This window comes from Limnohabitans sp. 2KL-17, from assembly GCF_003063415.1.
In the GTDB taxonomy this organism is placed as follows: Bacteria; Pseudomonadota; Gammaproteobacteria; order Burkholderiales; family Burkholderiaceae_C; genus Limnohabitans_A.
Genome location: NZ_NESK01000003.1, coordinates 1 through 55,272, shown reverse-complemented (window position 1 = coordinate 55,272; position 55,272 = coordinate 1). Strand labels below are relative to the sequence as shown.

Here is a 55,272-nt window from a genome sequence, read left to right as displayed (position 1 = left end):
CACGCCGCGTCATCGAGCACCTCTTTGCGCACCACGCCCGACAAGAGGTCAAACTGCCCGCGTCCGATCCAGAGTTCACCATCCAGCGCCACCTGTGGCAAAGCCGCGATAAACCAGGGCGGGGCCGACAAGACGCGCCCGCTGCGAAAACGCAATACCTGACCATCCCAGACGGCGCGCACACCATCGAATTTTTCGCTGACTAAAAAACCTTGGGGTGATCGGGTGGGCAGCCAGGGTGTGGCCAATTGAACAGGCGACTGGGACGGGGTCAGTTTGTCTGCCTCTTTGGCCAAGGCCAAGCTCGGCAGCCAGGGACCGATGAGCAAGGCGCCCAAAGCTCGGCGCCGGCTGAGCCCCTGGTCTGCATCGCTTGAATCTACATGTTGGGGGCTTTGCGCATTGTCAAACTCACGGGTCGGCATGATGGGTCTCCCTGAAAGCGCCAGGCGACTTAAGCTTGGCCTTTTGTTTTCAAAAAATCCATGATGCGGCTGTTTGTACGCCAGCGCAAGCGAAAATGCAAAACCCTTGGGATCAACCCATCAAGCGGGAATTTTTAGGCACATGGGCCATCAAAAAAGCCATCTGATCAGACAGGATGCGGCGGTTGCGAAGGATGAAGTCTTCCCACAGGCTGGGAACGTAAGGTGCGTACAGCAATGGCATACGGGCCTGCTCGGGGGTTCGACTGCTTTTGCGGTGGTTGCAGGAGCGGCAGGCCGTGACCACGTTCATCCAGTGATCAGGACCGTTCTGGCACAAAGGAACAATGTGTTCACGGGTGAGCACCGCCTCGTCAAAATGCCCGCCGCAATAAGCGCAAAGGTTGCGGTCGCGCACAAAAAGTTTGGTATTGGTCAGGCCTGGGCGCATGCCAAAAGGGTTGATGCGGGGCACTCCCTGGGTCCCGATGATGCTGTTGACCGTGATGATGGACTGGTGGCCAGTGAGCGCGTTGTGCCCACCATGAAAAACGGCCACTTGCTGCCCCGCTTCCCAACGCACTTCGTCAGCTGCGTAATGGGTGACTGCCTGCTCCAGTGAGATCCACGATTGCGGCAGCCCTTGGGCCGAGAGTTTCAAAACCTTCACAAAAGCCTCCATCCAACAGTACAAGGACCACTGACACGAAAAGTTCTGTCTCGATCCTGTCTCAAGCATGGCCTGAAAATGCTCGCCATAGCAAGCCGCAAAAGGCCCCGGCCTGGAGGATCGGGCTCAGTCACAATATACCCTCTTACTTTGACAAAACCGTTGCAGTTGGCGCCGTGCCAGCAAGACGGGCCAATACCCAAACGACATGAAGGTCTTCCGCGGATTCCATCACCCTGATCTGGCTGCTGCCTGCGCACTGACCATCGGCAACTTTGACGGCGTGCACCGGGGCCATCAGGCCATGCTGGCCCTGCTGCGCAGCGAAGCCGCGCACCGGGGCGTGCCCAGTTGCGTGATGACTTTTGAGCCCCACCCCCGCGACTACTTTGCCAAGCTGCTCAAAAAACCTGAGCTGGCCCCCGCCCGCATCGCCACCTTGCGCGACAAACTCCGCGAGCTCGAACGCTGCTGCGTTGACCAAGTGGTCGTTTTGCCATTTGACGCCCGACTGGCCAACCAGTCGCCCGAAGACTTCATCCAGCAAGTTCTGATTCAGGGCCTGGGCGTGCGCTACGTGCAGGTGGGGGATGATTTTAGATTTGGCGCCCGGCGCTTGGGCGACTACGCCATGCTGGATGCCGCTGGGCAGCGGCTGGGTTTCGATGTGGCACGCATGAACAGCTATGAAGTCCATGGGCTGCGCGTGTCCAGCTCTGCCGTGCGCAAAGCCTTGGCCGAGGGGCAGCTGCAAACCGTTCAAGCCCTGCTGGGGCGGCCCTACAGCATCAGCGGCCATGTGGTGCACGGGCGCAAGCTTGGACGCGAACTGGCCGCCACCGCGCAGGGCGCGGGCGATGGCTTTCGCACCCTGAACCTGCGGTTTTCACACTGGAAACCCGCCGCCAGCGGCATCTTCGTGGTTGAAGTTCACGGTCTGTCGGACCGCCCGCTAAAAGGTGTGGCCAACCTCGGCATTCGACCCTCTCTGGACCCGAACGACATCAATGGTGGCCGGGTGCTGCTGGAGACCCACGCCTTTGACTGGCCTGCAGAACTGGGGGCCGAAGGGGGCTACGGTAAAATCGTTCGCGTGGATCTGCTGCACAAACTACACGATGAACTCAAATACGACGGTATGGACGCTCTGACAAAGGGCATTGCCAAAGACTGCGAAGAAGCACAGGCATGGTTTGCTTCGCGCCAAGGCCACAATGCCCAGTCTTTGAGCCGCCAGACCACCCGCGACCGAATTTGACGCTCCGGCCCTCGTTTGCTGCCTTTCGACAGGCTCAGAGCGAACGACCCCAACGGCCCCTCCTTTTTTGATCTCTCCGAACACCCCAGCGTTCGGGCTGAGCTTGTCGAAGCACTTCAGGCCCCAAGTACCTTATGACCGAACAAAGCACTGACTACCGCGCCACCTTGAACCTGCCGGACACGCCGTTCCCTATGCGCGGCGACCTGCCCAAGCGCGAACCCAACTGGGTCAAGGACTGGAACGAAGGCGGCCTGTACAAAAAACTGCGCACTGCGCGCCAAGGTGCCCCCCTGTTTGTGCTGCACGATGGCCCACCCTATGCCAACGGCAAGCTGCACATCGGTCACGCCCTGAACAAAGTCCTCAAAGACATGATCGTCAAAAGCCGCCTGTTGTCGGGCTTTGACGCGCAATACATCCCTGGCTGGGACTGCCACGGCCTGCCGATCGAAAACGCGATTGAAAAACTGCATGGCCGCAACCTGAGCCGCGACGACATGCAGGCGAAAAGCCGCGCCTTTGCCACCGAGCAAATCGGCCAGCAACGCGAAGACTTCAAGCGCCTGGGCGTGCTGGGCGACTGGGAGCGCCCTTACCGCACCATGGACCCGGCCAACGAAGCCGGTGAAATCCGCGCCTTCAAACGCGTGGTCGAGCGCGGCTTTGTGTACCGGGGCCTCAAGCCTGTTTACTGGTGCTTTGACTGCGGTTCATCCTTGGCCGAATTCGAGATCGAATACCAAGACAAAAAGAGCGAAACCCTGGACGTGGCCTTTGAGACCGATGATTCGGCGCAACTGGCAGCCGCCTTTGGCCTCGGCACTTTGCCCGCTGGCCAAAGCGCGTTTGCGGTCATCTGGACCACCACTGCCTGGACCATCCCCGCCAACCAAGCCCTGAACGCTCACCCCGAGCTGAGCTATGCCCTGGTGCAAACCGAGAAAGGGTGCTTGGTGCTGGCCGAGTCGCTGGTGGAAAAATGCCTGGAACGCTTTGGCTTGCAGGGCGGGCAGGTGCTGGCCACCGCCAAGGGCAGCCAACTCGGCGGCCTGAACTTCCGACACCCTTTGCACGATGTGGACGCAGGCTACAAGCGCCTGTCGCCGGTGTATCTGGCCGAGTACGTCAGCGACAGCGATGGCACCGGACTCGTCCACTCTTCGCCCGCTTACGGCGTGGATGACTTCAACTCATGCATCGCCAATGGCATGAAGTACGACGACATTTTGAACCCGGTGCAAGGCAACGGCACCTACGCAGCCGACTTTCCGTTGTTTGGCGGGCTGCATATCTGGAAAGCCATTCCAGTGGTGCTGGATGCGCTGCGCAACGCCGGCCGCCTGCTGTCCACCGTGACCATCACCCACAGCTACCCGCACTGCTGGCGCCACAAAACCCCCGTCATCTACCGCGCCGCAGCCCAGTGGTTTGTGCGCATGGACGAAGGCATTGGCGTGTTCACAAAGGACAAAGCCCCCAAGACCCTGCGCCAACTGGCGCTGGACGCCATCGAGCAAACCCGGTTCTACCCAGAAAACGGCAAATCACGCCTGCGCGACATGATCGCCAACCGCCCGGACTGGTGCATCTCGCGCCAACGCTCTTGGGGCGTGCCCGTGCCGTTTTTTCTGCACAAGGACAGCGGCGAGTTGCACCCGCGCACCATGGCCATCCTGGACCAGGCCGCTGACATTGTGGAAAAAGGCGGCATTGAAGCCTGGAGCCGCGTGACGGTGGAAGAGATTCTGGGCGCAGCCGATGCCCCTCAGTACACCAAGAGCACCGACATCCTTGAAGTGTGGTTCGACTCAGGGTCGACCTTCCAGCATGTGCTGCGCGGCAGCCACAAGGATGCTTATGGTGTGCCACCTTTCCACACCGACGGCCCCGAGGCAGACCTGTACCTGGAAGGGCACGACCAGCACCGAGGTTGGTTCCACAGCTCGCTCTTGCTGGGCTGCGCCCTGTATGACCGCGCCCCTTACCGTGGCTTGCTGACCCATGGCTTTGCCACCGACGGCCAGGGCCGCAAGATGAGCAAGTCGCTGGGCAACACGGTCGACCCGCAAACCGTGACCAGCAAGCTGGGCGCTGAAATCGTGCGCCTTTGGGTGGCCAGCACCGATTATTCGGGTGACCTCAACATCGACGACAAGATCCTGGCGCGCGTGGTGGACGCCTATCGCCGCATCCGTAACACCCTGCGCTTTTTGATGGCCAACGTGAGCGACTTTGATCCGGCCACCGACACGGTGCCCGACGACCAATTGCTCGAGATCGACCGCTTTGCCCTCAACCGCGCGGCCGAGTTACAAGCCGACATCCTGGCCCACTTTCAAGTCTATGAATTTCACCCGGTGGTCTCCAAGTTGCAAATCTACTGCTCGGAAGACCTGGGGGCGTTTTACCTGGACGTGCTGAAAGACCGTCTGTACACCACTGCGCCCAAAAGCCTCGCCCGGCGCAGCGCGGAAACCGCGCTCTACCGCATCACCCACGGGATGCTGCGCTGGATGGCACCTTTCCTGTCCTTCACAGCCGAAGAAGCCTGGAGCACATTCGGCACATCCGAATCCATCTTCATGGAAACCTTCAGTGACCTCGGCACAGCCGATGCCGCGCTGTTGGCCAAATGGGCGCGCATTCGGGAAATCCGCGATCTGGTCAACAAGGACATCGAGAACCTGCGTGCAGCAGGCCAAGTGGGTGCGTCACTGCAGGCCGACATCACGCTGCATGCGCCTGCCGCCGACCATGCCTTGCTGGCCAGCCTGGGCTCTGACATCAAGTTCGTGTTCATCACCTCCAAAGTGACTTTGCACGCGGGTGAACAACTGGCGGTCCAAGTCAGCGCCAGCCAGTCCGTCAAATGCGAACGCTGCTGGCACTACACCGACGACGTGGGCCAGGACTCCGCTCATCCCACGGTCTGCGGCCGATGCGTGAGCAACTTGCATGGCTCTGGCGAAACCCGCCAGATCGCCTGACCCGAAAACCCCTCAAAACATATGGCCAGCTCCAAAAAATTCGGTAAAAACGGCAGCAGCAAAAGCCAAGGCTTGATGCTCTGGCTCGGTATTGCCCTCTTGATACTGGTGCTCGACCAGTTCACCAAAGTGTTGGTCCTGGGCGCGTTCCAATTGGGCGACAGCACCCCGATCACCTCGTTTTTCAATTTGGTTCGGGTGCACAACCACGGTGCGGCTTTCTCGTTTTTAGCCGGGGCAGGCGGATGGCAACGTTGGTTCTTCACCGGGATTGGCATATTCGCGGCCGTTTTCATGGTCTGGATGCTGCACTCGCACCCAGGTCAAACGCTGTTCGGTCTGGCCATCTCGCTCATCCTGGGTGGCGCGATTGGCAACGTGGTCGACCGTCTGTTGCGTGGCTACGTGGTCGACTTTCTCGACTTTTACTGGGGCGCCTGGCACTTCCCGGCCTTCAACGTGGCCGACAGCGCCATCAGCGTGGGCGCTGCGCTGCTGATCCTCGACGAAATCCTGCGGGTGCGGCGCGGACGTTGACCCGCCCCCCCCAAAGAAAAAGCCCGCCAAAGCGGGCTTTTTCAATTCAAGCTGGCTGTCACAGCGTGATGATCGTGCAGCCCGTTGTCTTGCGGGCTTCCAGCGCCTTGTGCGCTTCCTGAATCTGCGCCAGTGGGAATGTCTGATCGATGTGAATTTTCACCTTGCCACTGACCACCGCATCAAACAGCTCATCGGCCATCTCCTGGGTGTTTTCGCGTGTGGTGATGTGGTTGAACAGGGTCTGGCGCGTCACATAAATTGATCCTTTGGCGCCCAGAATGCCCGGTGCAAATGGGGGCACTGGGCCCGATGCGTTGCCAAAACTGGCCAGCAGACCGAACGGGGCCAGGCAATCCATGGACTTGTCCCAGGTGTCCTTGCCCACCGAGTCGTACACCACCTTGACCCCCTTGCCGCCGGTGATCTCTTTCACTTTGGCCAAGAAGTCTTCGGTCGAATAATTGATGCAAAACTCCGCACCATTGGCCTTGGCCAGTGCGCACTTGGCATCGCTGCCTGCGGTGCCGATCAGGCGCAAGCCCAAAGCCTTGGCCCACTGGCAGGCGATCAAGCCCACGCCCCCTGCAGCGGCATGGAACAACACAAAGTCACCGGCTTTCAAGCCACCTTGTGGCCAAGTGCGCCTGAGCAGGTATTGCGCCGTCAGACCCTTGAGCATCATGGCCGCGCCGGTCTCGAAAGAAATCGCATCGGGCAGCTTGCACACGCACTTGGCGGGCATCACACGCACTTCGCAATAACTGCCCGGTGGCTGGCTGGCGTAGGCAGCGCGATCGCCCATTTTCAGGTGCGTCACGCCCTCGCCCACGGCTTCGACCACGCCCGAGGCTTCCATGCCGAGCTTGAGTGGCATGGGCAAGGTGTACAGGCCACTGCGCTGGTAGACGTCGATGAAATTCAGGCCAATGGCTTTGTGGCGAATGCGAATCTCGCCGGGGCCGGGTTCGCCCACGTTCACGTCAACGAATTTCATGACTTCAGGGCCACCGTTTTGGTCAATCTGGACTGCAAGGCTCATCGAGTTCTCCTGTAGGGTAAATGCAAGCAAGGCCTGACTTTGCCATGAAACGCATCCTCCCGTGCAAAGGACAAGCCTTTGGACGGACAGGTCGGCGACAGCGGGAAAACCCGGATGCCGATACAGTGCCCCATGTCTCAAAAACTATCGCCCATGACGGCCTTGTTGCTGACGGTGCCCCCCGTGCTGTGGGCAGGCAATGCCGTGGTGGGTCGCCTGGTCAGCGACCTGGTGCCTCCCATCACACTCAACTTGCTGCGTTGGGCTGTGGCCTTGGTCATCTTGCTGCCACTGGCCTCCTGGGTCCTTCGCCCCGGCAGCGGCCTGTGGCAACACTGGAAGCGCTTTGCCCTGCTCAGTCTGCTGGGTGTGGGCTGTTACAACGCCCTGCAATACCTGGCCTTGCAAACCTCGACCCCGCTCAACGTGACTCTGGTGGCGGCCAGCGGCCCGGTGTGGATGCTGGCCATCGGGGCGCTGTTTTTTCAGGCGCCTGTGCGGCGCGCACAAATCCATGGCGCCGTGTTGTCCATCCTGGGCGTGCTGGTGGTGCTGTCACGGGGCGATTGGGTGCAGCTCATGGCGGTGCGCTTGGTGGCCGGTGATCTGTTCATCTTGCTGGCCACCGCCTGCTGGTCTTGGTACAGCTGGCTGCTCAGCCGCAAGGACGAGCCGGAGGCCATCCGGCAAGACTGGGCAGCGTTCTTGCTCGGCCAAGTGGTTTTTGGCTTGGCCTGGTCGGGCCTGTTTGCCGGCATGGAATGGGGCCTGACCGATGCCCGCATCACCTGGGGCTGGCCACTGATCAGCGCGCTGGCCTTTGTGGCTATAGGTCCTGCCGTGCTGGCCTACCGCTGCTGGGGCTTGGGCATTCAGCAGGCAGGCCCTGCGGTGGCTGGCTTCTTTGCCAACCTCACGCCGCTGTTTGCCGCCATCTTTTCAGCCGCATTTTTAGGCGAGTTGCCACACCTGTATCACGGGCTGGCGTTTGCGCTCATCGTCGGCGGGATCTGGGTGTCATCTCGGCGATAAAAAGGTGATGGGTCACCGTTGAATCGGCGTGAAGGTCATCAATAAGTCCCCGCGTAAGCCCCACCATCGGCCAGCACGTTTTGCCCCGTCATGTACGCGGCCTGCTGGCTGCATAAAAAAGCACAGATGGCGCCGAACTCTTGAGGGTTGCCGTAGCGGCCTGCCGGGATTTGGGCTTGCTGAATCATGCGCAACTCTTCCACAGTCTTGCCTGCTTTTTCAGCCATGGCGGGCAGTGTGGCGCGTATGCGGTCGGTGTCAAACTTGCCAGGCAACAGATTGTTGATGGTCACGCCTTGCGCAGCAATTTTGCTGCGCGAGGCACCGGCCACAAAACCCGTCAGACCACTGCGTGCACCATTGGACAAGCCGAGCACATCAATGGGGGCCTTGACGGCGCTGGAGGTGATGTTGACGATGCGGCCAAAACCGCGTGCAGCCATGCGGTCAACCGTGGCCTTGATGAACTCAATGGGCGTGAGCATGTTGCCGTCGATGGCCTTGAGCCAGGCATCACGGTCCCAGTCGCGAAAGTCACCGGGTGGCGGGCCACCCGCATTGGTCACCACGATGTCGTAGTCTTTGCCGGGGCCACCGGGCACGTTCCAGATGGCTTCGCGTCCAGCTTCGGTGGTGATATCCACCGCCACGCCAATCAGCTGCACTTTGCCGCCTGTTTCCACGCGCAAATCGGCCACGGACTGGTTCAGCAGCTCAGCGCCTCGCGCCACCATGACCACGTTCACGCCTTCCAGCGCCAGCGCGCGGGCGCAACCCCAGCCCAGGCCTTTGCTTGCGCCACCCACCAAAGCCCACTTGCCTGCAATGCCTAAATCCATGTTGATCTCCTGAAGTTCATGTTGTGCGACACAAGGCCGCGTTAACCGATGCGGCCCTGAGGCCGCGTTACCCAAAATACGCCACTCAGAACCAATGCGGTGCCGGCAATGATCCATATGTTGAAAGGCTCGTCCAGCAACCACACCCCCATCAGCAATGTAGCCATGGGACCGATCATGCCGGTTTGTGCGGTCAGCCCTGGCCCGATGCGTTCAATCGCCATCATGACCAGCAGCACAGGCAGCACAGTACACGCGGTGGCATTGAGCAAGGACAGCCACAGCACCGGCTCGGGCACCTGCGCGCTGGCCATGGGCCTGAGCAGCACAAACTGCAAGATGCAGAAAAAACACGCCACAGTGGTTGCCAGACCCGCCAGGCGCAATGCGCCCAGTCGCTGAACCAATTGGCCGCTGTAAGTCAGGTAAGCGGCATAAGTGACGGCGCTGAGCAAAACCAGCAAAGCCCCCAGCGCCGCATGCGTTCCGGCCAAGCTGACCTCATGGCCAAACACCAGCAGGACGCCGGAATAACTGATGGCCATGGCCACACCCTGACGGTGACTGATGCGCTTTTTAAACAGGAACCAGCCCAGCACCAGGACCAGCGTGGGGTTGAGGTAAAGGATCAGCCGCTCCAATGAGGCGCTGATGTATTCCAGCCCCCAAAAATCCAGGAAACTCGACAGGTAATAACCACAAAAGCCCAGCCCCACCACACCCAGCCAGTCACGCTGCGTCAAAGGCGCTTTGCCGCGCCCGGCCCACCAGGCCATGAGCACGAACAAGGGCAGGGCAAACAACATGCGGTACATGATCAGGGTGACCGCATCCACACCATGGCGGTAAGCCAGCTTGACGATGATGGCTTTGCCACTGAAAGCGATGGAACCCGCAACGGCCAAAAGCAAACCGGTGGTGACATGGGAAGATTTTTGAGAAGTCATGGTTCAACGCCCGGTTCGGGCCAACACCCAAACGAGCAAGTCTTCGGCTGCCAACTCCGGTGTGTTCGCGTGGTTGGCACGCACCACCAGATAACGGCTGTCAGGATGAGCGGGCAATTTTTGATAGATGTCGGTCGATGCAGCCCCGTGCAGAGAATCCAACGTGCCAATGGCCCAAAACACGGGCACGGGCTTTTTGGCGTTCTGTGCGCTCAGCGCCATATTGCCCCAACCCCGGGGGTTGAAATAACTCCACAAAGCCGCCGCCGATGTCTTGACAGGGCGGCGCTGCCCCTGGTTGATGTCGGTCATCTCAACCACAGTGTCACCCTGCCCCGCATCGACCAACTGGCGTGCGGCATCGACACTGCGTTGCACATCTGAAACCTGGTAAAAAATCTCGGGGACATGGCCGGGCGCCATGGGCAGCAAGGCATCCGCATCACCCACCTGGGCCATGTAGGCCAAGGTCGCGTTGGCGCCAAAGCTTTGCCCGCCCACCGCCACCCATTGCACACCCGACTGCCTTAACTCAGCCACCGCCTGGCGAATTTGTGCCAGCGCATCGGCATAGGGCCGGTCGTACAAGCGGTTGCGCGACCACGGCATTTCCAGCAACTTGACTTGGCAGTGGGGTGTCAGTTTTTGCACCACCGGCTTGAGGTAAGGCGATTGCGGCATGCCCCACTTGCCATGCATCATCACCACACCGCATGACAAGGGCTGCGCCGTTGCGGCTGCACTGGCCAAGGCCCCCACACACGCGAGAAAAAGACCGCGCCACCCGCAATGCATCAAAAACCCACAGCCTGGCCATCACGGCGCGGATCGCTGGCGGCCATGTAGCCTTCCACGCCAGGATCACCCATGCGCCAGATGAACTGGCCGGCACCAAAATCTTGGTAAGAGTCGTTGATGATGTCCAGTTGGTGACCGCGTGCGATCAGGTCCTGCACGGTTTGGCCGTTCATGGCAGCTTCCACGTTGATGTTCAACCCCGTGTTGTAGCGCCAGCGCGGCGCATCACAGGCCGCTTGCGGGTTTTGCTGGTAGTCGAGCATGCGCACCAAGGTTTGCATATGCCCCTGGGGCTGCATGTTGCCGCCCATCACGCCGTAGCTCATGACCGGCTGGCCGTCTTTGGTGAGGAAAGCCGGGATGATGGTCTGGAATGGCCGCTTGCCCGGCGCGACCAGATTGGCCGTGTTTGGGCCCTTGGGGTTGGTACTGAAACCATGGCCCCGGTTTTGCAGGCTGATGCCGTAAGTCGGCTCCACAACGCCCGAGCCGAAGCCCATGAAATTGCTTTGGATGAAACTGACCATCATGCCGTTTTCATCAGCCGCCGTGAGGTAAATGGTGCCACCTTTGACCGGGTTGCCCGCCTGAAAGTTTTGCGCCTTGCGCATGTCGATCAGCTTGGCCCGGCTGGCCAGATAGGCCGGGTCGAGCATCTGTTCTGGCGTGACCTCCATGTAGCGCTGATCGGCCACGTAGCGGTACACGTCGGCAAAAGCAAGCTTCATGGCTTCGATTTGCAGGTGCTGTGAATCCACCCCGTCCACCGGGTGGCTGGCCAAGTCAAAGTGGGAGAGGATACCCAAGGCGATCAAGGCAGCGATGCCTTGCCCGTTGGGCGGAATTTCGTGCAGGGTGTAGCCCCGGTAGTTTTGCGCCACCGGCTTAACCCACTCCGGCTTGAAATCGGCCAGGTCTTTGGCGGTGATGCTGCCGCCGTGCTCTTTCGCAAAGCGTTCAATGGCCTCTGCGATTTCGCCGCCATAAAGGGCCTGGCCCTTGGTCGCCGCGATGGCCTTGAGGCCCTTGGCCGCATTTTTGAACTGGAACAACTCACCCACCTCGGGTGCACGGCCCCAGGGCAAAAAACTTTGCGCAAAACCGGGCTGCGACTGCAACTCGGGGGTGGCTGCTGCCCACTTTTGCTGCACCACCACAGGGATCAGATAGCCGCGCTCGGCCACCTCAATCGCTGGCTCCAACAAGTCGGCAAAAGGCAACTTGCAAAAGCGCTCGCTCATGCTGACCCAACCGGCGACGGCGCCGGGCACCGTCACAGAATCAAAACCACGCTTGGGTGGGGTTTGCACGTCAGCGCCGTATTTGCGGTGAAAGTAATCGGGTGTCCAGGTGGCGGGTGCCGGGCCTGAGGCATTGAGCCCGTGCAGCGCCTTGCCGTCCCACAAAATGGCAAATGCATCCGAACCCAGGCCGCAGCTCACCGGCTCGGTGAGGGTGATGACCGCAGCGGCAGCGATGGCGGCATCCACAGCGTTGCCACCCTTGAGCATCATGCGCAAGCCCGCTTGAGCGGCCAGGGGGTGCGATGTGGACACCACATTGCGTGCAAAAAGCGGCAAGCGGGTGCTGGTGTAAGGGTATTGGTTTTGAAAATGCATGTCAGTCCAGCGTGATCTTGCGCTCGGTGATGGTCTTTTTCCATTTGGCCGATTCTTTGGCCAGCATGGCGGTGAATTGGGCGGGTGTGCCGCCCACGGGCTCAATGCCAAAGCGTTGCAGTTTGTCGATGACTTCAGGGTCTTGCAGCACCTGGTTGGCAGCGGTGTTCACTCGGCTGACCACTTCAGGCGGCAAGCCCTTGGGACCAAACAGGCCAAACCAGGTGGTGGACTCGTAACCGGGCAGCACATCGGCGATGGGCGGCACGCCCGGTGCCAAAGGCGTGGCTTTGAGCGATGTTACGCCCAGGGCACGCAAACGGCCATCCCGCACGTGCGGCAAGCCGGTGGGCAAACTGTCAAACAGCACATCGACCTTGCCGCTGACCAGGTCAGGAGTGGCCAGGGCCGTGCCTTTGTAGGGAATGTGAACCACAAACAACTCGGCCTGCGCCTTGAACAGCTCGGCCGTCAACTGGACGATGGTGCCGTTGCCGCTCGAGGCATAGTTCAGGCGGCCTGGGTTCTTTTTGGCGTAGTCGATCCATTCCTTGACGGTTTTGGCGGGTGAACTGTTGGGCACCAGCATGATGCTGGGGGCATTGCCGACCTGGCTGATGGGTGTGAAGTCGCGCACAGCGTCGTAGGGCATGCGCGGGTTCAGGTTGGGACCAATCGAGTGCGTGCTGGATGTGGAGAGCAGCAAGGTGTAGCCGTCGGGCACGGCCTTGGCGGCCAGGTCGGAGCCCAGGGTGCCGCCTGCGCCAGGGCGATTTTCGACCACCAAGGCGGCCCCCATTTTTTCGCCAAGTTTTTGCGACAGCGTGCGGGCAAACAAATCGGTGGCGCCCCCAGCTGGGAAAGGCACGATCAGGCGCACGGGTTTGCTTGGGTAAGACTGTGCGTGCGCTGGATTCAGACACACAAAAGCCATGAACATGGCCAACAGGGTCGGGATCAAATCTTGTCTTTTCATGAAATGTGCTCTGGCAAATGACGGGTCGGACGACCCAAGCAAAGTTATTTTGGCAGACCTGTGCCACTGGCTCGCGCCCACAAGTGACATGCACATGAAGGACGCACAACAAAAACGGCCTCCGAGGAGGCCGTTGGTGAGCTTGAACCGTCAACCGATCACTCTTCGACGAAAGCCTCTTGGCGCTTTGATTTGATCGATGGCAAAGCCACAATGATCAGCAAAAGCAGCGCAACAGCCAACAAACTGGCCGACAAAGGACGCGTGACAAAGACACTCCAGTCACCCCGCGACAGCAGCATGGCGCGACGCAGGTTTTCTTCCATCATGGGGCCCAGAATAAAGCCGAGCAACAGGGGGGCTGGCTCCATGCCGAGTTTGATGAAGGTGTATCCGATCACACCGAACATGGCCACCATCCAGATGTCCCAGGTGTTGTTATTCGTGGAGTACACCCCAATGGCGCAGAACAGCACAATGGCAGGGAACAACCAGCGGTAGGGGACTGTCAAGAGCTTGATCCAGATGCCGATCAATGGCAGGTTCAAAATGATCAGCATGGCGTTGCCGATCCACATGGAAGCGATCAGCCCCCAGAACAACTCAGGGTTGCTGGTCATCACCTGAGGGCCAGGCTGGATGTTGTGAATGGTCATCGCACCCACCATCAAGGCCATCACGGCATTGGGCGGGATGCCCAGCGTCAACAAGGGGATGAAAGAGGTTTGCGATGCCGAGTTGTTGGCCGACTCAGGGGAAGCCACACCACGGATGTTGCCCTGCCCGAATGGCACCTCGCCCGGCTTGAGCTTGGTTTTCTTTTCGATGGTGTAAGCCGCAAAGGCCGCCAGCAAGGCACCGCCACCGGGCAAGATGCCCAAAGCAGAACCCAGCGCTGTGCCACGCAAAATGGCAGGTACCATGTTTTTGAAGTCCTCGGCAGTGGGCATCAAACCCGTCACTTTTGCGGTGAAAACCTCACGGTCTTCTTCGGGCTTGGCCAAGTTGGAAATGATCTCACCGTAACCGAACACACCCATGGCGATCACGATGAAGCCCACACCATCGGTCAACTCGGGGATGTCGAAGCTGAAACGGGCCACACCCGAATTCACATCGGTACCGATCAGGCCCATCAACAAGCCCAACACGATCATGCCCACAGCCTTGATCAAGGAGCCGGAAGCCAGCACCACAGCACCGATCAGACCCAAGACCATCAGAGAGAAGTATTCAGCGGGACCGAACTTGAAGGCCACCTCGGTCAGCGGACCTGCAAAGGCCGCGAGGATCAAGGTGCCCACACAACCGGCAAAGAATGAACCCAGCCCTGCAGCAGCCAGTGCCGGCCCTGCGCGGCCTTTGCGGGCCATTTGGTAGCCGTCAATCATGGTCACAACGGATGAGGCCTCACCGGGCAGGTTGACCAGAATGGCCGTGGTTGAACCACCGTACTGGGCGCCGTAATAGATGCCGGCCAGCATGATCAGTGCAGCCACAGGGGGCAATGCGTAAGTGGCGGGCAGCAGCATGGCGATGGTGGCCACAGGCCCCACGCCCGGCAAGACACCGATCAAAGTACCCAGCAAACAGCCGATGAAAGCGTAAATCAGGTTTTGAAAAGTGAACGCCACTCCAAAACCAAGGGCGAGGTTGTCAAACAGTTCCATGAATTATTTCTCCTCAACCGGTAATGAAGGTGGGCCAGACTGGGAACTGCAATTTGAGCAGCATCACAAAAGCACCGTAGCAGCCGATCGACAGGACGGTGGCCAGAATCAGAACTTCTTTGAGTTTGAAGGTCTCACCGGCCAAACTGACCACCAAGGTGGTGCCGAAGATCGCTGCGATCAATCCCATGGCGGGCACGCCCAGGTTGGGCAAGCCACCCAGCAAGATGCCGAACAGCACGTTGCCGGCGATGATGTAGAACAAGGGCTTCCATGCCCAGGCACCGATTTTGTCACCGTCCTGGGTCTCGACCGTCAAGGACTTGAACATGACGAACGCCCCGATCAAGGCCAACAAAATGCCCAGAAGCAGGGGGAAGTACCCAGGTCCCATGCGTGCGCCTGTGCCCACGTTGTAGTTGGTGGCGCCAATGGCAAAAGCAGCACCTGCGACCGTGTAGAACAGTCCGGAAAAAAAGTCTTTTTGACTCTTGATGTTCACGAGAAATCTCCTCTGATTGAGTTGGAATGATTCTGCGTGAACAAGTCCGCCGGGGGGATGTGGGTTACACCTACAAGCCAGGTCTTTCGGAGCTATGGTTTACCCTATGCTCAAATCGGCAATCGGGTCAACTCCCAAAGCCAGCGCGATCATTTGGTGAGCGGCTTGAACACCTTGAACCATTTCTGTGCGGGCAGGCCCCATTTGTCTTCAATGGCAGTGGCTGCCGACATCAAGGCTTCGCGCGAGGGTCTGCTGGCGGTGCGCTGCGCCAGCACAATGGCATTGCCTTCGCGGGTCGGCTTGAATGCCCAGACGGCGTCTCCGCCAAATGCTGCACAAATTTTTTCCACGCTCTCGGCATAGCTCGCCGAACGGCCAAACAGGTTCACCGTCATGCAGCCTTGTTGGCTCAGCAGTTCACGGCAATGGCGGTAAAAATCGGGTGTATCGAGCACCGGGGCAGCGGCCTCTTCGTCGTACAAATCAACCTGCAATGCATCGACTGTGCCACGCCATTCATCCGACTGAATTTCCAATGCCGCATCGGCCAGCACGACACGCAGGCGCTCGTCGTCAGGCGGCAAACGAAACCAGCCCCGACAGGCGTGCAACACCGCCGGGTTCAACTCGATCGCCGTGCAAGTCATCTTCAGTTTTTTATAGCAAAACTTGGTGATGGTGGCCGCACCCAAACCCAGTTGCATGGCATGCGCGCCCTTGACTTCTTCAGGCGGAAAAAAAAGCAGCCAGGCAAACATGCGCTGCACATACTCCAGCTCGATGTCATAAGGCCTGTCCAGGAACATCGAGCCCTGAATCCACTCAGTCCCCAAGTGCAGGTAACGGATTTCCCCATCCTCGGAAAAATTGACTTCAGGCAGTTCGATGGGTTTTTTTCGGCTCATGGGTTCAAGATCGCCCAACAGGCGATGGGTTTTTGTTCAAAGGTCCAGGATGCATTCGCTGAACCGCTCGATGGTAGGCGATACAAGCGGGCAACCTCAGGCGATGGGTCAAGCGCGCATTTGCCGCCAGAACCGGCACCGTCACAAAGCGGCCAATTTGGGCAACACCCTTTGTGCGTTTCGGCAAGTGGCAGCAGCCAGCTCGGCCAGTGGCAAGCCACGCAAATCGGCCAACACCTCTGCGATTCTTGGCAACTGTGCCGGGCTGTTGCGGCCTTGGGCCGCGCCCTCCGCCCGTTGGTCAGCCGTTTGGTAGAGCCAGTGCGGCGGCATATCGGGCGCGTCGGTTTCCAGCACGATGGCGTTCAGGGGCAAATCACCAGCCAGACGCCGCAACTGCAAGGAACGGTCATAAGTCAGCGTGCCGCCAAAGCCCAATGCAAAACCCATGCCCACAAACGCTTGTGCTTGCTGCACGCTGCCATTGAAGGCGTGGGCAATGCCCGAGGGCACTGGACACTGGCGCAAGCCTTTGAGCAAGAGGTCCGCAGACCGTCGCACATGCAAGATGACGGGCAAACGGTGTTTGTGCGCCAGCTTCAACTGGGCCAGGTAAAAAGCCCATTGGCGCTCGCGCATGTTGGGGGTACACAGCTCAGGCACAAAAAAATCCAGCCCGATCTCGCCCACCGCCACCAGCCGGGGGTCGTCACGGCGCTCCGCCAGTGCCTCGTCCAGCGCTTGCAAGTCTTCGGGCTGGGCCAGTGGCACATGAAGCGGGTGAATGCCCAGAGCGTAAGCATCGCCGTGGCGCAAGGCCAGCTGGGCCACTTGGGCCCAATCCGCACGCTGGACCGCCGGCAACACGCAATGCGTGACACCGACTTGGCGAGCCGCCTCTCGCACTGCGTCGCGGTCGGCGTCAAACTCGGGTGCGTCAAGGTGGCAATGGGTGTCGATCCACATCCCTCAAACCCGTCTCAAGTGGGCGCTTGCAGCACGCCCTTGACCAGGTGCAATTGCCGGTCACAGCGCGCTGCCAGCTGCGTGTCGTGGGTCACCACCACAAAGGCTGTGCCGCGCTCACGCGCCAGTTGCAGCATCTGCTCAAACACGCCATCGGCGGTCTCGCGGTCCAGGTTGCCTGTGGGCTCGTCAGCCAACACACACGCCGGGTCATTGACCAAGGCGCGGGCCAGCGCTACACGCTGGCGTTCGCCACCCGACAATTCCGAGGGGCGGTGGTGCAAGCGTTCGCCCAAGCCCACAAGCTGCAACCATTGCGTGGCCACCGCAGCCGCTTCGGCGCGGTCTTGCCTGCGAATCCACAAAGGCATGGCCACGTTGTCCAGCGCGCTGAACTCGGGCAACAAATGGTGAAACTGGTACACGAAACCCAGATAGCGGTTGCGCCACAGGCCTTGCTCTGAAGCGCTCAAGGCGGACAGCAACTGGCCCTTGAGTTGCACCGAGCCTTGGGTGGGGGCATCCAACCCGCCCAGCAAATGCAGCAACGTGCTTTTGCCCGAACCCGAAGCGCCCACGATGGCCAGCGTTTCGCCGGCATGCACCTCCAAGTCCACCCCTTGCAGCACAGTCACATCCAGTCGGCCTTCGGTGAACCGCTTGGTCAGGCCTTGGGCTTTCAAAACGGCATCACTCATAACGCAGCGCCTCTGCAGGATTGACCTGGCTGGCGCGCCAGCTGGGGTAGAGCGTGGCCACAAAGGCCAGCACCAAAGAAGTCAGCGCCACGGGCCAGATGTCACTGGCGAGCGGCTCGCTGGGCATGCGACTGATCAGGTAAATGTCACGCGGCAAAAAACTGGCATTGAACAGTGTTTCCAGCGCGGGCACGATCACGTCGATGTTGAAGGCCACCAGCAGGCCCAGCAACAAGCCGCTCATGGTGCCGATCACACCCACTGTGGCGCCCTGCACCACAAAAATACCCATGACGCTGCGCGGACTGGCCCCCAGGGTGCGCAGGATCGCGATGTCGGCCCGCTTGTCGGTGACGGTCATCACCAGCGTGCTGACCAGGTTGAAGGCGGCCACTGCAACGATCAGCGTGAGGATGATGAACATCATGCGTTTTTCGACCTGAACAGCGGCAAACCAGGTTTTGTTTTGCTGCGTCCAGTCGCGCACGAAAAAGGATGGCCCCAAATCCAGTTGCAAGTCGCGGGAGACCTCACGGGCCAGGTGCAAGTCCTTGAGCTTCAAGCGCACCCCGCTGGGCCCTTCGAGGCGGAACATGCGAGCTGCATCGTCCACATGCATCAAGGCCAGCGCCGAGTCGTATTCGTAATGGCCTGAAGAAAATGTACCCGCCACGCCCATTTGCTTCATACGGGGCACCACGCCTGCGGGCGTGACTTGGCCCGAAGGCGACACCAAAGTCACCGGGTCACCGGTCTGCAGACCCAGGTTGCTGGCCAGGTCGCGGCCCAGCACCAGGCTGAAGGCGCCCGATTTCAAGCGCGACAACACGGCCGCCTGAGTGTCCGACGACAGGTCGCTGACTTCGGGCTCCAGCGCCGGGTCGATGCCCCGCACCAGCACGCCCTTCATGTCTTCGCCCCGCGCCAGCAAAGCCTGCGCCGTGATGAAAGGGGCCGCACCCACCACCTGAGGGTGCGACTTCAGGCGGGCAAGCAACGCCGGCAAGTCGGCCACTGCAGCGCCGTCTGCGGCATACACCTCAATGTGCGAGACCACGCCCAGCATGCGGTCGCGCACCTCTTTTTGAAAGCCGTTCATCACGCTCAGCACGATGATCAGTGCCGCCACCCCCAGGCCAATGCCCATCATGGACACGCCGGAAATGAAAGAAATGAAGCCATTGCGCCGGGTGGCGCGGCCTGCGCGCGTGTAACGCCAACCAAGAACCAGTTCGTAGGGGATGTTTTTGAAAAAAGACATAAGCCGCTATTGTGACCAATCGACCGGGGCCGTTTCCGCCCTCCGCAGCAAAGCCTGCGACTGGTGAGCCATGGCGGTTTTCTGCGCGAGGGACCGTCAGCTTTATTGAGCCCATGGTTTTGCAAGGGGCTTTCGTATTTTAAAAGCCCTGAACACCATGCGTTTAAGCTCTCAGTTTTGGCAGCGCCTTGCGCGGCGTTCCAGCCTTTTGCACCCATTACCCAGCCCATGAACCACCCTGCCCTGCCTTTGTTTCCCGGTTTTGCGCACCAGAAAGTCGAAGTCGCCCCGGACCTGCAGATCTCGGCCATGCTGGGTGGCCAAGGCCCTGCCTTGTTGTTGTTACACGGGCACCCGCAGACTTTGGCGATCTGGCACAAGGTGGCCCCCACTTTGGCCCAGCATTTCAGCGTGGTGGCGGCCGACCTGCGGGGTTATGGCGACTCGTCCAAACCCGAGGGCGGGCCGAACCATGCCGCTTACGCCAAGCGCAGCATGGCGCAAGACCAAGTGGTTTTGATGCAGCGCTTGGGCTTTGACCAATTTCATGTGCTGGCGCATGACCGAGGGGCCCGTGTGGCCCACCGGATGGGCATGGACCACCCGCAGGCTGTGCGCCAAATGGTCTTGCTCGACATCGCGCCCACGCTGGCCATGTACGCCCAAACCAGCGAGGCCTTTGCACGGGCTTACTGGCATTGGTTTTTTTTGATCCAAGCGCAACCGATGCCTGAACGTTTGATTCAAGCCAACCCGGCCGCCTACGTGACCGATGTCCTGGGCAATCGCAGCGCCGGGCTGGCCCCCTTCGATGCGCGGGCGCTGGCCGAATACCAGCGCTGCTTGGCCCTGCCGGGCGCAGCCCACGGGTTGTGCGAAGACTACCGTGCTGCGGCCAGCATCGACCTGGTGCACGACCGGAAAGACATCGCCATGGAGCGGCGACTGGAGATGCCCATTCAAGTGCTGTGGGGCGAGCAAGGCGTTGTGCAGCGCTGTTTTGACCCGCTCAAGGAATGGCAAAAAGTGGCCAACCAAGTCAGCGGCCAGGCCCTTCCCTGCGGCCACTACATCGCCGAAGAAGCACCTGAAGCTTTGCTGGCGCAGGTGCTGCCGTTTTTGAACCGGACGCCCGCATGAGCCAGCACAACCGGCGCGGCATCCTCACCATGACCGGGGCCATGGTTTTTTTTGTCGTCAACGATGCGCTGGTCAAGTGGGTCAGCACCGATCTGCCCACGCCGCAATTGATTTTTGTGCGCGGCGTCATGACCACCGCCTTGCTGTTGGCCCTAGCGGCTTGGATGGGCCAGTTGAGCTTGTGGCGCAGCGCGCTCACCCGCTCAGTGCCCACCCGGGCCCTCGTCGACAGCCTGGCCTCCTTCACCTACCTCACGGCGGTGTTCCACATGCCGCTGGGCAATGCCACGGCGATCAACCTGGCCGGTCCCTTGTTTTTGACGATGCTGGCAGTTTTCTTTTTAAACGAACGGGTGAGCTTGGGCCGCTGGGCTTTGATCTTGTTGGGCTTTGCAGGCGTGCTGCTGGTGGTGCAACCGCGCGCGGGCGAATTCAACGCCTACGCTTGGCTGTGCCTGTTGGCCGCCATGCTGCACGCCGGGCGCGATTTTTTGACACGCCTGGTGCCCGCCCAAGTGCCCTCTTTGCTGATCACCTTGTCCACCGCCATGATGGTGACGTTGCTGGCGGGCGTGTGGAGCATGTTCGAGCCTTGGCGCGCCATGAGCATGGCGCACATCGGGCAGTTGTTCGCTGCGGCCATGTGCCTGGCAGCGGCTTATCACCTGCTCACGCTCAGCATGCGTTGGGGCGATATGAGCGTGATCGGGCCTTTTCGCTACAGCGGCTTGCTGATGGCGTTGCTGCTCGGTTATTTGATGTGGGGCGACGTGCCCAACGGGCTGGCTTGGTGCGGCATTACGCTGGTGGTGGCAGCGGGTTTGAGTTTGCTGCAGGCCGAGCGCCTGCGCAAGCAGGCCTTGCTGGCCATGGAGTGAACTCCGCCCGGCCATAACTGCTGGCTTTGCACGCTAGCGACAAGCCACAGCCAGCGCCTGATCAATGTCCCACAGGATGTCGTCCAGGTTTTCCAGGCCGACCGAAATGCGCACCATGTCGGGCGGCACGCCTGCGGCCATTTGCTGGGCTTCGTCGAGCTGGCGGTGGGTGGTGCTGGCCGGGTGACTGATCAGTGTGCGGGTGTCACCAATGTTGACCAGATGGCTCATGAACTGCGCCGATTCGATGAACTTGACCCCTTGGGCCAAACCGCCTTTCACACCAAATGACAACAGGCCCGAGGCGCCGCGCATCTGGCGCATCAGCAAGGCGTGTTGCGGGTGATCAGAAAGGCCAGGGTAATTGACCCAGGCGACTCGCGGATCGGCTTGCAGGTATCGGGCCACGCCCAGCGCGTTGTCGCAGTGCTTTTGCATGCGCAAGGGCAGGGTCTCGACGCCTTGCAATATTTGCCAGGCGCTCATGGGGCTGAGCGCAGCGCCAAAAACGCGCAGGCTTTCCATGCGGCAGCGCATGGTGAAGCCGAAGTCGCCAAAGGTCTCGTAAAACTTCACGCCGTGGTAGCCCTGCGAGGGCTCGGTCATCCCCGGAAATCGGCCGTTGTCCCACGGAAATTTACCCCCTTCGACCACCACCCCACCCAGTGTGGTGCCGTGCCCCGCCAGGTATTTGGTGGCCGAATGCACCACGATGTCAGCGCCCAGCGCCAGCGGGTTGCACAGCATGGGGCTGGGCACCGTGTTGTCAATGATCAGGGGCACGCCGTACGCATGGGCCACCTCGGCCACAGCGGTAATGTCCAGCACCACCATGCTCGGGTTGCCCAGGCTTTCAGCGTAAACGGCCCGGGTATTGGGCCGCATGGCGGCTGCAAAAGCCTCGGGCTGGGTGGCATCGACAAAGCTGGTCTTGATGCCGAACTTGGCCAGGCTCACGGCCAGCATGGTGACCGAGCCACCGTACAAGGCACCTGCAGCCACCACATGATCGCCCGATTGCAAGATGGTCATCAAGGCCATGGTTTCAGCCGCCATGCCTGACGCACTCGCCACGGCGGCACGCCCGCCTTCCAGCGCGGCCACCCGCTCTTCGAGTACCGCCACCGTGGGGTTGCTCAGGCGCGAATACACATTGCCAAAGGTCTGCAGATTGAAAAGCGAGGCCGCATGCTCGGCGCTGTCAAACACAAAGCTGGTGGTCTGGTAAATGGGCAAAGCACGAGCACCTGTGACCGCGTCGGGGATTTGCCCGGCGTGAATGGCCAGGGTTTCGGGGTGGAATTTTCGGTCGGTCATGGTGGGAAAAAAATGTGGCTGGATGCCGCGTGATGGGGTCGTTCAAGCAAGGGCAGTGCCGTGGCGATGCCTTTGGGAAAAGTTCACAACATTCGGCGCGCCGAGATGATGCCCGTGTTGACACCGACCCAGTTCAAGCCTCCAAACAGGCGGGCATGTTCGATCTTGACGCAACGGTTCGTGACCGAATCAAGACCGGCCTGGCGTGCCAGGGCATCGGCCTCGGGGTTGGCCACGCCCAGTTGTTGCCATAAACAAAGCGCGCCGATCTGAACCGCTTGCTGCGCAATCGGCAACACATCTTCAGCACGCCGAAAAACATCGACCATGGCCACCTTGAACGGGATATCGCTCAGGCTGGCATAGCAGGTTTCCCCCAGCACCTGGCCACCCGCGTAGCGCGGGTTGACAGGCACTACGCGAAAGCCGTGCGACTGCATGTACTTGGCCGCGAAATAACTGGGCCGATGCCATTCGGCAGACAAACCCACCACAGCGATGGTGCGGCAGGTGGTGAAAATGCGCCGCAGCGCCTGCAAGTCATTGTTCATGGCACCTTGTTCCAAAAATTCAACCTGTTCAAGCCCATCAGTAGCGCGTCTGCCCGCTGGCTTTCATCTGACGGGAAGCCCAGGTGGCGCAAAGGGAAAGGACCAGGCACACCGCCATCACCCCCAGGTAATGGCCACTGAAGTCAAAGACCGCCCCCGCCAGCACAGGCCCCAGCAGATTGCCCAAAGCCGCACCACTGTAAAGCGTGCCGACCACGCTGGCCACCGATTTTCCGCCAAAGTAATCCATGCACAAAGCCGGCAAAAGCGACACGATGCTGCCATAACTCAAACCAAACCAAAGAGCAAACAAGGCCAGCAAGGCATGCCCGCTGGCTGCCCCCCACAACAAGTAAGACGCCCCCATGGACAGTTGCATCAGCACCAGGGTTTGCGCCCGACCCAGCCGGTCGGCCACCAGACCAATCGCAAAGCGCCCCACCAGACTGCCCACACCGATCAGACCCACCAGCCCGACAGCCAGCGCCTCCGTCAGGCCCAGATCTCGCGCCGATGCCGACACATGGGCAAAGGGGATGAACATGACGGGCGAGGCCAGTACGGTGGCCAGGTAAAGCCAACGGAATGTGGGCGTGCACAGAGTCTCGCGCAATGTCAAGCCACTGGCCAAACCCCCTGCACCGGCGCTCATGCCCGGCCCGTTGGTGGCAGGCGCTCGTCGCAGCAAGGCCGCCGCCAGCAGGCCCAGCACCAAAACCCCCAAGGCCAGGGCGCGCATCGCCTCGCGCCAGGGCATGGGGCCAATGGCCATGGCCACCAGCACCGGCACCAGCAAGGTGCCCGCACCCACACCCGAACTGGCAATGCCCCCGGCCAGGCCTCGGCGGGTGGTGAACCAGGGCTGAACACTGGCAATCGAGGGCGTGTAGACCAGGGCAATGCCCAAGCCCACCAGCAGGCCGTAACTGAGGTACACCGCAAGCAAGGAAGTTGCCCAACTGGTGGCCAGCAGACCCAGTGCAATCAGGGCCATGCCGGCCGAGCACACCACGCGGGGGCCGAATCGGTCGGCCAGCATGCCGCCACCGGCGCCCAAGACAAAGTAAACAAAGCCGGACAGACCAAAAATCCAGGACACCTCGGCCCGTTGCGCCGAAAATTCCGCAGCAAACGGTTCAAAAAAAGCCGCGAACGAATAAGACACCCCAAAGATCAGCGCCAGGCAAACAAAGGTGGCCCAAACCACCACCCAGGCGTAGGGGGTCTCTTTCATGCGGTCTCCGGTGTTCTTGAATTGTGGATCATTGTGCCTTTGAAAATGCGACAAGCCTTCCACCGGAAAGTGACTGACAAGATCAGCCTTTTTGATTCGGGTAAATTCTCAGCACGCCCATAATGATTTTCCAAACCGCTTCAAAGGCCCGGCCATGAACGCCACAGAACGTGACCAACTTCAGCAATTTTTGACCGCTCTGCGACAAACCCGCGCAGACCCCAAAGACCCGATGGCCGACGACCTCATCCGCCAAGCGGTCGCAAACCAGACCGATGCGCCTTACTTGCTGGTGCAACGTGCCATGGGTTTGGGCATGGCCCTGGATGCAACGCAAATCCGCATTCAGCAACTGGAGGCGCAATGCGCGCAGCAGCAGGCCCTGTTGCAGGCAACGCAAGCGCCCGCACCTGCGCCCAGCGGCTTTTTGATGTCCGGGTCACAGGCCTGGGGCAGAGGCGCAGAGGCACCTGCCGCGCCACCCATTGAAACGGCAAGCAAGCCCATGCCCTCTCCTGCCGCGAGTTCGCCTGCCTTGGCACCCCAGCCCGGCGCGAGCTCTTGGGGGGGTGGTTTGATGGCCCAAATGGCCACCACTGCAGCGGGTGTGGTGGCTGGCGGCCTCCTGTTTCAGGGTGTTCAAAGCCTCATGGGTCGCAATACGCCGGCACCGCATGAGGCATCCCCCCTGAGCAGCGCTCAGGAAGAACCCCTGCAGGGACTGGTGTCACCCTCGGCAGAGCCTGCCGATGTGGCAGATGCGGGCGATGTGTCCTGGGACCAGGGCGAAGACTGGGCCTGATGTATGAACAAACCCCAACCAGAGCACAAGTCCAAAAGTCTGGAAGATGTGGTGCTCAAGTTCATCGAGAGAAACAACCGGGCCATCTGGGCCGTTATTTTTGCCATCGCCCTGGCGGTGATTTATGGCGTGAACTCGCGCTGAAGCTTGTAGCTTCAGTGTTCTTTGGCGCAAGCCCCCATCGGGTTTGCAAAACCTGGCTAAAGCAGCGCAAAGTCAGGTTTGCTTGGTGGACCCGTCAGCCTGCGCTGCAAGGGAACACCCGGCACGCGTGGGTTTGACCGGGCCTGCGACAATCAATCCCCATGCACCTGATCATTCCGTACGCGGCCAGCCAAGCTTTCATGGACCCAGCCGCCTGGCTTGGTTTGAAACTCCCCCACTTGCAAACATTGCTGAGCCTGTTGCAGCGCCAAAAAGCGCTGCAAGACAGCGAAGATTTGACCCTTCACATGCCACACGAACGCCTTCTGGCCGAGGCGCTGGGCTGGGCGCAAGACAGCGCAGCACTGCCCTGGGCCGCATGGCACAGCGCACAACAAGGGCAAGCCAGCGGCACGACACAGGCCTGGATGACCCCCTGCCATTGGCAGATCGGCATGGACCAGGTGGTGATGCTCGACCCGGCCAGTCTGTTTTTGTCCGACGATGAGTCGCAGCAATTGCTGCAGGCCATGCAACCGTTTTTGCAAGAAGACGGCTTGCAAGTGACCTGGCACAGCGCCCTGGCCTGGCACGCGCAAGGCGACATGCTGGCCGAAGTGCCCACAGCCTCGCTCGACCGGGTCATCGGCCAGAACGTGAAACCCTGGATGCCTAACAGCCCCACCGCCCATCACGCGGCCAAACCGCTGCAACGCCTGCAAAGCGAGATGCAGATGCTGCTTTACAACCACCCGGTGAACGACGCCCGTGAAGCGCGCAGACAACACACCGTCAATACATTCTGGCTGCACGGTGCAGGCACACTGACCGCCGGGTCTGGCGCTTTGGTTCAGCCTGTGGCCATGCCCGATGGCTTGCGCGCAGGCGCCTTGCGCGGTGACCTGCAAGCCTGGCAGCAAGCCTGGCAACAGCTTGACGCGACCGCCGTGTCCGACTTGCTCGAGCACTGCCAAGCCACAGGTCAGGCCACGCTGAGCCTGTGCAGCGAGCACACCGCGCACACCTACGAGGCGGTGCCTGCCACTTGGCACCAACGAATCACTCGCCTGTTTCAAAACACCACACCTGCAACGGCACTGGCAGCCCTGATCACCCCATGAATTTACTGACCCGAGATGTACCGCCCCGAAGCGCCTGGGCGCTGGAACAAGCCGGCATCCACCCCCTGCTGGCGCGCCTTTACGCGGCACGTGGCGTGCAGTCCAAAGCCGAACTGGACGACGCGCTGAACCTGCTGCTGCCCCCGACAGACATGCTGGGCACCACCGAAGCAGCCCGACTGCTGGCCGACGCCATGGCTGCCAACAAGCGCTTGTGCATCGTGGCCGATTACGACTGCGATGGCGCGACCGCCTGCGCAGTGGCCGTGCGCGGCCTGCGCATGCTCGGAGCGCTCAACGTGTCCTATCTGGTGCCCGACCGGGTGATCGATGGTTACGGCCTCACGCCCACCATTGCTGAACGCGTGCACGCCCAAGGCGCCGGCGTCTTGATCACCGTGGACAACGGCATTGCCAGCGTGGCTGGCGTCCAGGCCGCGCAGGCACTTGGCCTGCAAGTGCTGGTGACCGACCACCATTTGCCGGGCAGCGAATTGCCCACGGCCGAAGTCATCGTCAACCCCAACCAGCCGGGCTGCGGCTTTGCCAGCAAATCGATCGCGGGCGTGGGTGTGATGTTCTACGTGCTGCTGGCCCTGCGGGCCGAGTTGCGCCAACGCGGCATGTTTGATGCATGGCCTCAGCCGAGACTGGACGCCCTGCTGCCGCTGGTCGCTTTAGGCACCGTGGCAGACGTGGTGCGGCTGGACCCGAATAACCGCCGCCTGGTGGCGCAAGGCCTGCGCCGCATACGCGCCGGTGCCCTGCCCCCGGGCATGGCGGCGTTGATGCGTGCGGCCAGCCGCGAAACCGCCAAGGCCACGACGTTTGACTTTGGCTTTGCCCTCGGGCCGCGCATCAACGCCGCGGGCCGTTTGGCCGATATGACACTGGGCATTGAATGTCTGCTGACAGACGATGCAGGCCGCGCCGACGAACTGGCCAAACAACTGGATGCCATCAACCGCGAACGCCGTGTGATTGAGGGCGACATGCGGGAAATGGCCATGGAGATGGCCGAGTCACTGTTTGACGAAGGCGACGAGCCACCCCCCGCCATTTGCGTGTTCGACCCGGATTTTCACGAAGGGGTTGTGGGTATCGTGGCCTCGCGCATCAAGGACAAACTGCACCGCCCCACGTTTGTTTTTGCCGCGAGCAGTGCTCCAGGCAAAGAACACGAACTCAAGGGTTCAGGCCGCTCCATTGCGGGTTTTCATTTGCGCGACGCACTCGACTTGGTGGCCAAGCGTGCGCCGGGCGTGCTGCTGCGCTTTGGTGGCCACGCCATGGCTGCGGGCTGCACGATTGCCGAAGAACACCTCGATGTGTTTGAAGAAACACTCAACCAGGTGGCCCTGGAGTGGCTGGACGCAGCCACCTTGCAACGGCGGCTCGAAACCGACGGCCCGCTGCCCGCTGAATACCGCAGGGTGGACCTGGTCGAAATGCTGCACCACGAGGTCTGGGGCCAGGGTTTTGCACCGCCCGTATTTTGCGAAGAGATCGAGGTGGTCTCGCAGCGCTTGGTGGGCGAAAAACACCTCTCGCTCAAGATGAAGCACCAAGGCCAGCCAGTGGATGGCATCTGGTTCGGCCGCACCGAGCCTTTACCCGCCAAGGTGAAACTGGCCTACCGGCTGGACGCCGACGAGTGGCAAGGGCAAAAGCGGGTGCGCTTTTTAGTGGAAGGCGCCGAACTCTAAGAAATGCCGGGCATCAGTGCTTGGTGGCCACCTTGGCTTGCAGGGCGTTGAGCACCGGCGCTGAAACGAGGCCAGCCACGTCGCCGCCCAATTTGGTGATTTCCCGGACCAGCGTGCTGCTGATGTGCTGCACACCCGCGCTGGCGTGCAAAAACACCGTGTCCACTTCAGGGGCCAGATGGCGGTTCATGCCGGACATCTGGGTTTCGTAGTCGTAGTCGGTCATAGAGCGCAGGCCACGCACAATGACCTGCGCGTTTTGAGCGCGCACAAACTCCACAATCAGGCCATCAAAAGGCAGCGCCTTTACATTGGAGCAATCGGCCAGCGCGGCCTGCACAAGCGCCAGCCGCTCATCCAGCGAAAACAGGGTATTTTTGTGATGCGCCCTGGCCACGGCAATGATGACCTCGTCAAACATCTGCGCAGCACGTCGAATGGCGTCTTCATGCCCCAGCGTGAGCGGGTCGAAGGTGCCGGAATAAACAGCGATGACTGCGGCAGTGTCGGATCGGCTCATGGCGATGTCCTTGAGGGGCTTGGATGGGCTTGACTGTCCAGATCGGGATTATGCGGCGCGTTGCAACAAATGGGCATGCACGGCGCCCGCCTTGAGGTGGCGCACGCATTGCAGACCCAGCGCGTCCAGCGCCTCGGTGGTCCATCGCACGGGCGCTTCCAGGTAAATCCAGCCGCCGGCGGGCACGGCCTTGGTGGCTGCTTTCAGAGCGGGTTCAAACCAGGGGCCATCAAAGGGCGGGTCGATGAACACCAGGTCCACACTGCCTGCCGTCAAATGCCCCAAAAGGGTCACTGCGTCACCGCGCTGCACGTTGACCATGCTGGCTTTCAAGCGCATGGCGTTGTCTTGCAAGTCGCGCACCAGCACCGCATCTTGCTCGATCATCAGTACATGGGCGGCGCCGCGAGATGCAGCTTCCAGTCCCAGCACACCGGTGCCAGCGAATGCATCCACGCAGCGCCAGCCGCTCAGGTCTTGCCCGAGCCAGTTGAACAAGGTTTCTCGCACACGGTCAGGGGTGGGCCGCAGACCGGGTTTGTCAATGACCTTCAGCCGGGTGCGTCGCCATTGCCCCCCAATGATGCGGACCTCGTGCGAGGACTCCCCTTTGGGTGACCGGTGAACGGGTTTCTTGGCGGTGGGTTGACGGGCTTTTCCGCTGGCAGGTGGCCGTAAAGTTTTCGATGAGCGCATAGGCTGCAAGTGTATAGGCCATGGCGCACACCACTGAGCTGTGAAATGATCGAAGCCAAAGTCCTGCAAGCCGTCCATTGTGCTTTTGACGGCACAGACATGACGCGCATCAAACAAGCCGCAGTTAGCGCTTTGCCGGATGGCGCAGGCAATCTAGAGTGTTATTTGTTATCAGCTCGATGCAAAAAACATGACCCGCACAGACACAAAAGCCCCGATTTCACATTTTTCCAATTGCCACCTTGGCATCTTTGCCCAACTCGCGCACATGGGGGATTTGCCGGCCTTGCTGGGACCGGCTGCACAGGCCAGAAAGATTGCCGAGGAATCGCGGGCCTTTTTCAGTCAAGGCCTCTACAGCCACCACAGCGAGGAAGAAGAAGATTTATTCCCGGCAGTTCGCCAAAGCGCCAACGCAGGCGAAGAGCGCCTTCGGGTCAATGAATTGGTCGAGCGATTGACGCAAGACCATCGGGCCCTGGAAAAGTTGTGGGAATCGCTGGAGCCTGGTTTGCGCAAAGTAGCCAAAGGTCAAGACACCACGCTTGATGTGCTGGCACTGCAGTCACTGGTGAAACGCTACCAGGCACACGCCCAGGTCGAGGAGCAAGAATTTTTGCCCTTGGCCCAGACCATTCTTGGGCGCAACAACAACCACATGGCAGCCTTGGGCCTGACCCTGCACATGCGGCACTTACCCCACTTTGTGGCACACATTTGAGCGTTCAGGGCTGTGTGCCCACCACCACTGTGACCATCCGATCGGGCTGCAGGACACGTGCCATGGCCCGGCGAATATCCTCAACACTGACCCGTTCGACTTGTTGAGTCCAGGTGTCCAGGTAATCGAGCGGCAAGCGGTTCCAGGCGATGTTGGCCACGTTGTCCAGCAGCTTTCTGTTGCTGTCGATGCGCAGCGCGAAACCACCCATCAGGTTGGATTTGGCAGCCTGCAACTCGGCCCCGGTCGGCCCCTCGCGCACAAAGGCTTGTATGACGTCCTTGGCCACAGTCACGGCTTGTGCCGCCTGGTCAGGTCGGGTTTGCAAGCCCACGGTGAAGGCCCCCGCGTGCAGGCCCGGCGAGAAGTAGCTGTAAACGCTGTAGCTCAGGCCCCGCTTCTCGCGCACCTGCTCGGTCAGGCGCGAGACAAAACCGCCACCACCCAGAATGTGGTTGCCCACCAGCAAAGCAAAAAAGTCGGGGTCGCTGCGCTTGTAACCAGGCTGGCCAATCAGCACATGCGCCTGGGCCGAATCAAGCGGGATATTCAGGTTTTTAGCCTCGACCAAGGGCGACACCTCGACCACGGGGGGCAATGGCTTGCAGCCAGACTCGCGCGGCCATTGCGACAGCAAACCCTGCACCAGGGCATCGGTCTGTGCCCGGCTGAGCGCACCCACCACGCTGACCGTTGCACGACAGGTCTGCAAGGCCTTGGCATGCAGGTTTTGAAGATCTTGCGCACTGATGCGCAACAAAGATTCGGGTGTGCTGCGGTACCCGTAAGGGTGCGTGCCGTACACCGCAGAGGCGAAGCGGTGCTGCACCTGGGTGCCGGGCTTGGTGAGCGATTCACGGATGGAGGCGCTCAGGCGCTCACGGTCACGCAGCCAAATCGCTTCAGTAAACGCCGGATGGGCCATTTGCCGGGCTGCCAAGGCCACCGCTTTGTCAAGCAGGTCGGGGTAACTCAAGCTGCGCAGCGAAAAACTCAGGCGGTCTGCGCCAGCGCTGACGCCAAAACTGGCCCCCAGGTCAGCCCAAGCTTCACCGATCTGGTTTTCGTCCATGGCTGGTGCATAAGGCCCCTGAGCTTTCGGGTGGGCCCGCATGCCGTTGGCGATTTGCCCCGCCATGACCGAGGCCAGGCCGGCCTGATTTGCCGGGTCGCGGCGGCTGCCTGCGTCGAGGTCAATCTGCACATCGACCATGGGGATGGCGTGGCTCTCGACCAGGTAGACCCGCGCCCCACTGGGCTGCGTCCAGTGCTGAATGGGCAAGGCCGCATGCACCCAACTTGAGGCAGCACAACACGCCAGCAGCAGGGCGGATCGCAGCAGTGCGTTTGGGGCCATCGACAGGCAACAGATCAGGGACATTTTGCTTTGGACTTTCATGACGAGACGGCGGCTCAATGCCTGGCACCCGATACAGCACGCCGGGCACGGGGCTGCCCCGACGGCGGCTGGGGCCGCAGAATCGCCACCGTGAGACTGTCGTCACCGAAATACTTTTGAGCAACTGCTTGCACCTGCGCAGGCGTCACTTGACGGAGCCGCGACATCAGTTGCGCGCCATGGTCTGGCGGCAGGCCCAGCGTCCAGGCCACGCCCAGTTCTCGGGCCTGGTTGAAAACCGAATCGAGCTTGTAGATCTCGCTGGCGACCCACTGGGTCTTGACGCGTTGTAACTCGGCTTCGCTCACGCCATCGGTGGCCACCCGCTGGATCTGGGCGCGCAATGCGGCTTCCAGGGTTTCAGCACTTTGTCCTTGGGCGGGCACACCCTCCAGGTAGAAGAATTGCGGTCCACGGCCCATCAGGCCGTTGTGCGCCCCGACACTGTCGGCCAAGCGCTTGTCACCCTGGGTCAGTGCTCGGTCCAGACGCGCACCGCTGTAACCGTCCAGCACCGCCGCCAGCACCGTCAAGGCCAGGGCATCGTCGTGCTCGGGGGTCACTTCCAGGCTGGCCAGACGTGGCACCTTGAAGGCCAAAGCCACATAAGACTGCTCGGCGGGCGCTTTGAACTCGAATCGGCGCAAGCCCTGCTGCAGTGGCTCTTGCTGGGGCTTGCGCTCTGCCAGAGGCCTTGCCGCAATGGCACCGTAATATTTTTCTGCCAGGGCCTTCACCTGCAGCGGGTCAACATCACCGGCTACCACCACGATGGCATTGCAGGGCGAGTACCACTTGCGGTAAAAATCTCGGGCATCTTGCGCCGTCATGGCCTCCAGGTCGCTCATCCAACCGACGATGGGACGGCGATAGGGCGAAGCCGACAAGGCAGTGGCAGACAGCATTTCGTGCAATTGGGCGCGTGGGTTATCGTCGGTGCGCAGACGGCGTTCTTCTTTGACCACCTCCAGCTCTTTGACAAATTCGGCGTCGGGCCACTGGTTATTGGCAAATCGGTCGGACTCCAGGCGCATCACGGCTTCCAGCTGGTTGGACGGAATTTGCTGGTAGTAGCCGGTGTAATCCTTGGATGTGAAGGCGTTTTCTCGGCCCCCAAGTGCGGCCACGCGGCGCGAAAACTCGCCCACCGCCAAGCTGGGCGTGCCTTTGAAAAGCATATGTTCTAGCACATGCGCCACGCCACTGGTGCCGTCCACCTCGTCCATCGAACCCACCCGCAGCCAGACCATGTGCACGGCCGTGGGGGAGCGGCGGTCGGGTTTGACCCAGAGCGTCATGCCGTTGGCCAGGGTGAACGTGTGTACCTGGGCCAAGGGGACAGTGCCTGCTTTACGGTACGGAGCGATCGGTGCCTGGGAGGCTTGCGGCGCCTGTGCCGATGCACTCCAGGCTGCGGTCGACAGGGCGATCGCCAGAGAGATGCCCAAGAAAATATTCGGTTTCATAGAATGCATGATCCTTTAAATCCACGCCATGTTCAGTTTCTTCAAAAAAAAATCCCCTTCCACCGAGGTCATATCGACCCCCAAGACCGATGTGACCCCTGTTGCAGCTTCGGCGCCGCCTGGTCAGCAGACTTCTGCGGCTGCTCCAGCCGCAAATGGGCAGCCATTTGAGGACAAGGAACAGGTGGCCCCCTCTGCCCGTCAAGGCTGGCTGGACCGCCTGAAAACGGGTTTGCGCAAAACCGGCGCCAGCATCACCACCGTGTTCACGGGCACCCGAATCGACGACGATCTGTACGAAGAACTGGAAACCGCCTTGTTGATGGCCGATACCGGGGTGAAAGCCACCGAGCATTTGCTGCAAGACCTCAAACGACGCGTCAAAGAGGCCAAGGCCACGGAACCCTCGCAGGTCAAAACCCTGCTGGCCGATGCCATCACCGACTTGCTGCTGCCCCTGCAAAAACCCCTGGCCATTGGTGATCACCACCCCACCGTGATCATGGTGGCGGGGGTCAATGGGGCGGGCAAAACCACCTCGATCGGCAAACTGACCAAGCACTTGGCCGATGAAGGCCTGAGCGTGCTGCTGGCCGCTGCCGACACCTTCCGCGCTGCGGCCAAGGAACAACTGGCCGTCTGGGCTGACCGCAACACCGTCGAAATCGTCAGCCAGCAAGGTGGCGATCCGGCTGCCGTGAGCTTTGATGCGGTCAGCGCAGGGCGTGCCCGGGGGCGCGATGTGGTGCTGGTGGACACCGCAGGTCGCCTGCCCACGCAACTGCACCTGATGGAAGAGCTGAAAAAGATCAAACGTGTGGTGCAAAAGGCCGACAGCACGGCCCCGCATGAGGTGCTACTGGTCCTTGACGGCAACACCGGCCAGAACGCGCTGGCCCAGGTGCGCGCCTTTGACGACACGCTGGGCCTGACGGGCCTGATCGTGACGAAACTGGACGGCACGGCCAAAGGGGGCGTTTTGTGCGCCATTGCGCGCGAAAAGCCCATCCCGGTGTATTTTATTGGCGTGGGCGAGAAGCTTGAGGACCTTGAAACCTTCAACGCACGAGAGTTTGCACAAGCCCTGCTGAGTTGAGCATCCCGTTTAAGTGTCAGCCAGGACACCGACCCCGCCCTTAGATTAAAGCAAAATCATGGAAAACCCTAGGCCGATTCGGCAGAGGGGGTGCACCTTTAGCACTCTCCAGCAGAGAGTGCTAAAATTTACACATTCTGAAAGGAGTTCTGGTATGAACATTCAAACTGGTTCGCCCACCACGGCAATCATGCTGAGCAATCCTTGGGCTGTGGTGCCCTCGCTCGGTCACCTCGACGCGTATATTTCTGCGGTCAACCGCATGCCCATGCTGACCCTTGATGAGGAGCAGGAAGCTGCCCGTCAACTCAAAGCCAACGAAGACCTCGAAGCAGCCCGCAAGTTGGTGCTCTCACACTTGCGCCTGGTGGTGTCCATATCGCGCCAGTACCTGGGCTATGGCTTACCGCATGGCGACCTGATCCAGGAAGGCAACGTGGGCCTCATGAAAGCGGTCAAGCGATTTGACCCCGATCAGGGCGTGCGCCTGGTGAGCTATGCGATGCACTGGATCAAGGCTGAAATTCACGAGTACATCTTGAAAAACTGGCGCATGGTCAAGGTGGCCACCACCAAAGCCCAACGCAAGTTGTTCTTCAACCTGCGCTCCATGAAACAGGGCTTCAAAGCAGACGCCGACGAAGGCACCCACCGCGACACCCTGACGCCTGACCAAGTCGATTCGATGGCCCGCAGCCTGAACGTCAAGCGCGAAGAAGTGCTGGAGATGGAAATGCGCATGTCCGGCGGCGATGTGCTGCTGGACCCGGCACCGTCCGACGATGGCGAGCAGGCCTTTGGACCCATTGCTTACCTTGCCGATGTGAACCACGAGCCGACCGCCATGATTGAGGCACGCCAGCGTGACGTGATGGCCAGCGATGGCCTGACCACAGCCCTGGATGTGCTGGACGCCCGCAGTCGCCGCATCGTTGAAGAGCGCTGGCTCAAGGTGAACGACAACGGCTCAGGGGGCATGACCTTGCACGACTTGGCTGACGAGTATGGCGTGAGCGCTGAACGCATCCGCCAGATCGAAGTCGCGGCCATGAAAAAAATGAAGAAAGCTTTGGTCGAATTCGCTTAAGACGATCTGACAGTTGCACACCGTCGCTGTACCCGGTCTTGACCGGGTATTTTTTTACAGGGCCGAGGTCGTGGCTAAAAAAGCCTGGAACACATCTGCGATAAAGTGCTCACAACCATTTACGTCAGGATTTTTGAATGACCTTTTCCAAATTTTCGGATTATTCGCATCGCGTTTTTCGCCATGCAACATTGGCGTTCATGGCCTTGAGCATGTCCTCCGCTTTTTCAGCGGACTGGCCCAGCCAGACCGTCAAACTGGTGGTGGGCTTTCCTGCAGGCTCCAGCCCTGACCTCACCGCTCGGGCCTTGGCCGAGCCCTTGGCCAAGGCCCTCGGTCAAAACGTGGTTGTCGAGAACAAGGTAGGTGCGGGGGGAAATATTGCAGCTGACTTTGTGGCCAAAGCCACCGATGGCCACACCCTGGGCCTGATGATCAACGGGAACATGACCATTGCCCGCATCTTGAACCCCAAGGTGCCCTACGACCCCCTGAAAGACTTGGCCCCGATCAGCCTGATCGGCAAAGCACCGCTGGTGCTAACCGTCCCCGCCAATGCGCCAGGCCAATCTGCAACAGAATGGCTGGAGCAGGCGCAAAAGGCGGGGGACAAACTCAGCTATGCCTCGCCAGGTGTGGGCACTGTGGCGCATTTGGGCATGGAACTGCTCAAAACCAAAGCGGGCATCGCGCCCGTGCATGTGCCCTACCCGGGCAACCCGCAAATCATCACCGCCATGATCGGTGGCCAGGTTCAACTGGCCTTGCTGCCGCCCGCCATGGCGGCGGCCCAAGTTCGGGGTGGTAAATTGCGCGCTGTCGGCACGACCAGCACAGGCCGCAGCCCGGTCGCACATGATGTGCCCAGCCTGGCTGAAATTGGCGTAAAAGATTACCAGTTGGAAATCTGGAACGCGTTGGCTGCACCGGCCTCCATGCCTGAGGCCATCGCCAGCAAACTGTCTGCTGCGGTCAGTGACATCGTGCGCTCACCCGATATGCGCGAGCGTTTGTTCCAGCAAGGCTGGCAAGTGGTGGGCTCATCTCCCGAGGGTTTGCGCAACAGGATCAATGTCGACACGAAGGCCTTGGGTGCCATCATTCGAAGCCAAAAAATCGAGATAAACTGAATACCGAGACCTGAAAAAGCCCTTCTTCAAGCGCATTCAGGTCTGAAGATGTCTTGATCTATCCAAGACAGTACTCACTGACCTTTGAGCAAAATCTTCACATCGGCAGCCAAAGTCGCTGCACCACTGGCATGCCGGTTATAAAGTCTTACCCTGCCCTGGGGGTCGAAAGTAAAGCTTCCCGCCGAGTGGTCCATGGTGTAACTGGTGGGCGTTTTGCCCTCGACCTTTTTGTAATAAATCTTGAAGTCCTTGGTGACCTTGGGCAGTTGCTCCAGGGTGGGGCGCAGGGCCACAAAGTCAGATCCGAAATTGGCCACATAGGCTTTCAGCAATTCGGGCGTGTCGCGCTCGGGGTCCACCGTGATGAAAATGCCTTGCAACCTGGCCCCATCTGCACCCAGTAATTGTTTGGCTTCGGCAATCTCCTGCAAAGCGGTGGGGCAGACATCAGGACATTGGGTGAAGCCAAAAAATACCACCACCACCTTGCCTGCAAAGTCTTTGAGGGTGCGCACCTGACCCTCCTGATCGCTCAATACCCAGCCTTGGGCATAGTCAGCACCGGTAATGTCCACGCCGCGAAATGCGGGTTTGTCGTCAGCGCACCCCAGCAACCCTCCCGCTGCAACAACCCATGCCATCGCCAAGGCCCATCTGGAAAAAACACTGCTCTGAGCCATGGTCATGACCTTAAAAAATGTAATGGTCAAGCAGCAAAGCGGCAAACAAGACGCTCAGGTGGATCAGCGAAAAGCGGAAGGTCTTGCGAGCCAGTTCATCCGAGTAACTGCGAAACAAAGCCACGGCATAACCGATAAAGCCGACGCTCAAAACGAGGGCGACGACCAAGTAAAGCCATGAGCTCATACCGTAAACGAACGGCATGAGGCAGGACGCCATCAAAACAATGGTGTACAGCAGGATTTGCAGCCGCGTGAATTCGTTGCCGTGCGTCACAGGCAGCATGGGCAGACCCGACTTGCGGTAATCCTCTACACGGTACAGCGCAAGCGCCCAGAAGTGAGGGGGCGTCCACAAGAAGATGATCAGGAACAAGATCAGCGCCTCGGGCCCGACTTGGCCCGTCATGGCAGCCCAGCCCAGCACCGGGGGCATGGCGCCGCTGGCCCCGCCAATGACGATGTTTTGAGGCGTGAGCGGTTTCAGGATCACGGTGTAAACGATGGCGTAGCCCACAAAGGTGGCAAATGTGAGCCACATGGTCAGCGGATTGACCATCACATAAAGCACCGCAGAGCCCAGGGCGCACAACACGCCTGAAAACAGCAGTGCCTGGCGGTCGCTCAACTCGCCCTTGGCAGTGGGGCGCCAGGCCGTGCGTTTCATCTTCGCATCGATGGTTTTTTCGACCAAGCAATTGAAGGCCGCAGCTGCACCCGCCACCAGCCAGATACCGATGCAGGCCCAAAGCCCTAGCTTTAATTCAACCATGCTCGGTGCTCCCGGCACGGCCAGCACCATGCCGATCAAGGCACAAAAGACGATCAGTTGCACCACGCGAGGCTTGGTCAGCGCGTAATACTGGCGCCAAGCGGAGTTTGGCAAATTGGCAGTGGCGGCGGTCATGCGGCAGGCCTTGGTGAGATGGGTGAACGTGAAAATGCTTCAGCCCGACTGATGCTGAGCGCCCAGGTCAGGGTGATCACCATGGCTGCAGCACCACCTGTGTGCAGCACCGCAGCCAACAAAGGCCAACCGAGCACGACATTGCTAAGGCCTGTGGCGAACTGCAAAGCCGACAGACCCAGCAACCATTGACCAGCAGATCGCAGACCTGGCTGCATGCGCAAACGCCAACCGCACCACACCAGCACAGCCAAAACCAGCAAAGCGGCTGAACGGTGCACGAAGTGGATGGACGACAAGGCTACAAAGGGCAAGAGCTGACCATCGGGTGTATACCCCAACTCACGCCACACACTGAAACCTTGCCAGCTCATCTCGGGCACCCATTGGCCATTGCAGGTCGGAAAGTCAGGACAGGCCAGCACAGCGTAGTTGGTGCTGACCCAACCGCCCAAGGCAATTTGAAACCACAACAAAGCAAAACCTGCCCACAGGCCTCTATACAAGGCCGCTGGCAAGGGTCTAGAGCCAGCGCCGTCATAACGCACAGCCTGCGCCATGAGCAGGGCCAGCAAGCCTATCCCAAACATCAGGTGCAAAGTGACGATGGCCGGGAACAGCTTCATGGTGACGGTAAGCGCACCAAAAGCGCCTTGCAGGCAGACCCACACCAGTGTGAACGTGGGCCACCAGGGGCTGACGCGGTGGCTTTCTCGTCGCAGCCACCAGGTCATGCTGGCGAGAGTCAGAATCAATACCCCCACCCCGGTGGCCAGGTAACGGTGAACCATCTCGATCCAGGCTTTGCCGTGTGTCACCGGGCCCGTGGGCATGGCGGTCTGCGCCGCAGAAATTTCGCTTTTTGCGCCGATGGGCGTCGCGCTGCCATAACAACCCGGCCAGTCAGGGCAGCCCAGCCCGGAGTCGGTCAACCGTGTGAATGCCCCAAAAAGCACCAAGTCAAATGTTAAAAACAAAGTGATCAAGGTGAGGGCTTTCAAACGCCCAGATGGTGTGGCGCTGCGCTGTTGCCACAGCCACCAGCCCAATGGCAAAGCGGCCACAGCCAAGCCAACGGCCATCAGCTGAAAAATGGGCGCCAGGTTGTAAAGGTCGACTTCGCTCATGATCAGCGCCCCGCCTCGTCCCATGACGATGAAGCCTTGAGCAAACGATCCAGATCGCGCTTGGCCTTTGAAGCACTGGACACATCCATGTTGGCCGGAAAACGCATCATGAAGTTGCCCATAGGGTCAATCACGTACAAGTGGTCCTGCAATTGCTGACCCTGTTCAGGGCTGATCCAGGCTTGCAAGGTGGTCAGGTCCATTCGCAAAACATGCGCTGTGTTCAAGGCAGGCAACAAGCTGGCATCAACCGGTACATCGTCGGTGACCAACCAAACACGGTCAAGGCGGTCTTTTTCACGGCCCAGGATTTCACGAAGCTGGCGCTGGAAATACAGGTTTTGCTGGCAACGCTCGGCGCATGCGCCCGAGGCCACACTGACCAGCAACCATTGCCCCTTCAGGCTCTCCACGGCCACCACTTCGCCTTGCAGGTTTTTAACCGAGGCTTGAGGCATGTCTTTTTGCGGATCGATCAACTCGCCGTAATTGCGGCGTCCCTCCGGGCGCAAGACGTAATACGTGAAATAAGAGGCAATCACCGGCGAGGCGCATATCAGCAGCATGGCCAGCATTTTCCAGCGGCCCATGCGGGATCTTTGTGCATCGGCCTGCACAACATCACCAGGGCGGGGCATGTCGTGCACCGTCATGGCAAAGGGACTGTCAGACAGTTCGTTTTTTTCGGCGGGGTTGGACAATTTGGAACCAGACATAAAGTAAAGCGATCAGGCCACTGAGGCCAAACCATTGAAAAGCGTAGCCATAGTGCTTATCCACACCACTGGTCACCACAGGCCATTCGCGCAGCAAACCTTCAGAGGCTACGCCTGACTGCAGCAACGAGACTTCAAGCAAATCCAGACCGGTTTCATTTCGGAATAACAACAAGTCCAGATTTTGCCGTATCGGGCCTTGCTCAGCCCCGCCAAAGTCGTAGAGCCTTGATGGCCATGGGGCCAAATGACCCTGCAGATCGACCCAGCCTTCAGGCGTCTGAATGCCGGGTATGGCCGCGCGGTCTGTAAAAGACCGCTGAGCCCAGCCACGCTGCACCAACAAAACCGTGCCCGAGCCCTGAATTTGAAAGGGTGTCAGCACAAAAAAGCCGGGCTTGGCATTCATTTGCCGGTTTTCCAAGTACACCGTGTGCTGGGGTAACCAGCGGCCTACCAGTGTGACGCGACGGTAGATCAGTCCGGCGCGTTGCTGCTCAGAATCAATGGCGCCGCCCAGCGAGCGGCCATCGAGCGCCGGCATGTCCGCTTGCTTCATTTTGTTGGTTTGCAAGTCGGTTTTTTGAGCCGCCCGGTCCAGTTGCCACAGCCCCAAAGAGCCCGTAAGGCCAACAGCCAGCAAGGCGACAAGTAGCATCAGCCATCTTTGCCACACCGGGGTTTTCTCAGTCATTGGATAATGTACTCATGAAAATTTTGGTTGCCATCGCGTTTGTTGCCATATTGGTGAGTCTGGTCTCAGCCCTGATCTACATGATGCGGGGCGGCACGCCACCTGCGGAAGGCCAAGCGCCCAAAACAGGCAGCATGGTCAAGGCTTTGGCTTTCCGGGTCGGCTTTTCCATTGTCCTGTTCATTTGCGTGCTGATTTCCTGGAAGATGGGCTGGATTCAACCGACCGGAATCCCTACGGGTTCCTGAGGATTTTCTGGTGGCGCCAAGGCCATAAGCCGGTCCCATTTTTATCCCATTGGGTAAATCCAGCAGCATGTGTGCACTTAACAAAAAAGCGCCCAAAGGCGCTTTTTAGTGCGGACAGAAAAGCTTTACATCCAGTACACAAGGATGTACAAGCCCAGCCACACCACATCCACAAAGTGCCAGTACCAAGCCGCACCTTCAAAACCAAAATGACGGTCTTTGGTGAAATGGCCCTTTTGCAAACGCAAGGTAATGAACAGCAACATTAACATGCCCACCAGGACGTGGAAACCGTGAAAACCGGTCAGCAAATAAAACGTTGAACCATACATGCCAGAAGACATCTTCAGGTTCAAATCATTCCAGGCATGGACATACTCATAACCCTGGACAAACAAGAAAGTGACCCCCAGCAGCACTGTCATCCACATGAATTTGATGGTCTTGCTGCGGTCACCGCTTTGCAATGCATGGTGGGCAATGGTCAAGGTCACCCCCGATGTCAAGAGCAGCGCTGTGTTGATGGTGGGCAACCAGAAAGGGCCCATGGTCTGGAAGGGCTCGACTATTCCCGCTGGCGATGTGGTGGCTCCAGCCACCAGACTGGGCCATGCAGCTTTGAAGTCGGGCCACAGCAAGGCATTTTCAAGGCTGCCCAGTTCAGGCACTGAATGCGAACGGGCCCACCACAACGCGGTAAAAAAAGCACCGAAGAACATCACCTCGGAAAAAATAAACCATGTCATGCTCCAGCGGAAGGACAGGTCGATCTTTCGACCGTACAGGCCACCCTCACTTTCGTTGATGGCTTGTTTGAACCATTGGTACAAAACGGTCAACCACCACATCATTCCGAAGTAAAGCATGTACATGCCCCATTCGACACCATTGATCCATTGTCCTGCGCCCACAATGACGAAAAACAAACCGATGGCTGCCATGACAGGATGGCGCGAAGCGTCTGGGACGAAGTAATAAGGCGTGGTGCCGTGTGTTGCTGAACTCATGGAAACTCCTGCTCTCTCTGCTTGCGAAATCTAATCTTGCTGGTTAAAGGCCAATTGGCTGAACGACCACCCAATTGACTAGGGCGATCAGCCCCAGAACAAACAAAAGCACTGCGCCAATGGCCACAGCGATGATGTGGAAAGGGTTGAGCTTTTCAATGTCTTGCTGGGACTCTGAATTCTTACGAAGACCCACAAAGGACCAAAGCACTGCCTGAATGGTGCGCAACCAGGATGTCTTGTGCATGGTCTGGAGCTCGGGGGTGCTCATGAACCCAGGCCTGTCTTTACCACCATGGGCTGCACAGCAGCGGCCAAGGGCGTTGTCGGTGCGGTGGGTGTCTTACCGCCCACTTCAAAAAAAGTGTAGGACAAGGTGATGGTGGTAACGTCTTTGGACAACTTGGGGTCAATCACAAAAGCTACGGGCCAGGACTTCTTTTCACCGGGCTCTAATGTGTACTGGTTAAAGCAAAAACATTCGAGCTTGTTGAAATGGTTGGCAGCCTGCTTGGGTGCGTAGCTGGGAATGGCCTGAGCCGCCATGCGACGGTTTTGCACATTTTGGAACTCGTACATCACGGTGCTGAGCTCACCCGGGTGAACCTGCATCGATCGCTTTTCAGGCTTGAACTCCCAAGGTCCTCGCACGTTGGCATCAAACTCGACAGTGATGGTGCGGGTGGTGTCAACTTGGCTGTTCCGCAGCACTTCGGCCGCCTTACCCGACTTGGCATTGCCAGGAATCTGGGTTTCGGAAATCGACAAGATGTTGATGCCTGTGATCTCGCAAATGGCTTTGTAGATGGGAACCAGCGCGTAACCAAAGCAGAACATGCCTAAAGTCACAACTGCGAGCTTGCCCACCATCTTCAAGTTTTCACCGCGCAAGTTCATTGAGGGTCTTTCAGCGGTTTAACAACAGCAACTTGGCTACAAAACCAACCAACATTGCCAGTGCCACCGAGGCCAGAATCAGGCCAAGGCGAACATTGTTTTTTCTTTGCTCAGGGGTCATGGGCATGCTGTTCAACCAATCACGCGGGTCGCAGTGGCGTCCAGCTTGGGTGGGTTTTCAAAGGTATGAAATGGCGCTGGGGAAGGGACTTCCCACTCGAGACCTTCGGCAGCTTCCCAAGGCTTTTGAGGCGCTTTTTCACCCTTGCCCATCATGGTGGGCAAGACCACGAACAGGAAGAAATAAACCTGCGCAAAACCGAAGAAAAAGGCGCCCACAGAAGCCAACATGTTGAAGTCTGTGAATTGCATCGGGTAGTCAGCATACCGGCGTGGCATGCCGGCAAGTCCCAGGAAGTGCATCGGAAAGAATGTGACGTTGAAAGAAATCAGCGTCCACCAAAAATGGACCTTGCCCCGAGTTTCGTTGTACATCACGCCCGTCCACTTGGGCACCCAGTAGTAAAAGCCAGCGAACAAAGCGAACAGCGAACCTGCCACCAGCACGTAGTGGAAATGGGCGACCACGTAATAGGTGTCTTGCAATTGGGTGTCGATCGGGGCCATGGCCAAAATCAGACCTGTAAAACCACCCATGGTGAACACAAAGATAAAACCCACAGCAAAAAGCATGGGAGTTTCAAAGGTCATGGAGCCGCGCCACATGGTTGCGATCCAGTTGAAGATCTTCACGGCAGTTGGCACAGCGATCAGCATCGTGGCGTACATGAAGAACAACTGACCAGTCACAGGCATGCCCGTCGTGAACATGTGGTGCGCCCACACGATGAACGAAAGGATGGCAATCGACGAAGTGGCATAAACCATGGAGGCATAGCCGAAAAGCTTTTTGCGTGCAAACGCTGGCACGATCTGGCTGATGATGCCGAAGGCCGGCAAGATCATGATGTACACCTCGGGGTGCCCAAAGAACCAGAAAATGTGCTGGTACATGACCGGGTCACCACCGCCAGCGGGGTTGAAGAAGCTGGTGCCGAAGTGACGGTCAGTCAGGGTCATGGTGATCGCACCGGCCAATACAGGCATCACAGCAATCAACAGGTAAGCGGTGATGAGCCATGTCCAAGCGAACATGGGCATCTTCATCAAGGTCATGCCAGGAGCACGCATGTTCAAAATGGTCACGATTATGTTGATCGAACCCATGATCGATGAAGCACCCAGAATATGCAGCGCAAAAATACCAGCGTCCATCGAAGGACCCATTTGCAATGTCAGGGGGGCATAAAGCGTCCAGCCGGCAGCAGGTGCGCCACCTGGCATGAAAAAGGAACTGACGAGGGTCAGCGCTGCAGGAATCATCAGCCAAAAGCTGAAGTTGTTCATGCGGGCAAAGGCCATGTCGGAAGCGCCAACCTGCAGCGGCAACATCCAGTTAGCGAAACCCACAAAGGCGGGCATGATCGCGCCGAACACCATGATGATGCCGTGCATGGTGGTGAACTGATTGAACAACTCAGGGTTGACAATTTGCAAGCCCGGCTGGAACAACTCGGCACGAATGCCCAGAGCCAGCACGCCCCCAATCATGAGCATGGCAAAGCTGAACAGGAGATACAAGGTGCCAATGTCCTTGTGGTTCGTGGCATACACCCAACGACGCCAGCCTGTAGGCGCGTGACCGTGGTCGTCATGGGCATGATCGTGATGGTCTAGAACGGCACTCATCTTGATTTCCTTTGATTTGTATGCGGTACGGCTTATTTGCGAGCGGCCAGGATGTCAGCCGGTTGCACGATTTGCCCGGTCTTGTTGGACCAGTTGTTTTTGGTGTAAGTGATCACAGCAGCGATTTCAGTATCGGACAACTGTTTCCATGCGGGCATGGCACCATTGTTTTGTCCGTTGAGCATCACCGAAATTTGCCTGGATTTATCCGCATCCAGCACCACCGACGAACCATCCACTGCCTTGATGGACCCAGCGCCCTTGCCGCTGGCTTGGTGACAAGCTGCACAGTTAGCGGCATAAACCTTCTCGCCACGCTTGGACAGGTCATCAAGAGCCCACACCTTGGCAGGATCATCGGCCTTGGCTGCTTGTTTTTTCTTTTCGGCATCGACCCAAGCAGAATAGTCTGCAGTGGACAACACCTTGACATGGATGGGCATGTAGGCGTGCTCTTTACCGCACAACTCTTGACATTGACCGTAAAAATCGCCAGTTTTCTCAGCGCGGAACCAGGTGTCACGAACAAAGCCTGGAATGGCATCTTGCTTGATGCCAAAGGCAGGCACTGCGAAAGCATGAATCACATCGTTTGCAGTGGTGATCACACGAACTTTTTGGCCTACGGGCACTACCAGCGGGTAGTCCACTTTGAGCAGGTAGTTGTCGCCTTGTGGCTTGCCTGCATTCGACATGGCGCGCTGGGAGGAGTCGAGTGTGGAGATGTAGCTCAAGCCTTCGCCTTCACCCTTGATGTAGTCGTAACCCCATTTCCACTGGTAACCAGTGGCCTTGACGGTCAGGTCAGCGTTGGTGGTGTCTTTTTGCGCCACCAGCACCTTGGTAGCGGGCAGAGCCATCAGGATCACAATGATGAATGGCACTGCTGTCCAGATCACTTCTACCGTGATGGATTCGGTGAATGTCGCTGGCTTGTGGCCCACCGACTTGCGGTGCTTCCAAATGGAATAAAACATCACCGCGAAAACGGCAACAAATATCACCGTGCACAGGATCAACATAAACCAGTGCAGCCAATGCTGTTCTTCAGCGATTTTGGTCACTGGCGGTGCAAAATTGAGCTGGTTGACGGCAGGGCCGCCTGGCAAATCGTTGACGGCATAGGCCGCAGTGGCCAGCCATGCGCCTGCAAAGATGCCCGCGCGGGACAGCAGCGAAGCCAATTGATTGGAAATATTCTTCATGGTTCTCACTAACTTCCAAGACTCTGTTGAACTCACACCCATGACGACCCAGGCCAAGGCCTGTATGTCACCGGACATCACGCAGAGCGCAATGCCCTTCTTATTTCTCGCGCCAAGGCTTGGCGCAACTCTGGGCGCACAAAGCGCCCCACCTCAATCGAACGGCCCTGTCCGGACAATTCGATCAGGCTGTGGTCACCCGACTTTGGTTCGACCCTGACCCATTGCCGCGCAAACTCTGCCCGCTCGCAGCGCCCGGCAGACTCACACTCCACCACCAGGCGGGTGCCCTGCAACGAGATCCACTCGCCATCGGTCGCGTGCCACGCATAGGCCAAAAACGCCAAACCAACCACCGCTATTTCCAGACCGGCGAACGCCAACACCAAAGTTGCCCCCTGTAACCAGAAGAATAACCCGATGCCCAATGACAAGCCGCACATGGACAGGTAAAGCCACCCCAGTTGGGCTGGTGTTACAGAACAATTGCGCCTGAGACGCCATTGAATGGCAGGCCCAGACTCCTGTGCAAACTGGTAAGTTGGATTTGACACGCGTCAGCTTTCAATAAACTAACATGCTACGAGGCAAGTATTGTGGCTAAAACCGACCGGATTTTACCCGAGTTGAGAGGGGGTTTTGATTCAACTCAAACTTTGTCGGATATCCCGGCTTTGCCGCGAAGCATCTGGCGCATCTGATCCAAGCCAATTTCCGTTCGGGCACTGACTGTGGCGCGTGGCTGAGGTTTCATGGCGTGGCCATAGACAATTTCAAAAGTCAGTGTCAACCGCCCACCCTCCTCTGGCCGGGCCAAAGCCATTAGCACGCTGTCAAGTTGCTCACGCCAACGCCGTCCTCGCAAACCCGCAAACCGCTGAACATGAAGGTTCCTGCCCCATGCGCGCAACTCGGCAAGTAAGCGCTCCGGTGTTTCATAGGTCAAAGTGATGCGCTCCATGTCCATGACGGGCTCGGCAAACCCCGCTTCAACGAGCATGTCGCCCCAATCGTGCATGTCGGTGAATTCGTGCGCAGGTGCGGGCCAGCCTTGATGGTCGTAGACATCCCGCAATTCCCGCAAGGTGTCAGGCCCCAAGCAGGAAAACATCAAAAAACCATCCGCAGCCAGGGCGCGGTGCCAGATTTTCAGCAAGTTTTGAGGCTGGACGGCGGTGTGCAAAACCATATTGGCCCAAAGCATCTGGGCTTGCCCCTCTGGTGGAATGCCCACCTGAATTCGGGGCCCCAGCCATCGCGCCACTTGCCACCACGGCCCTTGAACGGCGGATCGGGCCGCCAAAGCCTGGGCAGTTTGTTCGCTGCTCAGCCAAGCCTCGGCTTGCGGGTAGCGCTTTTGCAAAGCCTTTTGCGCCAGCAAGCCCCCGCGCAAAGGCTCCCAATGAACCCACCGTGCTGGCTTCAGCTTGATGAAGTCAAGCCGGTCCTGCATGCGAGAAGCCACCTCCTCGTGCAGCCAGGGCGAAGCCTGGCCCACGGCATGCCCGGCCCAGCGGGCAGCGGCAACAGGGTCAAGTGATGGGGGGCGTTCGGGTCCAGACATGGCCAGGTCAAAAGAAAATGTGAAGCTGCAACGGACGAACAGCACGTTCGGCGCTTGTGGTGAGGGTGTGGCGGCAGTATATTGATTTCATGTGGCCCAAATGGTTCAGGGGGATAGTTTCCACGCTCACGGTGCACCGACCCGACCGCGCTTGGGGTTGGCTGCCCAGCCGTTGCGCGGTCTGCCAAAGCTGGCCGCAATCGCCCCTGTGCGATGCCTGCATCAGCCGCTTTGCCCAGCCACAACACCGCTGCATGGGCTGCGCCCTGCCCTTGCCCCACCCAGCCAAGCACTGCGGCACTTGCCTGAAAACGCCACCACCACTTGACCTGTGCCTGACCGCTACAGCCTATGCCTGGCCCTGGGTCGACCTGATCGCCCGCTACAAATTTCACCAACAAGCCGGTTGGGCCGGGCCTTTGGCCACCCTGATGATGAGCACACCTTGGGCAGAAGACACCCTGGACGCGGCCGATTGGGTCCTGCCCATCCCACTTTCTGCGCAACGGCTTGCTGAACGGGGTTACAACCAGTCGTGGCTGCTGGCACGCCAACTCAGTCCACGGAAAGCCGATGCCCATTTGCTGCTGCGCACCCGAGATACACCCTCACAGCGCAGTTTGCCCCGGCTAGAGCGGCTGGCCAATCTGGTGGACGCTTTTGCAGTCGAGCCATTGCGGGCCAAGGAGCTTCGAGGTCAAAGGGTGGTGCTGATCGACGATGTGATGACCAGCGGCGCCTCGCTGCACATGGCGGCCCGGGTGCTGCGCCAGGCCGGTGTCGCGAACGTTAGCGCCTTGGTGCTGGCGCGCACCGAAACGGGCAGCGATGCCTGAGGATTGGCCTTAGCCTTTGCCCGTTGGGGCGGTGCACCCAAGGCACAATACCAGCCATGTTCCATATCGTCCTCGTTGAGCCCGAAATCCCGCCGAACACCGGCAACGTCATCCGTCTGGCTGCCAACACCGGCTGCAAGCTCCACCTGATCGAGCCCTTGGGGTTTTCGATGGATGACAAACACATGCGCCGGGCGGGCCTCGATTACCACGAGTACGCCCAATTGCGACGCCATGCCGATTGGGCCACTTTCATGACCAACGAACAACCTGCTTTGGACCGCATGTTTGCCTTGACAACCCGTGGCAGCCGCGCCGCGCACGGCGTGGCTTTCAAGCCGGGCGACTGGCTTGTTTTTGGCTCGGAAACAAAAGGTTTATCCACCGAACTGCGTGAACAGTTTGCCCTTGCACAGCGCATTCGGCTGCCCATGCGCGAAGGTCAGCGCAGCCTTAACCTGTCAAACGCGGTGGCGGTCACGGTCTTCGAAGCGTGGCGCCAGCAAAATTTTGGCGGGGCCAGCCCTGACCCCATCCTGCCCGCTCAGGCGTAAATACGCACCAAAGACTCGGCTGCGCACACCGGTTTTTCGCTGCCCTCCCGCTCCACGGTCACGTTCCACTGCAACTGCAATCCGTTGCCCTCGATCGGCGTGGCCGAATGCAAATGCAGATGGGCCCGCAAACGGCTGCCCACGGGCACAGGCGCCATGAAACGCACTTTGTTCAGACCGTAATTCACCCCCATCTGCTTGGCATTGACCGCAATGGTTTTGTCGAAAAACTGCGACAATAATGACAGAGTCAAAAAACCATGCGCAATCGGCGCGCCGAATGGCCCCTGCTTCGCGCGTTCTACGTCCACGTGGATCCACTGGTGATCTCCAGTGGCTTGCGCAAACTGGTTGATCTGCTGCTGGGTGATCTCCACCCACTCGGTAGCGGCCACATGCTGGCCAACGCAAGCGGCCAGATCGGCCAGGGTTTCAAATGTTTTCATACGCTTGACTGTATGCAGCTTGCAAGCCACAGGGTGTCGGTGACGTGACAGGTAGAAGGGCCAGGTCAGGGCTTTTTGACTGTCTCGTCAGTGCGCACTTTCAGAAGTTCGGCACGCAAGTGGGCCAGTTCTTCGCGGAAATGTTCAGCGTCACCATAATCGGAAAAGCCGTGGTAATAAGGGTGTGCCTGCAACACGCGGCGCGCATGCTTGATGGGGCACCAGTATTGCTCGGTCAAGCCCACCACCTCGCGGGCATAGGCTATCAAGCCGTTGGCATATGAGCAATAAGCACAGTTGATCTTTTCGAGCCAATTCAAATACGCCAAGTGTGTGCGGTCAAACACAAAATAGTCAGACCGCTTGACCCGGGGGATACCGCACAACGGAAAACACACCCACTGGTACAGGGTGACCAAACCATCGAGCAGCAGCATGGGCAATAGAACCGGGTAAATGAAGGGCACGCACAACACATGCCGCCACTCGGCTGTAAGCACATACCCCAGCAAGCCTGCCTTGAAGCGTTTCTGTTGCGCCAGCACTTCTTTTTCAAAGCGCACCTTGTGCTCGTCAAAATCGACCTGCCACTGCTGACGGCGAATTTTGGCCTCTTGCTCGATGGAAGCCTCCAACTGCTGGATGCGGTCAAGAAATTCCTGAATCTGCGGGTTCATGCTGACTCCTTGGACGGAAATGGACATACGAGGTGACAAGCCCATTGGGCCGCTTGACTTGTGTCAAAGCCCCCAAGCGCCAAGCCTCGCACACTGGGCCATGGCACCTGACCACCTTAACACCGCACAAGGCCTGACAACAACCCAGGCGTCAAGACGCCTCAAACAGGATGGACCCAACGAAATTGAACAAGGCATGCGCCGCTCCGTTTGGCGCCGCCTGGTCGACATGCTGCGTCAGCCCATGTTTGCACTGCTGGTCTTGGCAGCCTTGCTTTATGTGCTGCTGGGTGACCTGACCGAAGGCCTGACGCTGGCAGTGTTTGTGCTGGCCGTTCTGGTGCTCAGCTTTTACCAGGAAGGCCAGTCCGAAGCCGCCATCGAGGCCCTGCGCCAACTCACTCAACCGCTGGCCCGGGTGCTGCGCGATGGTCAGACGCTTCAGATACCAGCACGCGAAGTCGTCGTGGGAGACTGGCTGCTGCTGTCAGAGGGTGACCGGGTGGCTGCAGATGGTTGGCTGCTGGCAGCCAACAACCTGCAAATTGACGAGTCACTGCTGACGGGTGAGTCGGTCCCCACTGACAAGAGCCCGCTTGAAAGACCTTCGGTCAGTTCATCGCCCGACAAGCCGGAACAGCTTACGCCTGCCTCATGCGTGCATGGCGGCACGTTCGTGGTTCGCGGCAGCGGGCAAGCACAAGTCACCGCCACGGGCATGCGCAGCCAGATCGGCCAGATTGGCTTGGCACTGGCACAAGTGCAACAAGCCGAGACCCCTTTGCAACAACAAACTGCCCGGCTCGTCAAAGTGCTCGCCAGCTTGGTGGGAGTGCTTTGCGCCGTCATGATCATGACACTCGGCCTGCGCACCGGGGAATGGCTGCCCGCAGTGCTGGCGAGCATCGCCCTGGCCATGTCCATCCTGCCGGAAGAATATTCGGTAGTGCTCACCCTGTTTCCAGCCATGGGTGCGCGCCGCCTGGCGCGTGAAGGCGTGCTTACCCGCCACATCAACGCGATCGAAACACTGGGGGCCACCAGCGTGCTGTGCACCGACAAGACCGGCACGCTGACACAAAACCGCATGACCGTGACCGCACTCTCGGTGCCCAATTCGCGCAACCCGACAGATTCCAGCGAGGTGTTGCGCTGGAACACATCATTGGCAACCGCATCGAACCCGATTTCTGTGGATTTCCATTCCTTGATCGAGCACGCCATTCTGGCCAGTGCCCCTAGCCCTTTTGACCCCATGGAAACCGCCTTTCATACCCTGGGTAAAAGCCAGCTGAGTGATACCGACCGTCAATTCGGCGCAGGGCAACTGGTTCAAAGCTATGCCCTCAGTCCCAGCCTCAAAGCCATGTCACACGTCTGGCAGTTTGAGCAGGAAGAAGACCTCGTCGTCTCAGCCAAAGGCGCGCCCGAGGCCATCATGGACTTGTGCCACCTGACCAGTGCCGAGCGCGCAAACTGGCTGGAGCGCGTAGCGCACATGGCCGCACAGGGGCTGCGCGTGCTGGCCGTGGCACGCAGCCGCTTTGTCGGTGTCAACTACCCGGAAAGCCCACACGACTTTGTCTTTGAGTGGCTGGGTCTGATTGGCTTGACCGACCCCCTGCGCCCTGAAATTCCACAAGCCGTCGCCGACTGCCAATCGGCAGGCATACAGGTCATCCTGATCACGGGTGACTACCCGGTCACCGCCTGCGAAATTGCGCGACAAGCCGGTCTTCCCGAAGGGAGCACTTTGACGGGAGCAGAACTGGACGGCCTCGAGGATGTCGAGCTGCGCGCCAGGCTGGACCATGTCACGGTGTGCGCGCGCATCTCACCGCACCAAAAGTTGCGCATCGTACAAGCGCTGCAGGCAAATGGCGAGGTGGTGGCCATGACGGGCGATGGTGTGAACGACGCCCCCGCCCTGAAAGCAGCACATGTGGGCATTGCCATGGGTGCGCGCGGCACCGATGTGGCGCGCGAATCCGCCGATCTTGTGCTTGTGGATGACAACTTCGCGTCCATCGTTCGGGGCATACGTTTGGGCAGACGCATTTTCGGTAACCTGCAAAAGTCAATGCAGTACATCTTTGCCATCCACATTCCCATTGCAGGCATCGCACTGGTCCCCATGGTCATGGGTTGGCCCGCTGTCATGCTGCCACTGCATGTCGCCTTGCTGGAACTGGTGATTGACCCGGCCTGCTCTCTGGCATTTGAAAGCGAGCCGGAAGACAGCGATGTGATGCAACGCCCACCACGCGACACCCATGCGCCCTTGTTCGGCGCGCAAGCCATTGGTTTGGCCATGGGTCAGGGCTTGTGCGTTCTAGCCAGCGTGGCGCTGACCTATTTCCTTGCGCAGACTTGGTCAGGCACTTGGGCACCATGGCTTTCAGACCTGGGTGCAGAGAACATGCGCATGGCTATTTTGAGTGAAGCGCAAATTCGCGCCATGGTCTTCATCACCTTGATCACGGGCAATGCCGCTCTGATTTTGTCCAACCGGGCAGGTGGTGGCAAATTTTGGCGCAGCTTGCGCACGCCCAACTTCATGGCCTATGGAGTCATCGGGATGGCATTGGCATTTTTGATGCTCGCCATCCATTGGCCCTGGCTGGCCGTGCCCCTGAAGTTTGAGCCATTGCCCCTTTGGCCCATGCTCGTCGCAGCGGCATCCGGCTTGCTCAGTGGTGTGAGCGTGGCGGTGTTGCACTGGACAGCAGCCGCATGGACGCTGCAGCCACAGCCACTGCGGTGATGGCGACAAATCAGGCGGGACATTGTGTCCGCTATGCAACAGGCCAGGTCAAGACCACGCGCAAGCCCCCCAACTCAGCGCTGCGCTCAAGCTGTACTTGGAAGCGATAACGCTCTGCCAGGCGACGCACAATCGACCAGCCCAGCCCACTGCCATCCGCACCGCTGCCAGGCACGCGGAAAAATCGATCCCCCAACCGTGCCAGGTCCGCCGGGTTCAAACCCGGGCCACTGTCCTCCACCACCAGACGCGGCAGTGGCGACGGCTCCCATTGCACACGGATGCAGGCCCCCACGGGGCTGTAGCGCTGGGCGTTGTCCACCAGATTACCGACCAAAACTCCCACCAAACCTGGCGGCATGGGCACCCACAAAGCATCCGGCGCGTCCAGACTCAGCGCTTGCCGCTTGGCCACAGCTTGTGGGCCGAGGTCAGCCAAGCTCATCCGGGTTTCTGCGACAACTTCGCAAGTTTGAGTCTGCGACGAAGTCTCATCGGCATCCAGTCTGGCCAGCTGCAACAACTGCGCCACCAGACGGGTGGCTCGGTCGCAGCCTTGCAACACAGCATCCAGAGCGGTATCACGTTCACTCTCCAGCCCTGTGCCTCGTGCCACTTGTGCCTGCATGCGTATCGCTGCGATGGGTGTTCGCAATTCATGGGCTGCATCAGCTGTGAATCGGCGTTCACCGTCCATTTGCTGGGCAATCTTCTCAAACAACCGATTCAGTGCCTTCACCAAGGGTTGCACCTCCACCGGAACGGCCTCACTCAAAGCTTGTCGGTCGTCGGCTCGCCGCTTTGACACCGCCTGACTCAACTGCCGCAAAGGTGCGAGTGACTGAAAAACAATGGCCCAAATCAACAAGGCCAATGCCGGCAACGCCAAGATCATGGGCACGATTGCTGAATGCAATCCCGCGGTCAAGATGTCGTTGCGTGCCGATTGCAATTCGGTCACCACCACCCAGACATCGTCTTCGCGGCCAGACGTTGCAAAAACTCGCCATGCTTTTTGAGCTTGCCATTGGTCAGAAATACCCCTTTGACCCCAAGGCGCCAGGGGTACCAATGGGGCCTCGGCTGAACGGGCGATCAATTCCTGGTCGTGCCAGATTTGAAAAGCCACCCGGGGCTGGTACTTGTGCAAAACATCTGCAGTGGTGAAGTCGTCATCGTGCTCGTCGCTTGTTTGCACTGCCAGCACAGCAGCGGTTTGGGCCAAATGGGCGTCCAGCAACTCATTGAGCTCGTGTTCGGTATTGAGCCATGTCATCACCAACACCACCCCCCAGACCAAGCCTGTGGCCATCAACAAGCTCAGCATCAGGCGCCATTGCAAAGAGGCGTGTCGCCAAGCTCTCATGCTGCACCTTTTTTTTGCCTGTAGCTTCTGCCCTGATCTGTTGGGGCAACATGTAGCCCACACCCCGCAAGGTTTCGATCACATCCGGGCGAAGTTTTTTGCGCAAGTTGTAAATGTGAACCTCTACTGTGTTGCTGCTCACCTCAGTGCCCCATTGGTACAAATGCTGCTCAATCTGGGTTCTCGTCAAGACCCTGCCTGTATGCAGCATGAAAATTTGCAGAATTTCGTATTCACGCAGTGACAACTCAACAATGCGTTCGTCCAACCAGACCTCCCGGGATGCCGGGACCATTCGCAAGGCACCCGCTTCCAGAATGGGTTCAGCCACACCATGGGCCCTGCGCACCAAGGCGCGCAAACGGGCGGCCAACTCCATCAAATCAACAGGCTTGACCAATTAATCATCAGCACCCGCATCCAGTCCGGCAATGCGGTCCGGTACGCCATCTCGAGCGGTCAGGATCAACACCGGTGTCGTGATTTTCTGGCGCCTCACAGCCGCCAGGCATTGCATGCCGTCCTGGCGAGGCAAGCCCAAATCCAGCACCGAAGCCTGATACGCGCCTGTCAACAACTCGCGTTGGGCTGCCACACCATCGCGCACCCAATCCACCTGGAAGCCTTGCTGTTGCAAACCGGCTTTCAGGCCGGCCCCAAGCAATTCATCGTCCTCAGCCAGCAATATTCGCATCGGTCAAACCTGTACCTGTTGCCTCAAGATCAATCGTCGTCATCGTTGTGAGATTGTGCCCTGCCAGGTGCAGGGTGAAGCCAGCTAGCGCCACCCTCGGCCGGAACCTGCGGCGACGCCTGCCATTGCCAAAACCAGAAAGACAAGACCGCAGCCAGCAACAATGCTGCCAAAGTCCAGTGGTTGGAATGAATCAAATCAGGGCCAATGCCTTCCACACGCCCTGTGAGCATGGGGGTGGCCAGATTACGGCGACGCAGCAAACTCAAGACGACCACACCCAAAACATGTGCCAACACAGCCATCAGCATGAAGTTACCAAAGAACTCGTGCACATCTTCCATCCATTCACCCGTCCACTCTTGGTAGGTCACGTAACCCGACAACACCACTGGGGCGATGGCCAACAACACGGCCACGACGGAGACGGCCATGTACAAATTTTGCATCTGCCGCCAAGATGCCCGGCCTGTGCGCAAGCCACGCCACCAGTCGCCCAGTCCACGCAACTTGCCCCACAGGGCTGACAAGCGCGCATGGCGTGGCCCCAGCAAACCCCACACAAGGCGCGCCACCAACAAGCCGCCCAGCGTGTACCCCAAACTCACATGCACCAGCCTGAATATTTCACTTTCGGCCGTGATGTAAGCCCCGACAAAACTCAAAGCCATCAAAGCGTGCAAAGTCCGCGTTAAGGCTACGCTGAATAAGTCCACCGCATTGGGTGCTGTTTCGTTATAGGTCGATGAAACAACAGACCCTTGCCCTAGCGGCCGATGCAGGAGCCGGATTCGAACAATACCGTCGCGCAACCAGGCGCGACGTGTTCCTCTCCACAATGAATGAGATCGTTCCGTGGCATGCGCTATGCGAAGTGATCGAGCCGCATTACCCCAAGCCGGGCAATGGTCGCCCGCCGGTGGGACTTGAGCGTATGTTGCGCATGTACTTTGTGCAGCACTGGTTCAACTTGGCCGACGAGGCTTGCGAGG

General features: G+C 59.3%; 57 protein-coding genes and 1 pseudogene (1 of these 58 only partly in view). 19 read left to right on the top strand and 39 right to left on the bottom strand.

The genetic code is table 11. The features are described from left to right. On the bottom strand, window positions 1-425 hold the 5' end (the start) of the coding sequence (locus tag B9Z45_RS02020; protein WP_108405571.1) for a DNA ligase. It extends 508 nt beyond the left edge of the window; 425 of the gene's 933 nt are visible here — the first part of the coding sequence; the start codon lies at window positions 423-425; the stop codon falls past the left edge of the window. 112 nt (window positions 426-537) lie between these two features. Continuing rightward, a complete protein-coding gene (locus B9Z45_RS02015; protein WP_108405663.1) occupies window positions 538-1,095 on the bottom strand; it encodes an HNH endonuclease in 558 nt (185 codons plus the stop codon). Between the two features lie 208 nt (window positions 1,096-1,303). Between B9Z45_RS02015 and B9Z45_RS02010 the strand changes: the two genes are divergently transcribed. The 3 genes from B9Z45_RS02010 to lspA all read left to right on the top strand — a co-directional run bounded on the left by B9Z45_RS02010 (window position 1,304) and on the right by lspA (window position 5,880). Continuing rightward, window positions 1,304-2,353: a bifunctional riboflavin kinase/FAD synthetase gene (locus tag B9Z45_RS02010; RefSeq protein WP_108405570.1), complete on the top strand. Its 1,050-nt coding sequence runs from the start codon at window positions 1,304-1,306 to the stop codon at window positions 2,351-2,353. 134 nt (window positions 2,354-2,487) lie between these two features. Then, window positions 2,488-5,343: an isoleucine--tRNA ligase gene (gene ileS / locus B9Z45_RS02005; protein ID WP_108405569.1), complete on the top strand. Its 2,856-nt coding sequence runs from the start codon at window positions 2,488-2,490 to the stop codon at window positions 5,341-5,343. A gap of 21 nt (window positions 5,344-5,364) precedes the next feature. Next, entirely contained in the window at window positions 5,365-5,880 is a 516-nt protein-coding gene (lspA, locus tag B9Z45_RS02000) for a signal peptidase II (RefSeq protein ID WP_108405568.1), read from the top strand. A gap of 58 nt (window positions 5,881-5,938) precedes the next feature. Here lspA and B9Z45_RS01995 read toward each other — a convergent pair whose 3' ends face one another. Then, on the bottom strand, window positions 5,939-6,922 hold the full coding sequence (locus B9Z45_RS01995; RefSeq protein WP_108405567.1) for a quinone oxidoreductase: 984 nt from the start codon (window positions 6,920-6,922) through the stop codon (window positions 5,939-5,941). 132 nt (window positions 6,923-7,054) lie between these two features. On the opposite strand from B9Z45_RS01995, the gene B9Z45_RS01990 reads away from it, so the two are divergent. After that, window positions 7,055-7,954 carry a DMT family transporter gene (locus B9Z45_RS01990; protein ID WP_108405662.1) on the top strand — a complete coding sequence of 300 codons (900 nt, stop codon included), beginning with the start codon at window positions 7,055-7,057 and terminating at the stop codon, window positions 7,952-7,954. 38 nt (window positions 7,955-7,992) lie between these two features. Here the strand turns inward: B9Z45_RS01990 and B9Z45_RS01985 are convergent, their stop codons facing one another. From B9Z45_RS01985 to B9Z45_RS01935, 11 genes are all read right to left on the bottom strand, one after another. After that, the gene (locus B9Z45_RS01985) at window positions 7,993-8,793 is read right to left on the bottom strand and encodes an SDR family oxidoreductase (RefSeq protein WP_108405566.1); all 801 of its coding nucleotides are present in this window, start codon (window positions 8,791-8,793) and stop codon (window positions 7,993-7,995) included. Window positions 8,794-8,834: 41 nt separating this feature from the next. Then, window positions 8,835-9,740 carry a DMT family transporter gene (locus B9Z45_RS01980; RefSeq protein ID WP_108405565.1) on the bottom strand — a complete coding sequence of 302 codons (906 nt, stop codon included), beginning with the start codon at window positions 9,738-9,740 and terminating at the stop codon, window positions 8,835-8,837. A gap of 3 nt (window positions 9,741-9,743) precedes the next feature. Beyond that, complete coding sequence (locus tag B9Z45_RS01975) at window positions 9,744-10,535, bottom strand: alpha/beta hydrolase (protein WP_108405564.1); 792 nt, start codon at window positions 10,533-10,535, stop codon at window positions 9,744-9,746. Continuing rightward, entirely contained in the window at window positions 10,535-12,157 is a 1,623-nt protein-coding gene (locus tag B9Z45_RS01970; protein ID WP_108405563.1) for a gamma-glutamyltransferase family protein, read from the bottom strand. Before B9Z45_RS01970 ends, B9Z45_RS01975 begins: the two co-directional genes overlap by 1 nt. A gap of 1 nt (window position 12,158) precedes the next feature. Then, window positions 12,159-13,097, bottom strand: a complete 939-nt coding sequence (locus B9Z45_RS01965; RefSeq protein WP_370445797.1) for a Bug family tripartite tricarboxylate transporter substrate binding protein — start codon at window positions 13,095-13,097, stop codon at window positions 12,159-12,161. Window positions 13,098-13,291: 194 nt separating this feature from the next. Beyond that, window positions 13,292-14,803 carry a tripartite tricarboxylate transporter permease gene (locus B9Z45_RS01960; RefSeq protein ID WP_108405561.1) on the bottom strand — a complete coding sequence of 504 codons (1,512 nt, stop codon included), beginning with the start codon at window positions 14,801-14,803 and terminating at the stop codon, window positions 13,292-13,294. Between the two features lie 13 nt (window positions 14,804-14,816). After that, window positions 14,817-15,305 (bottom strand): tripartite tricarboxylate transporter TctB family protein, encoded by a 489-nt coding sequence (locus B9Z45_RS01955; RefSeq protein ID WP_108405560.1) that lies wholly within the window; start codon window positions 15,303-15,305, stop codon window positions 14,817-14,819. A gap of 149 nt (window positions 15,306-15,454) precedes the next feature. Beyond that, entirely contained in the window at window positions 15,455-16,213 is a 759-nt protein-coding gene (locus B9Z45_RS01950; RefSeq protein WP_108405559.1) for a spermidine synthase, read from the bottom strand. A 141-nt stretch (window positions 16,214-16,354) separates the two neighbouring features. Then, window positions 16,355-17,179, bottom strand: a complete 825-nt coding sequence (locus B9Z45_RS01945) for a TatD family hydrolase (protein WP_108405558.1) — start codon at window positions 17,177-17,179, stop codon at window positions 16,355-16,357. Window positions 17,180-17,193: 14 nt separating this feature from the next. Further along, the gene (gene lolD / locus B9Z45_RS01940) at window positions 17,194-17,877 is read right to left on the bottom strand and encodes a lipoprotein-releasing ABC transporter ATP-binding protein LolD (RefSeq protein WP_108405557.1); all 684 of its coding nucleotides are present in this window, start codon (window positions 17,875-17,877) and stop codon (window positions 17,194-17,196) included. Continuing rightward, on the bottom strand, window positions 17,870-19,138 hold the full coding sequence (locus tag B9Z45_RS01935; protein WP_108405556.1) for a lipoprotein-releasing ABC transporter permease subunit: 1,269 nt from the start codon (window positions 19,136-19,138) through the stop codon (window positions 17,870-17,872). Before B9Z45_RS01935 ends, lolD begins: the two co-directional genes overlap by 8 nt. Before the next feature lie 228 nt (window positions 19,139-19,366). Between B9Z45_RS01935 and B9Z45_RS01930 the strand changes: the two genes are divergently transcribed. Next, a complete protein-coding gene (locus B9Z45_RS01930; protein WP_108405555.1) occupies window positions 19,367-20,278 on the top strand; it encodes an alpha/beta fold hydrolase in 912 nt (303 codons plus the stop codon). After that, entirely contained in the window at window positions 20,275-21,156 is an 882-nt protein-coding gene (locus B9Z45_RS01925; RefSeq protein ID WP_108405554.1) for a DMT family transporter, read from the top strand. The genes B9Z45_RS01930 and B9Z45_RS01925 overlap by 4 nt, the downstream gene beginning before the upstream one ends. Before the next feature lie 33 nt (window positions 21,157-21,189). Here B9Z45_RS01925 and B9Z45_RS01920 read toward each other — a convergent pair whose 3' ends face one another. The 3 genes from B9Z45_RS01920 to B9Z45_RS01910 all read right to left on the bottom strand — a co-directional run bounded on the left by B9Z45_RS01920 (window position 21,190) and on the right by B9Z45_RS01910 (window position 24,258). After that, window positions 21,190-22,473, bottom strand: coding sequence for an O-acetylhomoserine aminocarboxypropyltransferase/cysteine synthase family protein (locus B9Z45_RS01920; RefSeq protein WP_108405553.1), 1,284 nt, complete (start codon window positions 22,471-22,473; stop codon window positions 21,190-21,192). An 83-nt stretch (window positions 22,474-22,556) separates the two neighbouring features. After that, window positions 22,557-23,024, bottom strand: coding sequence for a CoA-binding protein (locus tag B9Z45_RS01915; protein WP_108405552.1), 468 nt, complete (start codon window positions 23,022-23,024; stop codon window positions 22,557-22,559). Window positions 23,025-23,061: 37 nt separating this feature from the next. Further along, entirely contained in the window at window positions 23,062-24,258 is a 1,197-nt protein-coding gene (locus B9Z45_RS01910) for an MFS transporter (RefSeq protein WP_146180859.1), read from the bottom strand. 154 nt (window positions 24,259-24,412) lie between these two features. On the opposite strand from B9Z45_RS01910, the gene B9Z45_RS01905 reads away from it, so the two are divergent. The 4 genes from B9Z45_RS01905 (at window position 24,413) to recJ (ending at window position 28,031) form a co-directional block, all read left to right on the top strand. After that, the gene (locus tag B9Z45_RS01905; RefSeq protein ID WP_108405550.1) at window positions 24,413-25,060 is read left to right on the top strand and encodes a DUF2076 family protein; all 648 of its coding nucleotides are present in this window, start codon (window positions 24,413-24,415) and stop codon (window positions 25,058-25,060) included. 3 nt (window positions 25,061-25,063) lie between these two features. Then, window positions 25,064-25,204: a hypothetical protein gene (locus B9Z45_RS17000; protein WP_158270357.1), complete on the top strand. Its 141-nt coding sequence runs from the start codon at window positions 25,064-25,066 to the stop codon at window positions 25,202-25,204. Between the two features lie 161 nt (window positions 25,205-25,365). After that, window positions 25,366-26,325 (top strand): hypothetical protein, encoded by a 960-nt coding sequence (locus tag B9Z45_RS01900; protein WP_108405549.1) that lies wholly within the window; start codon window positions 25,366-25,368, stop codon window positions 26,323-26,325. Then, window positions 26,322-28,031: a single-stranded-DNA-specific exonuclease RecJ gene (gene recJ / locus B9Z45_RS01895; RefSeq protein WP_108405548.1), complete on the top strand. Its 1,710-nt coding sequence runs from the start codon at window positions 26,322-26,324 to the stop codon at window positions 28,029-28,031. Before B9Z45_RS01900 ends, recJ begins: the two co-directional genes overlap by 4 nt. 13 nt (window positions 28,032-28,044) lie before the next feature. Here recJ and coaD read toward each other — a convergent pair whose 3' ends face one another. Together coaD and rsmD are read right to left on the bottom strand one after the other, a co-directional pair. Next, window positions 28,045-28,551, bottom strand: a complete 507-nt coding sequence (gene coaD, locus B9Z45_RS01890) for a pantetheine-phosphate adenylyltransferase (RefSeq protein WP_108405547.1) — start codon at window positions 28,549-28,551, stop codon at window positions 28,045-28,047. Between the two features lie 48 nt (window positions 28,552-28,599). Continuing rightward, window positions 28,600-29,247 carry a 16S rRNA (guanine(966)-N(2))-methyltransferase RsmD gene (gene rsmD / locus B9Z45_RS01885; protein ID WP_108405661.1) on the bottom strand — a complete coding sequence of 216 codons (648 nt, stop codon included), beginning with the start codon at window positions 29,245-29,247 and terminating at the stop codon, window positions 28,600-28,602. 190 nt (window positions 29,248-29,437) lie between these two features. Here rsmD and B9Z45_RS01880 point away from each other — a divergent pair, with 190 nt between their 5' ends. Continuing rightward, window positions 29,438-29,968 (top strand): hemerythrin domain-containing protein, encoded by a 531-nt coding sequence (locus B9Z45_RS01880; protein ID WP_108405546.1) that lies wholly within the window; start codon window positions 29,438-29,440, stop codon window positions 29,966-29,968. Between the two features lie 4 nt (window positions 29,969-29,972). Here the strand turns inward: B9Z45_RS01880 and B9Z45_RS01875 are convergent, their stop codons facing one another. Together B9Z45_RS01875 and B9Z45_RS01870 are read right to left on the bottom strand one after the other, a co-directional pair. Then, a complete protein-coding gene (locus B9Z45_RS01875; RefSeq protein WP_108405660.1) occupies window positions 29,973-31,325 on the bottom strand; it encodes a pitrilysin family protein in 1,353 nt (450 codons plus the stop codon). Window positions 31,326-31,381: 56 nt separating this feature from the next. Continuing rightward, window positions 31,382-32,833 (bottom strand): pitrilysin family protein, encoded by a 1,452-nt coding sequence (locus B9Z45_RS01870; RefSeq protein WP_108405545.1) that lies wholly within the window; start codon window positions 32,831-32,833, stop codon window positions 31,382-31,384. Between the two features lie 28 nt (window positions 32,834-32,861). On the opposite strand from B9Z45_RS01870, the gene ftsY reads away from it, so the two are divergent. The 3 genes from ftsY (at window position 32,862) to B9Z45_RS01855 (ending at window position 36,146) form a co-directional block, all read left to right on the top strand. Further along, window positions 32,862-33,929 carry a signal recognition particle-docking protein FtsY gene (gene ftsY / locus B9Z45_RS01865; protein ID WP_108405544.1) on the top strand — a complete coding sequence of 356 codons (1,068 nt, stop codon included), beginning with the start codon at window positions 32,862-32,864 and terminating at the stop codon, window positions 33,927-33,929. Between the two features lie 154 nt (window positions 33,930-34,083). After that, entirely contained in the window at window positions 34,084-35,016 is a 933-nt protein-coding gene (rpoH, locus tag B9Z45_RS01860) for an RNA polymerase sigma factor RpoH (protein WP_108405543.1), read from the top strand. Between the two features lie 137 nt (window positions 35,017-35,153). Further along, window positions 35,154-36,146, top strand: a complete 993-nt coding sequence (locus B9Z45_RS01855) for a tripartite tricarboxylate transporter substrate binding protein (protein ID WP_108405542.1) — start codon at window positions 35,154-35,156, stop codon at window positions 36,144-36,146. Window positions 36,147-36,220: 74 nt separating this feature from the next. Here B9Z45_RS01855 and B9Z45_RS01850 read toward each other — a convergent pair whose 3' ends face one another. The 5 genes from B9Z45_RS01850 to B9Z45_RS01830 are packed head-to-tail and all read right to left on the bottom strand — an operon-like array spanning window position 36,221 to window position 40,273. Next, complete coding sequence (locus B9Z45_RS01850) at window positions 36,221-36,829, bottom strand: SCO family protein (RefSeq protein WP_108405659.1); 609 nt, start codon at window positions 36,827-36,829, stop codon at window positions 36,221-36,223. 10 nt (window positions 36,830-36,839) lie between these two features. Then, window positions 36,840-37,736, bottom strand: a complete 897-nt coding sequence (gene cyoE, locus B9Z45_RS01845) for a heme o synthase (RefSeq protein WP_108405541.1) — start codon at window positions 37,734-37,736, stop codon at window positions 36,840-36,842. Continuing rightward, window positions 37,733-38,863: a heme A synthase gene (locus B9Z45_RS01840; protein ID WP_108405658.1), complete on the bottom strand. Its 1,131-nt coding sequence runs from the start codon at window positions 38,861-38,863 to the stop codon at window positions 37,733-37,735. The genes cyoE and B9Z45_RS01840 overlap by 4 nt, the downstream gene beginning before the upstream one ends. Window positions 38,864-38,865: 2 nt before the next feature. After that, complete coding sequence (locus B9Z45_RS01835; protein ID WP_108405540.1) at window positions 38,866-39,579, bottom strand: hypothetical protein; 714 nt, start codon at window positions 39,577-39,579, stop codon at window positions 38,866-38,868. After that, window positions 39,530-40,273, bottom strand: coding sequence for an SURF1 family protein (locus B9Z45_RS01830; RefSeq protein ID WP_108405539.1), 744 nt, complete (start codon window positions 40,271-40,273; stop codon window positions 39,530-39,532). The genes B9Z45_RS01835 and B9Z45_RS01830 overlap by 50 nt, the downstream gene beginning before the upstream one ends. 14 nt (window positions 40,274-40,287) lie before the next feature. Between B9Z45_RS01830 and B9Z45_RS01825 the strand changes: the two genes are divergently transcribed. Continuing rightward, the gene (locus B9Z45_RS01825) at window positions 40,288-40,521 is read left to right on the top strand and encodes a twin transmembrane helix small protein (RefSeq protein ID WP_199221817.1); all 234 of its coding nucleotides are present in this window, start codon (window positions 40,288-40,290) and stop codon (window positions 40,519-40,521) included. A gap of 125 nt (window positions 40,522-40,646) precedes the next feature. On the opposite strand, the gene B9Z45_RS01820 is transcribed toward B9Z45_RS01825, so the two are convergent. The 8 genes from B9Z45_RS01820 to B9Z45_RS01790 all read right to left on the bottom strand — a co-directional run bounded on the left by B9Z45_RS01820 (window position 40,647) and on the right by B9Z45_RS01790 (window position 46,943). Next, on the bottom strand, window positions 40,647-41,528 hold the full coding sequence (locus B9Z45_RS01820; protein WP_108405537.1) for a cytochrome c oxidase subunit 3: 882 nt from the start codon (window positions 41,526-41,528) through the stop codon (window positions 40,647-40,649). A gap of 43 nt (window positions 41,529-41,571) precedes the next feature. After that, a complete protein-coding gene (locus B9Z45_RS01815; protein ID WP_108405536.1) occupies window positions 41,572-41,799 on the bottom strand; it encodes a DUF2970 domain-containing protein in 228 nt (75 codons plus the stop codon). Continuing rightward, window positions 41,796-42,425 (bottom strand): cytochrome c oxidase assembly protein, encoded by a 630-nt coding sequence (locus B9Z45_RS01810; protein WP_108405535.1) that lies wholly within the window; start codon window positions 42,423-42,425, stop codon window positions 41,796-41,798. Before B9Z45_RS01810 ends, B9Z45_RS01815 begins: the two co-directional genes overlap by 4 nt. A gap of 10 nt (window positions 42,426-42,435) precedes the next feature. Continuing rightward, the gene (locus tag B9Z45_RS17310; protein WP_233252039.1) at window positions 42,436-42,546 is read right to left on the bottom strand and encodes a cytochrome oxidase small assembly protein; all 111 of its coding nucleotides are present in this window, start codon (window positions 42,544-42,546) and stop codon (window positions 42,436-42,438) included. A gap of 11 nt (window positions 42,547-42,557) precedes the next feature. Next, window positions 42,558-44,174: a cytochrome c oxidase subunit I gene (gene ctaD / locus B9Z45_RS01805; protein ID WP_108405534.1), complete on the bottom strand. Its 1,617-nt coding sequence runs from the start codon at window positions 44,172-44,174 to the stop codon at window positions 42,558-42,560. Between the two features lie 32 nt (window positions 44,175-44,206). Next, a complete protein-coding gene (gene coxB / locus B9Z45_RS01800) occupies window positions 44,207-45,379 on the bottom strand; it encodes a cytochrome c oxidase subunit II (RefSeq protein WP_108405533.1) in 1,173 nt (390 codons plus the stop codon). 77 nt (window positions 45,380-45,456) lie between these two features. Beyond that, on the bottom strand, window positions 45,457-45,933 hold the full coding sequence (locus B9Z45_RS01795) for a DUF2244 domain-containing protein (RefSeq protein WP_108405532.1): 477 nt from the start codon (window positions 45,931-45,933) through the stop codon (window positions 45,457-45,459). Window positions 45,934-46,028: 95 nt separating this feature from the next. Further along, window positions 46,029-46,943 carry a biotin synthase gene (locus B9Z45_RS01790; protein WP_108405657.1) on the bottom strand — a complete coding sequence of 305 codons (915 nt, stop codon included), beginning with the start codon at window positions 46,941-46,943 and terminating at the stop codon, window positions 46,029-46,031. An 89-nt stretch (window positions 46,944-47,032) separates the two neighbouring features. On the opposite strand from B9Z45_RS01790, the gene B9Z45_RS01785 reads away from it, so the two are divergent. Together B9Z45_RS01785 and trmL are read left to right on the top strand one after the other, a co-directional pair. Beyond that, window positions 47,033-47,779: a ComF family protein gene (locus B9Z45_RS01785; RefSeq protein WP_108405531.1), complete on the top strand. Its 747-nt coding sequence runs from the start codon at window positions 47,033-47,035 to the stop codon at window positions 47,777-47,779. Between the two features lie 56 nt (window positions 47,780-47,835). Next, on the top strand, window positions 47,836-48,333 hold the full coding sequence (gene trmL / locus B9Z45_RS01780; protein WP_108405530.1) for a tRNA (uridine(34)/cytosine(34)/5-carboxymethylaminomethyluridine(34)-2'-O)-methyltransferase TrmL: 498 nt from the start codon (window positions 47,836-47,838) through the stop codon (window positions 48,331-48,333). Here the strand turns inward: trmL and B9Z45_RS01775 are convergent. Both B9Z45_RS01775 and B9Z45_RS01770 read right to left on the bottom strand, forming a co-directional pair. After that, window positions 48,324-48,779, bottom strand: coding sequence for a MaoC family dehydratase (locus B9Z45_RS01775; protein WP_108405529.1), 456 nt, complete (start codon window positions 48,777-48,779; stop codon window positions 48,324-48,326). The genes trmL and B9Z45_RS01775 overlap by 10 nt on opposite strands. A gap of 65 nt (window positions 48,780-48,844) precedes the next feature. After that, window positions 48,845-49,456: a hypothetical protein gene (locus tag B9Z45_RS01770; protein WP_108405528.1), complete on the bottom strand. Its 612-nt coding sequence runs from the start codon at window positions 49,454-49,456 to the stop codon at window positions 48,845-48,847. A gap of 100 nt (window positions 49,457-49,556) precedes the next feature. Between B9Z45_RS01770 and B9Z45_RS01765 the strand changes: the two genes are divergently transcribed. Then, entirely contained in the window at window positions 49,557-52,220 is a 2,664-nt protein-coding gene (locus tag B9Z45_RS01765) for a cation-translocating P-type ATPase (RefSeq protein ID WP_108405656.1), read from the top strand. A gap of 31 nt (window positions 52,221-52,251) precedes the next feature. On the opposite strand, the gene B9Z45_RS01760 is transcribed toward B9Z45_RS01765, so the two are convergent. The 3 genes and pseudogenes from B9Z45_RS01760 to B9Z45_RS01750 all read right to left on the bottom strand — a co-directional run bounded on the left by B9Z45_RS01760 (window position 52,252) and on the right by B9Z45_RS01750 (window position 54,996). Further along, window positions 52,252-53,586, bottom strand: coding sequence for a histidine kinase dimerization/phospho-acceptor domain-containing protein (locus tag B9Z45_RS01760; RefSeq protein ID WP_108405527.1), 1,335 nt, complete (start codon window positions 53,584-53,586; stop codon window positions 52,252-52,254). A 46-nt stretch (window positions 53,587-53,632) separates the two neighbouring features. Beyond that, a pseudogene (locus B9Z45_RS01755) lies at window positions 53,633-54,280 on the bottom strand (response regulator); the annotation flags it as partial. A gap of 29 nt (window positions 54,281-54,309) precedes the next feature. After that, window positions 54,310-54,996, bottom strand: coding sequence for a cytochrome b/b6 domain-containing protein (locus B9Z45_RS01750; RefSeq protein ID WP_255561975.1), 687 nt, complete (start codon window positions 54,994-54,996; stop codon window positions 54,310-54,312). 29 nt (window positions 54,997-55,025) lie between these two features. Here B9Z45_RS01750 and B9Z45_RS01745 point away from each other — a divergent pair. Then, window positions 55,026-55,272 (top strand): transposase (locus B9Z45_RS01745; protein WP_146180858.1); only part of this gene is annotated, 247 nt, incomplete at its 3' end.

Excerpts from the sequence above, each read along its gene's own strand:
- B9Z45_RS02010 (WP_108405570.1), top strand. The coding sequence starts at position 1,304 with ATGAAGGTCTTCCGCGGATTCCATCACCCTGATCTGGCTGCTGCCTGC.
- B9Z45_RS01970 (WP_108405563.1), bottom strand. The coding sequence starts at position 12,157 with ATGCATTTTCAAAACCAATACCCTTACACCAGCACCCGCTTGCCGCTT.
- B9Z45_RS01950 (WP_108405559.1), bottom strand. The coding sequence starts at position 16,213 with ATGAGCCGAAAAAAACCCATCGAACTGCCTGAAGTCAATTTTTCCGAG.
- lolD (WP_108405557.1), bottom strand. The coding sequence starts at position 17,877 with ATGAGTGATGCCGTTTTGAAAGCCCAAGGCCTGACCAAGCGGTTCACC.
- B9Z45_RS01870 (WP_108405545.1), bottom strand. The coding sequence starts at position 32,833 with ATGAAACCGAATATTTTCTTGGGCATCTCTCTGGCGATCGCCCTGTCG.
- B9Z45_RS01935 (WP_108405556.1), bottom strand. The coding sequence starts at position 19,138 with ATGTCTTTTTTCAAAAACATCCCCTACGAACTGGTTCTTGGTTGGCGT.
- B9Z45_RS01840 (WP_108405658.1), bottom strand. The coding sequence starts at position 38,863 with ATGAGCGAAGTCGACCTTTACAACCTGGCGCCCATTTTTCAGCTGATG.
- rsmD (WP_108405661.1), bottom strand. The coding sequence starts at position 29,247 with ATGCGCTCATCGAAAACTTTACGGCCACCTGCCAGCGGAAAAGCCCGT.
- B9Z45_RS01775 (WP_108405529.1), bottom strand. The coding sequence starts at position 48,779 with ATGAAAACATTTGAAACCCTGGCCGATCTGGCCGCTTGCGTTGGCCAG.
- B9Z45_RS01985 (WP_108405566.1), bottom strand. The coding sequence starts at position 8,793 with ATGGATTTAGGCATTGCAGGCAAGTGGGCTTTGGTGGGTGGCGCAAGC.
- B9Z45_RS01910 (WP_146180859.1), bottom strand. The coding sequence starts at position 24,258 with ATGAAAGAGACCCCCTACGCCTGGGTGGTGGTTTGGGCCACCTTTGTT.
- recJ (WP_108405548.1), top strand. The coding sequence starts at position 26,322 with ATGAATTTACTGACCCGAGATGTACCGCCCCGAAGCGCCTGGGCGCTG.
- trmL (WP_108405530.1), top strand. The coding sequence starts at position 47,836 with ATGTTCCATATCGTCCTCGTTGAGCCCGAAATCCCGCCGAACACCGGC.
- B9Z45_RS01785 (WP_108405531.1), top strand. The coding sequence starts at position 47,033 with ATGTGGCCCAAATGGTTCAGGGGGATAGTTTCCACGCTCACGGTGCAC.
- B9Z45_RS01820 (WP_108405537.1), bottom strand. The coding sequence starts at position 41,528 with ATGAGTTCAGCAACACACGGCACCACGCCTTATTACTTCGTCCCAGAC.
- B9Z45_RS01810 (WP_108405535.1), bottom strand. The coding sequence starts at position 42,425 with ATGAACTTGCGCGGTGAAAACTTGAAGATGGTGGGCAAGCTCGCAGTT.
- B9Z45_RS01850 (WP_108405659.1), bottom strand. The coding sequence starts at position 36,829 with ATGGCTCAGAGCAGTGTTTTTTCCAGATGGGCCTTGGCGATGGCATGG.
- B9Z45_RS01900 (WP_108405549.1), top strand. The coding sequence starts at position 25,366 with ATGCACCTGATCATTCCGTACGCGGCCAGCCAAGCTTTCATGGACCCA.
- rpoH (WP_108405543.1), top strand. The coding sequence starts at position 34,084 with ATGAACATTCAAACTGGTTCGCCCACCACGGCAATCATGCTGAGCAAT.
- coxB (WP_108405533.1), bottom strand. The coding sequence starts at position 45,379 with ATGAAGAATATTTCCAATCAATTGGCTTCGCTGCTGTCCCGCGCGGGC.
- ftsY (WP_108405544.1), top strand. The coding sequence starts at position 32,862 with ATGTTCAGTTTCTTCAAAAAAAAATCCCCTTCCACCGAGGTCATATCG.
- B9Z45_RS01815 (WP_108405536.1), bottom strand. The coding sequence starts at position 41,799 with ATGAGCACCCCCGAGCTCCAGACCATGCACAAGACATCCTGGTTGCGC.
- ctaD (WP_108405534.1), bottom strand. The coding sequence starts at position 44,174 with ATGAGTGCCGTTCTAGACCATCACGATCATGCCCATGACGACCACGGT.
- B9Z45_RS01905 (WP_108405550.1), top strand. The coding sequence starts at position 24,413 with ATGAACGCCACAGAACGTGACCAACTTCAGCAATTTTTGACCGCTCTG.
- coaD (WP_108405547.1), bottom strand. The coding sequence starts at position 28,551 with ATGAGCCGATCCGACACTGCCGCAGTCATCGCTGTTTATTCCGGCACC.
- B9Z45_RS01945 (WP_108405558.1), bottom strand. The coding sequence starts at position 17,179 with ATGTGGATCGACACCCATTGCCACCTTGACGCACCCGAGTTTGACGCC.
- B9Z45_RS01765 (WP_108405656.1), top strand. The coding sequence starts at position 49,557 with ATGGCACCTGACCACCTTAACACCGCACAAGGCCTGACAACAACCCAG.
- B9Z45_RS01995 (WP_108405567.1), bottom strand. The coding sequence starts at position 6,922 with ATGAGCCTTGCAGTCCAGATTGACCAAAACGGTGGCCCTGAAGTCATG.
- lspA (WP_108405568.1), top strand. The coding sequence starts at position 5,365 with ATGGCCAGCTCCAAAAAATTCGGTAAAAACGGCAGCAGCAAAAGCCAA.
- B9Z45_RS01760 (WP_108405527.1), bottom strand. The coding sequence starts at position 53,586 with ATGAGAGCTTGGCGACACGCCTCTTTGCAATGGCGCCTGATGCTGAGC.
- B9Z45_RS01980 (WP_108405565.1), bottom strand. The coding sequence starts at position 9,740 with ATGACTTCTCAAAAATCTTCCCATGTCACCACCGGTTTGCTTTTGGCC.
- B9Z45_RS01925 (WP_108405554.1), top strand. The coding sequence starts at position 20,275 with ATGAGCCAGCACAACCGGCGCGGCATCCTCACCATGACCGGGGCCATG.
- B9Z45_RS01770 (WP_108405528.1), bottom strand. The coding sequence starts at position 49,456 with ATGAACCCGCAGATTCAGGAATTTCTTGACCGCATCCAGCAGTTGGAG.
- B9Z45_RS01990 (WP_108405662.1), top strand. The coding sequence starts at position 7,055 with ATGTCTCAAAAACTATCGCCCATGACGGCCTTGTTGCTGACGGTGCCC.
- B9Z45_RS17000 (WP_158270357.1), top strand. The coding sequence starts at position 25,064 with ATGAACAAACCCCAACCAGAGCACAAGTCCAAAAGTCTGGAAGATGTG.
- B9Z45_RS17310 (WP_233252039.1), bottom strand. The coding sequence starts at position 42,546 with ATGACCCCTGAGCAAAGAAAAAACAATGTTCGCCTTGGCCTGATTCTG.
- B9Z45_RS01855 (WP_108405542.1), top strand. The coding sequence starts at position 35,154 with ATGACCTTTTCCAAATTTTCGGATTATTCGCATCGCGTTTTTCGCCAT.
- B9Z45_RS01790 (WP_108405657.1), bottom strand. The coding sequence starts at position 46,943 with ATGTCTGGACCCGAACGCCCCCCATCACTTGACCCTGTTGCCGCTGCC.
- ileS (WP_108405569.1), top strand. The coding sequence starts at position 2,488 with ATGACCGAACAAAGCACTGACTACCGCGCCACCTTGAACCTGCCGGAC.
- cyoE (WP_108405541.1), bottom strand. The coding sequence starts at position 37,736 with ATGACCGCCGCCACTGCCAATTTGCCAAACTCCGCTTGGCGCCAGTAT.
- B9Z45_RS01975 (WP_108405564.1), bottom strand. The coding sequence starts at position 10,535 with ATGCATTGCGGGTGGCGCGGTCTTTTTCTCGCGTGTGTGGGGGCCTTG.
- B9Z45_RS01880 (WP_108405546.1), top strand. The coding sequence starts at position 29,438 with ATGACCCGCACAGACACAAAAGCCCCGATTTCACATTTTTCCAATTGC.
- B9Z45_RS01965 (WP_370445797.1), bottom strand. The coding sequence starts at position 13,097 with ATGTTCATGGCTTTTGTGTGTCTGAATCCAGCGCACGCACAGTCTTAC.
- B9Z45_RS01920 (WP_108405553.1), bottom strand. The coding sequence starts at position 22,473 with ATGACCGACCGAAAATTCCACCCCGAAACCCTGGCCATTCACGCCGGG.
- B9Z45_RS01825 (WP_199221817.1), top strand. The coding sequence starts at position 40,288 with ATGAAAATTTTGGTTGCCATCGCGTTTGTTGCCATATTGGTGAGTCTG.
- B9Z45_RS01915 (WP_108405552.1), bottom strand. The coding sequence starts at position 23,024 with ATGAACAATGACTTGCAGGCGCTGCGGCGCATTTTCACCACCTGCCGC.
- B9Z45_RS01875 (WP_108405660.1), bottom strand. The coding sequence starts at position 31,325 with ATGGCCCCAAACGCACTGCTGCGATCCGCCCTGCTGCTGGCGTGTTGT.
- B9Z45_RS01835 (WP_108405540.1), bottom strand. The coding sequence starts at position 39,579 with ATGTCTGGTTCCAAATTGTCCAACCCCGCCGAAAAAAACGAACTGTCT.
- B9Z45_RS01930 (WP_108405555.1), top strand. The coding sequence starts at position 19,367 with ATGAACCACCCTGCCCTGCCTTTGTTTCCCGGTTTTGCGCACCAGAAA.
- B9Z45_RS01960 (WP_108405561.1), bottom strand. The coding sequence starts at position 14,803 with ATGGAACTGTTTGACAACCTCGCCCTTGGTTTTGGAGTGGCGTTCACT.
- B9Z45_RS01830 (WP_108405539.1), bottom strand. The coding sequence starts at position 40,273 with ATGACTGAGAAAACCCCGGTGTGGCAAAGATGGCTGATGCTACTTGTC.